Consider the following 57,484-nt stretch of genomic DNA (forward strand, 5'->3'; position numbering starts at 1 on the left):
ATGCGCTGGAAGTAGCCGTACAGGTAGAGCTTGAGCAGGTCCGCCGGCTCGTAGGGCGGACGCCCGGTTCGTCCCGGCTGCGCCTTGCTGAAACCCAGCGCCTGCAGATCCAGCCGCGCCACGTAGACCTCGATCACCCGCACCAGGTGGTCTTCGGGAACCAGCTCGTCCAACGACGGCGGAAACAGGCTGTCCTGACCGCGCGCCTCTCCCTGGATGTAGCCCATAAACGACAATGCCCGTATCGATCGATACGGGCATTGTCTTCAGCTTCGACTCAGACGGCTAGGTTTTCACACAGTCTGACTAGGCGGGGCTTTTTCGGACCGGATGGCCGGGTGGCTTACATCATGCCGCCCATGCCGCCCATGCCGCCCATGTCCGGCATGGCCGGGGCGCCCTTGTCGTCAGCCACTTCGGCAACCATAGCCTCGGTGGTGACCATCAGGCCGCCGATGGAGGCAGCAGCTTGCAGAGCGGAACGGGTGACCTTGGCCGGGTCCAGGATGCCCATCTCGATCATGTCGCCGTACACGCCGGTAGCGGCGTTGAAGCCGTAGTTGCCGGAACCTTGCTTGACCTTGTCAACCACCACGCTCGGCTCGTCACCGGAGTTGGCGACGATCTGGCGCAGCGGAGCTTCAACAGCGCGACGCAGCAGGGCGATACCGACGTTCTGGTCTTCGTTGTCGCCTTTCAGACCTTCGATGGCCTGCAGGGCGCGCACGAGGGCAACGCCGCCGCCAGGAACCACGCCTTCTTCGACGGCAGCACGGGTAGCGTGCAGAGCGTCTTCAACGCGAGCCTTCTTCTCTTTCATCTCGACTTCGGTAGCCGCACCGACCTTGATCACGGCAACACCGCCGGCCAGCTTGGCCAGACGCTCTTGCAGTTTCTCCTTGTCGTAGTCGGAGGTGGTTTCCTCGACTTGCTTGCGGATCTGGGCAACGCGGGCTTCGATGTCAGCCTGGGCGCCAGCGCCGTCGATGATGGTGGTGTTTTCCTTGCTCAGCACAACGCGCTTGGCGTTACCCAGGTGCTCCAGGGAAGCGCTTTCCAGGGACAGGCCAACTTCTTCGGAAATCACGGTGCCGCCGGTCAGGATGGCGATGTCCTGCAGCATGGCCTTGCGGCGGTCGCCGAAGCCCGGAGCCTTGACGGCTGCGACTTTGACGATGCCACGCATGTTGTTCACAACCAGGGTAGCCAGGGCTTCGCCTTCAACGTCTTCAGCGACGATCAGCAGCGGGCGGCCAGCTTTGGCGACTGCTTCCAGGACCGGCAGCATTTCGCGGATGTTGGAGATCTTCTTGTCCACCAGCAGGATCAGCGGGCCTTCCAGCTCGGCGACCATGGTGTCCGGCTTGTTGATGAAGTAGGGGGACAGGTAGCCGCGGTCGAACTGCATGCCTTCAACAACGGACAGTTCGTTTTCCAGGCCCGAGCCTTCTTCAACGGTGATCACGCCTTCCTTGCCCACTTTCTCCATGGCTTCGGCAATGATGTTGCCGATGGAGTCGTCGGAGTTGGCGGAGATGGTGCCTACCTGGGCGATGGCCTTGGTGTCGGCGCAGGGCTTGGCCAGCTCTTTCAGCTGGGCAACGATGGCGATGGTGGCCTTGTCGATGCCGCGCTTCAGGTCCATCGGGTTCATGCCGGCAGCGACGGCCTTCAGGCCTTCGTTGACGATGGCCTGAGCCAGAACGGTAGCGGTGGTGGTGCCGTCACCGGCAGCGTCGTTGGCCTTGGAGGCCACGTCTTTCACCAGTTGGGCGCCCATGTTTTCGAACTTGTCTTTCAGTTCGATTTCCTTGGCAACGGAAACGCCATCCTTGGTGATGGTCGGAGCGCCGAAGGATTTGTCCAGAACAACGTTACGACCTTTCGGGCCGAGGGTCGCTTTAACGGCATCGGCCAGAACGTTTACGCCGACCAGCATTTTCTTGCGGGCGGAATCGCCGAATTTGACTTCTTTAGCAGCCATGTTGATTGATCCTCAATTCTTTGGTGTGTAGGCGGAGATTCGCGAGACTCAGGCTTCGACGACGGCGAGGATTTCGCTCTCGCCCATCACCAGCAGTTCTTCGCCATCAACCTTGATGGTGTTGCTGCCCGAATAAGGGCCAAACACAACCTGATCACCGACCTTGACGGCCAGCGGACGCACTTCGCCGTTGTCCAGCAGGCGACCGGTGCCGACAGCGACGACTTCGCCACGGTTCGGCTTTTCGGCAGCCGAGCCCGGCAGCACGATGCCGCCAGCGGTTTTGGTCTCTTCTTCGCTGCGACGGATGACGACGCGGTCATGCAGAGGACGAAGCTTCATTGTCGATCTCTCCCAATAGTGTTGTTACTTCGACCGGTGCGAACACCGGCGGGTTGGTAATGTCCGGCGGGGCCGGGTGCAGCGCGACAGGCGCGCCGCTGAATTCAGACCTGCTGATCAGCAGGAACCTTGCGGTGACGGATACATAGGGGCGCCGGGAGGCATTTCAAGGGCGACGCGCAAAAAAAATGCACTTTATTGGTCGCGACGCTCGTACTCGCCTTCGATCACGTGGGGGCGCACCTGGCCGCTGCGCGCGGCCAGGTCATCGGCGAAGGCACGCTGGCGCATGGCCTGGGCGGCCGCCCGCTGGCGCAGGTTGCGGATGAACAGGCGACGCGTGAAGGGAATCAGGCAGAGCAGGCCGAAGATGTCGCTGATGAAGCCTGGCAACAGCAGCAGGCCACCGCCGACGGCAATCAACAGGCCCTCAAGCATTTCCTGCTCGGGCACTTCGCCACGGGCCAGACGTTCACGGGCGCGCCAGGCAGTGGCAACGCCGGCCACCCGCAGCAACACGCTACCGAGCACGGCGGTACCGACCACCAGCAGCAGGGTGGGCAGGACGCCGATCACGCTACCGACCTGGATCAATACAGCCAGCTCGATCAGCGGAAAGAGCAGGAACAGAAAGAGAAAAGCGCGCATCACGAGTTTCCTTGGCGGAAGAACAGCTTCCGATAATCCGCTAGATGAAGCCGCCGCCCACCCAATTCAAGCCACCGCCTCTCCGCTGGTCGGCCAGATTTCAGCGCGAGCCAGCTGTACCAAGGCCTGCCGGACCGCACCTGGGTTGTTACAGGATGTTGGGAAGGGCAGCCAGTGAAGCGTCTGACCAATGCGTAGGTGAAATCCTTCCGTATCGATCCCAACCATCTCCGCTGCTGGGTCCTTCGGCAGCCCGGCCAGTTCCACGTAGTGGGTGATGGCGTTGGCGTGGTCGCTGTTCATGTGCTCCAGCATGCCGATTTCAGCCGCCCCGGCGAAGGCGTTGGCCAGCACCAGATGGTCCACCCAGTGGATGGCACCGAAGCCACCAATGAAGCGGGCGCGCACCGGCTCCAGGCGCCAGAAGTCGAAATCGTGGGTGCGGTGGTAGTCCACTGCCTGGGGGAAGTAACGGTAGTAGCGGGTAGCAGCAGCCTCGGTCTCGGCCGCATCGGTAATCTGCCGCGCTTCGGCCAGCAGGGTCAGACGCCCCGCGGCCTGAACATCGTCGGCGCCGCGCTCGCCCACCAGCAGCGAACACTTGGTGTCCTTCTGCAGGTTATGGGTGTGCTGGGCGATACGGCTGATCAGGATCAGCGGCCGGCCTTCGGCGTCCAGGCAGTACGGCACCACTGATCCGAAAGGGAAGCCCGGCATGGCCTTGGAATGGGTGGACAGTACCCCACGGTATTCCTTGAGCAGCAATTCTCGTGCATGCTTTGCGGCTTTCACGCTCACCTTATGACTCCTCGCAGAGAATCCGTCGAAAACGGACGAGCGCCCAGAATAGCGGTTTAACGGCGCCAGCGGGGGCAAAGCGACAGTTATTCGAGGGGATTCTCATGCAACTCAAAGACAAGGTCATCATCATTACCGGTGGTTGCCAGGGCCTCGGCCGCGCCATGGGTGAGTACCTGGCGGCCAAGGGCGCAAAGCTCGCCCTGGTGGACCTGAACCAGGAAAAACTGGATGACGCCGTGGCGGCCTGCAAGGCCGCCGGTGGTGATGCCCGTGCCTATATCTGCAACGTGGCCAACGAAGAGCAGGTGACCCACATGGTCGCCCAGGTGGCCGAGGACTTCGGCGCTATCAACGGCCTGGTGAATAACGCCGGCATCCTGCGCGACGGCCTGACCATCAAGGTCAAGGACGGCGAAATGACCAAGATGAGCCTGGCCCAGTGGCAGTCGGTCATCGACGTCAACCTGACCGGTGTCTTCCTCTGCACCCGCGAAGTCGCCGCCAAGATGATCGAGCTGAATAACGAAGGCGCGATCATCAATATCTCGTCCATTTCCCGCGCCGGCAACATGGGCCAGGCCAACTACTCCGCGGCCAAGGCCGGCGTCGCCGCCGACACCGTGGTCTGGGCGAAGGAACTGGCCCGCTACGGCATCCGCGTGGCTGGCGTGGCACCGGGCTTCATCGAGACCGACATGGTGGCCAGCATGAAGCCGGAAGCCCTGGAGAAGATGACCTCCGGCATTCCGCTCCGCCGCCTGGGCAAGCCGATGGAAATCGCCCATTCGGTGGCCTATATCCTGGAAAACGACTACTACACCGGTCGTGTCCTGGAACTGGACGGCGGTCTGCGCCTGTAAGCCCCCGCTCCAACAGAAAGCCCCGCGATGCGGGGCTTTTTTGTTTGCTTCGGCGGTTTGTCAGCCCGCGCGCCGTAGAAGCCAGAAGCCTGCCAGCGCGCAGATACCTGCCGGCACCAGCACAGCGAACAGCGGCGAGAAACCAAACACCAGGCTCGACGGCCCGAGCAGGTCCTGGCTGATTCGAACCACGAAGCCAATCACCACGCCGGTAAACACTCGCTGGCCGAGAGTGACGGAGCGCAACGGGCCGAAAATGAAGGAAATCGCCATCAGTACCAGTGCAGCGGTGACCAGGGGTTGCAGCACCTTGGTCCAGAACGCCAACCAGTAACGACCGTTGTTAAGCCCCTGCTCCGCCAGATAGTGGGTGTAGCGCCACAGGCCGGAAATCGACAGTGCCTCAGGCTCCATCACCACGGTGCCGAGCAGCTCCGGCTTGAGCTCCACATCCCAGCGTTCAGTGACGTTATTGACCACCTCAGTGTGATCGCCACGAAAATGGGTAGTGGACACATCTTCCAGCTGCCAGTGGTCGCCCTGGAACAGTGCGCGCTTGGCAAAGCTGGCGGACTGCATGTGGCGCTCACCATCAAAGCGGTAGCGAGTCACGCCATAGAGCACTCCATTGGGCTGCACGGCGTTGATGTGGACGAATTCTTCTCCCTGACGGTGCCAGAGGCCGCGTTTGGAGCTCTGCGCGTCACCACCGCCCTGCGCCAGGGACCGATTGGCCTGGGCCAGGTTCTCGCTCCAGGGGGCTGCGTACTCGCCAATCAATACGCCCACCACCATCAGTACCACCATGGGCTTCATCACCGCCCAGACGATTCGGCCGATTGAGACACCCGCGGCGCGCATCACCGTCAGCTCGCTGCTACTGGCCAGGGAACCCAGGCCAATCAGGCTGCCGATCAGCGCCGCCATCGGCAGCATGTCGTAGATCCGGCGCGGCAGGGTGAGGAAGACGTACCAGGCGGCAGCGAACACATCGTAGTCACCGCCAATGTCACCCAGCTCATCGATGAAGGCGAACAGGGCCGCGAGGCTGACGATGATCCCCAGCACCGCGAGGATGCCGAAGAACACACTGGTGCCGATGTAACGATCCAACCTAACCATGGGCCACCTCTCGGGCATCACGACGAGCCGCCCACTTCAGTCGCAGTGGCTCCCAGTACAACAACAGCAGGCCGACCGCGATGAACAGTCCATGCACCCACCAAAGACCGATGGCCATGGGAATGCGCCCCTTGTCCAGCTGGCCGCGCGCAGCAATCAGCAGGGCCAGGTACGCCATGTACAGCAGGATCGCCGGAAGCAACTTGAGGAAGCGCCCCTGGCGCGGATTGACCTTGGACAAGGGAACCGCCAACAGCGTGACCACGAATACCAGCAGCGGAATCGATAGGCGCCACTGCAGCTCCGCCTGGAAGCGAGGATCAGTGCTACCGATCAGCTCGGACGTAGGCACCGCTTCACGCTCGCCAATCTCGGAGCTGATTTCCGGTTTGGGCAGCAACACACCGTAGGTTTCGTACTGGATGATCCGGTAATCCGCCTTGCCCGGGTTGCCGTCATAGCGGTAGCCGTTATTGAGGATCAGGTAACGACTGCCATCAGGCTGGATCTCCTGGTGGCCCTTCTCCGCCACCAGCACGCCGATACCGCGGTCCTTGCCGTCCTGGCGCGAAATCCGCTTCTCGGAAATGAACACACCACCCAACTCGCCGCGATCGGAGGACAGGGTCTCGGTATAGGTCACCCGTCCCCCCCCCTTGAGCGCCTGGAAGCGCCCGGGAACCAGGGTATCGAGTTCGGTCAGGGCATCCTGCTCGTTGAGAATTCGCGCCACCTGGCCGACGCCCTGAGGCGCCAGGCCCAGGCTCAGCCAGGCCACGATCAGGGCCACCAGCAGTGCCGGCGCCAGGCTGTAGACCATCAACCGTTGTTGGCTCATGCCGGTGGCGCTGAGCACCGTCATTTCGCTTTCAAGATAGAGCCGGCCATAGGCCAGCAGGAAGCCAAGGAACAATCCCAGGGGCAGGATCAGTTGAAGAAAGCCGGGAATCCGGAAACCCATGATCAGGAACAGTACGCCGGGGTCCAGGGCCCCTTGCGCGGCCTGCGCCAGGTACTTGATGAAGCGGCCGCTCATGATGATCACCAGCAGCACGGCACTGACCGCACTCAGGGTGACCAGCACCTCGCGGGAGAGATAACGGAAGACAATCAAACCAGACACTCCAGGGTTGTCAGGCTCAGGCGGCTACGCTCAAACTAGCCGCTTTATGGCCAGCCCGCCGCAAAGACGGGCCACTGAAAAAATAGCCGGCATTATCCGTTAATACCGGCTCTTTGTCTTGGGGACACATGTCATGGAATTCCTCGTCAAAAGCGCCCGTCTGGAAACTCTGAAAACCGCCACCCTGGTCGTCGCAGTCGGTGAAGGGCGCAAGCTGGGCGACGCAGCCAAAGCCATCGACGCAGCTGCCGACGGCGCCATCACCACCCTCCTCAAGCGCGGCGACCTGGCCGGCAAGGTCGGCCAGACCCTGCTCCTGCACAGCCTCCCCAACCTCAAGGCCGAGCGCGTGCTGCTGGTCGGCTGCGGCAAGGAGCGCGAGCTCTCTGACCGCCAGTTCCGCAAAATGATCGCAGCAGCGAACGGCGTGCTGAAGGGCCTGGGCGGCAGCGACGCCAGCCTGGCCCTGGGTGAGCTGGCCGTGAAAGGTCGCGACGCCTATGGCAAGGCCCGCCTGATGGTGGAAACCCTCGCCGATGGCGGCTACGTCTTCGACCGTTTCAAGAGCCAGAAAGCAGACCCCAAGGCCCTGAAAAAAATCATCCTGCTGGTGGAAAAGGCCGAACAGGCCGAGGTCGAGCGCGGCAGCCTGCACGCCCAGGCAATCGCCAACGGCATGGCCTTCACCCGTGATCTCGGCAACCTGCCACCGAACCTGTGCCACCCCAGCTACATCGCCGAAGAAGCCAAAGCCCTGGCCAAGGCCCACAAGAACCTCAAGGTCGATGTGCTGGACGAGAAAAAGCTCAAGGAGCTGGGCGCCGGTGCCTTCCTCGCCGTGGCCCAGGGCAGCGAGCAACCGCCGCGGATGATCGTGCTCAACTACCAGGGCGGCAAGAAGGAAGACAAACCCTTCGCCCTGGTGGGCAAGGGCATCACTTTCGACACCGGCGGCATCAGCATCAAGCCGGCCGCCGGCATGGACGAGATGAAGTACGACATGTGCGGCGCAGCCAGTGTGCTCGGCACCTTCCGCGCCGTGCTGGAACTGCAACTGCCGATCAACCTGGTGGGCCTACTGGCCTGCGCCGAGAACATGCCCAGCGGCGGCGCCACCCGTCCCGGCGACATCGTCACCACCATGAGCGGCCAGACCGTCGAGATCCTCAACACGGATGCCGAAGGCCGTCTGGTGCTGTGTGACACGCTGACCTACGCCGAGCGCTTCAATCCGCAAGCGGTGATCGACATCGCCACCCTCACCGGCGCCTGCATCGTCGCCCTGGGCAGCAACACCTCGGGCTTGATGGGGAACAACGACGGGCTGATCAAGCAGATCCTCAAGGCCGGCGAGTACGCCGACGACCGCGCCTGGCAACTGCCGCTGTTCGACGAGTACCAGGAGCAGCTGGACAGCCCCTTCGCCGACATCGCCAACATCGGCGGCCCGAAGGCCGGCACCATCACCGCCGGCTGCTTCCTGTCGCGCTTTGCCAAGAAGTACCACTGGGCGCACCTGGATATCGCGGGTACCGCTTGGGTCAGCGGCGGCAAGGATAAAGGCGCCACTGGCCGCCCCGTGCCCCTGCTCACCCAGTACCTGCTGGACCGCATCAAGTGAGAGTAGAGTTCTACGTGCTCTCTTCAGCCAATCCGGCAGACCGCCTGCGTGCGGCCTGCCAGTTGGCCGCCAAGGGCTGGCGCCACGGGTTGCCGGTCCTGCTGCGCTGCACCGACGCCGCCCAGCGTGATGAACTGGACGCGCTGCTCTGGCGCTTTCGCACCGAAAGCTTCATTCCCCATAGCCTCATCGACGACGATGCCAACGCTCCGGTAGTCCTGGCCCTGGACGAGGAACCATCCGTCCAGCAAGGCCTGCTGATCAACCTCGCCGCGACCATTTCCCCCCACGTCGAACGTTTCAGTCGGGTCATCGAGATCGTCAATCAGGAACCCGACCTGCTTGCCGCCTGCCGGGAGAATTTCCGCACCTACCGGCAGCGGGGCTATGATCCGAAACGAGTCGAACTCTAGCCGTATTCCCATGGACACCCCCAAGCTTCCCCCCAAGCCGGCACACCTGCTGGACGACCTCGAATCCATCCGTGCCCTGCTCGGCGACGAGCCGAACGGAGCTGAGCCGCCTTTGCTCACGGACGCGCTGGATGCTGACCGCATTCCGCTGCTGTCAGAAATAGTCGAGCCCGCCCCGGCCCCCGTGGTGCCATCGACTCCAGCGCAGCCCCTGGCCCAGGAGCCTACCGTCGCACCGCTTCCCGCAGCCACGGCGGCCCCAGCAGCGGAGCTCGCACCTACGCTGCCCATGGCCGAAGCCATCCGCCAGCGCATGACGCCGGCGGGCAACCCGGAACTGGCGCGCCTGGACAGCGAACTGCGCGCCGCCGCGCAACTGATCCTGCAGGACGTGATCGACGATTTCGTGCCGCAGATCGAGGCCGAGCTCAAACGCCGCCTCGAAGCCCGCCTGACTCGCCTGCTGCCCCCGCGCCGGCAGTGATCCACCGCGCCCGGTAACGACCGGGCGCCGCCCACGACGCGCGCCAATTCTTTCGACGGCCCGTTGCCGCTATACTCTCCGGTTTTCCCGTTCAGTTGCCTCTAGGGTCCCCGCCGAACCATGGACAAGACCTACCAGCCCCACGCTATCGAAACTTCCTGGTACCAGACCTGGGAGAAGAACAACTACTTCGCCCCGCAAGGTTCCGGCGACCCGTACACCATCATGATCCCGCCGCCGAACGTCACCGGCAGCCTGCACATGGGTCATGGCTTCAACAACGCCATCATGGACGCCCTGATCCGCTTCCGCCGCATGCAGGGTCGCAACACCCTGTGGCAGCCCGGCACCGACCATGCCGGCATCGCCACCCAGATGGTGGTTGAGCGTCAGCTCGCCGCCCAGGGCGTCAGCCGCCATGACCTCGGTCGCGAGAAGTTCCTCGACAAGGTCTGGGAATGGAAGGAACAGTCCGGCGGCACCATCACCCGCCAGATCCGCCGTCTCGGCTCCTCCGTGGACTGGACGCGCGAGCGCTTCACCATGGACGACGGCCTGTCCGAGGCGGTCAAGGAAGCCTTCGTGCGCCTGCATGAAGACGGCCTGATCTACCGCGGCAAGCGCCTGGTCAACTGGGACACCAAGTTCCACACCGCCATCTCCGACCTCGAAGTGGAAAACCATGACGAGAAGGGCAGCCTGTGGAACCTGCGCTACCCGCTGGCCGACGGCCACAAGACCGCTGACGGCAAGGACTACCTGATTGTCGCCACCACCCGCCCGGAAACCATGCTGGGCGACAGCGCCGTTGCCGTGCACCCGGAAGACGAGCGCTACAAGAACCTGATCGGCACCTTCGTCGAGCTGCCCCTGGTGGGACGCCGCATCCCGATCATCGCCGACGAGTACTGCGACCCCGAGTTCGGCACCGGCTGCGTGAAGATCACCCCGGCCCATGACTTCAACGACTATGAAGTCGGCAAGCGCCACAACCTGCCGCTGATCAACATCTTCGACAAGGACGCCGCGGTACTCGCCACCGCCCAGGTGTTCAACCTTGACGGCAGCGTCAACGACCAGCTCGACGGCAGCCTGCCCGAGCAATACGCCGGCCTGGACCGTTTCGACGCACGCAAGCGCATCGTCGAGGCCTTCGAGCAACTCGGCCTGCTGGAAAAGATCGAAGACCACGCGCTGAAGGTGCCCAAGGGCGACCGTTCCGGCACCGTCATCGAACCCTGGTTGACCGACCAGTGGTACGTCTCCACCAAGCCGCTGGCGGAACCTGCCATCGCCGCCGTGGAAGATGGCCGCATCCAGTTCGTGCCCAAGCAGTACGAAAACATGTACTTCTCCTGGATGCGTGACATCCAGGACTGGTGCATCAGCCGCCAGCTCTGGTGGGGCCACCGCATCCCGGCCTGGTACGACGAAGCCGGCAACGTCTACGTCGGCCGCGACGAGGCCGAGGTTCGCGCCAAGCACAACCTGGGCGACATCGCCCTGCGCCAGGACGAAGACGTACTGGACACCTGGTTCAGCTCCGGCCTGTGGACCTTCTCCACCCTGGGTTGGCCGGAACAGACCGAGTTCCTCAAGACCTTCCACCCCACCAATGTGCTGGTCACCGGCTTCGACATCATCTTCTTCTGGGTCGCCCGGATGATCATGCTGACCATGCACCTGGTGAAGAACGAGGACGGCACCCCGCAGGTTCCGTTCAAGACCGTGTACGTGCATGGCCTGGTACGCGACTCCCAGGGCCACAAGATGTCCAAGTCCAAGGGCAACGTCCTGGACCCGCTGGACATCGTCGACGGCATCGACCTCGACACCCTGTTGGAAAAACGCACCAGCGGCATGATGCAGCCCAAGCTGGCCGAGAAGATCGCCAAGCAGACCAAGGCCGAGTTCCCCGAAGGCATCAACAGCTACGGCACCGACGCCCTGCGCTTCACCTTCCTCTCGCTGGCCTCCACCGGCCGCGACGTGAAGTTCGACATGGGCCGCGTCGAGGGCTACCGCAACTTCTGCAACAAGCTGTGGAACGCCGCCAACTTCGTCATCGAGAACACCGATGGCCAGGACACCGGCGTGAATGACGAGCCGGTCGAGCTGTCCTCGGTCGACCGCTGGATCATCTCCGCCCTGCAACGTACCGAAGCCGAAGTGACCCGACACCTCGATGCCTTCCGCTTCGACCTGGCCGCCCAAACCCTCTACGAGTTCATCTGGGACCAGTACTGCGCCTGGTATCTGGAACTGGTCAAGCCGGTGCTGTGGGACGAGAACGCCCCCATCGAGCGTCAGCGCGGAACCCGCCGCACCCTGATCCGCGTGCTGGAAGTGGCCCTGCGCCTGGCGCATCCGTTCATGCCCTTCATCACCGAAGAAATCTGGCAGCGCATCAAGGGCCAGGCCGGCAAGGGCGGCGACACCCTGATGCTGCAACCCTGGCCGGTGGCCGCGGAAGAGCGCATAGACGCCGCCGCCGAAGGCGACATCGAGTGGGTCAAGGCGCTGATGCTCGGCGTTCGGCAGATCCGCGGCGAGATGAACATCTCCATGGCCAAGCGCATCGACCTGCTGCTGGCCAACGCCAACGAGGAAGATCGTCGTCGCCTGGCCGAAAACGAGCCCCTGCTGAAGAAACTGGCCAAGCTGGAAACCATCCGCGTGCTGGCCGCAGGCGAAGAAGCACCGATGTCCGCCACTGCCCTGGTGGGTGACATGCAGGTGCTGGTGCCCATGGCCGGCCTGATCGACAAGGACGCGGAACTCGCCCGCCTGGACAAGGAAATCCAGCGCCTGGACGGCGAGGTGAAGCGTGTCGGCGGCAAGCTGGGCAATGAAGGCTTCGTCGCCAAGGCCCCGGCCGAGGTGATTGAGAAGGAACGCGCCAAGCTGGCCGAGGCCGAACAGGCCCTGACCAATCTGACCGAACAGCGCAGCCGAATCGCCAGCCTGTAACCCCAACGAGGCCCGCTATTGCGGGCCTCGTTCATTGCACCGTCCGCCACGCAGGGCATGCCCATGGAAATCAGCAAAACCAAGTCCAGCTTCTACCGCCGCCTTTATGTTGCCTGGCTGATCGACAGCGGCACCGCCACCAGCATCCCGGCCCTCATGGACGCCACCGGCATGCCGCGCCGCACCGCCCAGGACACCCTGCTGGCCCTGGCGGAACTGGATATCGACTGCCATTTCGAACAGGCCGAAGGCGAGCGCAACAACGCCGGACACTACGTGATCCGCAGCTGGGGCCCCATCGACAAGCGCTGGATCGCCGCTAACCTGCAACAGATCAAGGCCGTCCTGGATTACCCCTGACAGACTGCCGCTCCCCGCCAAGGAACCTTCGGGAGTACCGATTGAACCTCGATCTGCTGATGGTGCTGGGCCTGCTCATGGCCGCCATCACCCTGTTCGTCCTCAACAAGCCACGCATGGACGTGGTCGCCTTGCTGGTCATAGTCGCGCTGCCACTGACCGGCATCCTCGATATCCAGCACACCCTGGCCGGTTTCAGCGACCCCAGCGTGGTGCTGATCGCCGCCCTCTTCGTCATCGGTGACGGCCTGGTCCGCACCGGCATCGCCTACCGCCTGGGCGACTGGCTGGTGGCCCGGGCCGGCAGCAGCGAGACGCGCCTGCTGGTGCTGCTGATGCTGGCCGCTGCGGGCCTGGGGTCTGTAATGAGTTCCACAGGCGTAGTGGCCATCTTTATTCCGGTCGCCCTGGGCGTCGCCGCGCGGCTGAAGATCGCCCCGGCACGGCTGATGATGCCGCTGGCCTTCGCCGGATTGATCAGCGGCATGCTCACCCTGGTGGCCACCGCACCCAACCTGGTGGTGCACAGCGAACTGCGCCGCGCCGGCCTGGACGGATTCGGCTTCTTCAGCCTCACACCGATCGGCCTGGCCGTACTGGCCCTGGGCATCGTCTACATGCTGTTGACGCGTCATTGGTTGACGCCCAGAGGCAACGACGAAGCCGCCGCTGCGCCCCGCCTCACCCTCGCAGACCTGGCCACGGCTTACGACCTCAACGAACGGGAACGTCGCCTGAAGGTTCGCGCCGACTCGCCACTGGCGCGCCAAGCCCTCAACGAACTGGAGCTGCGCAAGCAGTACGGCATCAATGTGATCGCCGTCGAGCGCCAGCGCCGCTTCCGTACCCTGCTGCTGATGGCCACCGGCAATACCCTGCTGGAGCCCGGCGACGTGCTGCTGGTGGACCTCGTCAGTCCGGCCATCGGCCTGCTCGGTGCCTATCAGGAGCTGGGCCTGGAACCCCTGCCGCTGCAAGCTTCCTACTACAGCCTGCATGCCCACCAGTTGGGGCTGGCCGAAGTGGCCCTGCCGCCGGAGTCGAAACTGCCGGGCAAGACCATCCAGGAACTCGGCTTTCGATCGCGCCACCAGCTCAACGTGGTGGGCCTGCGCCGCCACGGCCAAGCGCTGGAAGGCGTCCTGGTGGACGAGAAGCTCAAGGCCTCCGACACCCTGCTGGTGGCCGGCGAGTGGAAGTGCATTCATCAGTTGCAGGGCCAGAGCCGCGACTTCCTGGTGCTGAGCCTGCCCGCAGAGGTGAACGAAGTAGCCCCCACCGCGCGCAAGGCCCCCTACGCCCTGCTCAGCCTGGCGGTGATGATCTTCCTGATGGTCAGTGGCCTGGTGCCCAACGTGATGGCCGCGCTGATCGGCTGCCTGTTAATGGGCGCCTTCCGCTGCATCGACCTGGACAGCGCCTACCGCGCCATCCACTGGCCGACCCTGATCCTCATCGTCGGCATGTTGCCCTTCGCCCAGGCCCTGCAGCAGACCGGCGGTATCGACCTGGCCGTGAAAGGGCTGGTTGCGCTGCTGGGCAATGCCGGCCCCTACGCCATGCTCGCCAGCCTGTTCATCGTCACCGCACTGATCGGCCTGTTCATCTCCAACACCGCCACGGCCGTGCTCATGGCGCCGGTGGCCATCGCCACAGCCCAGCAACTGGGGATGTCACCCTACCCCTTCGCGATGATCGTCGCCCTGGCGGCATCGGCTGCCTTCATGACGCCCATCTCCTCGCCCGTGAATACCCTCGTACTGGGCCCCGGCCAATACCGATTCGGTGACTTCGTGAGGGTAGGTGTGCCCTTCACTGTGCTGGTAATGATCGTCAGCGTCTTTCTGGTGCCACTGGTGTTCCCGCTCTGAGCTTCAATGATGGGAACTCCCCCAAGGGCTGGGACAATGCACAAGTACCGTCGCCTGCTGCTGGTAGCCCTTTTCCTCGGGTTATTGCTGGCAGCCTTCCAGTTCAGCGGAATGCGCGAGCACCTCAGTCTGCAGTACCTGCACGACACGCTGCTGGCCCACAAGGGCTGGGGCCTGGTGCTCTTTGCGCTGCTATTCGCACTGGGTAACCTGATCCAGATTCCCGGCTGGATTTTCCTCGCCGCCGCAGTGCTGGCCCTGGGGCGCCTCTGGGGCGGGCTGGCCACTTACCTGGCGGCGACCTTCTCCTGCTGTTTCACCTTTCTGCTCATCCGTTGGCTGGGCGGCAGCGCCCTGCGCGAGATGGACAACCGGCTGGCGAAGCGCATCTTCGCTCACCTCGACGAACGCCCGGTGGCTGTCATCACGCTGTTGCGAATGCTGTTCCAGACGGTTCCGGCGCTCAACTACGCCCTCAGCCTCAGCGGCGTGCGCTTCCGCCACTACCTCATCGGAACCCTCCTCGGCCTGCCACTGCCGATTGCCCTCTATTGCCTGTTCTTCGATTACCTGGGCCGCGCCCTTCACCTTTCCTGACGTGAAGTGCCCGCTTGTGGGAAAATTCCGCGTTTTCCTCTGCCGATACCGCCACCATGCCGCAAATGCCAAAGCGTCCCCGCCCCGCCACTGCCAAATCGACTGCAGCGCCTGCCAAGGGCCAGTTGCATCCGCGCAATCGCCACCAGGGCCGCTATGACTTTCCCCAGCTGATCCAGGGCAGCCCGGAACTGGCGCGCTTCGTCATCACCAACCCCTACGGCAAGGAAAGCATCGACTTTGCCGACCCGGAGGCGGTCAAGGTGTTCAACCGTGCCCTGCTGCGGCAGTTCTACGGCATTCGTCACTGGGACATTCCTGCTGGCTACCTCTGCCCGCCCATACCCGGCCGCGCCGACTACCTGCACGGCCTCGCCGACCTGCTGGCCGCTGGCAATGGCGGGCAGATCCCGCGCGGCAAAGGCATCCAGGCGCTGGACATCGGTATCGGCGCCAACTGCATCTACCCGCTGATCGGCCACAGCGAGTATGGCTGGCACTTCACCGGCACCGACATCGACCGCACGGCCCTGGGCTCGGCCCAGGCCATCATCCAGTCCAACCAACTCGGCGACGCCATCGACCTGCGCCAGCAGGCCGAGCCGCGCAACATCTTCAAGGGCCTGATCGCCCCGGGCGAGCGCTTCGACCTGGCCCTGTGCAACCCGCCCTTCCACAGCTCCCTGGAAGAAGCCACCCGCGGTAGCCAGCGCAAGTGGAAGAACCTCGGCAAGCTCGACCCCAAGCGCAAGCTGCCGGTGCTGAACTTCGGCGGTCAGGGCGCGGAACTCTGGTGCGACGGTGGCGAAGTTGGCTTCCTGCAGCGGATGGTGGACGAGAGCCTGCAATTCAAGGATCAGGTGCTCTGGTTCAGCAGCCTGGTTTCCAAGGGTGGCAACCTGCCCGGCATGGAAGCCCGCCTGCGCCGCAGCGACGCCGTGGAGGTGCAGGTGGTGGAAATGGCCCAGGGCCAGAAGCAGAGCCGCTTCGTCGCCTGGACCTTCCTCGACGCCGCACAGCGCGAGGCCTGGCGCAAAGCGCGCTGGTAACCCGGATGCAGTCCGCGAACTGACTGCGCCCTTCCCGGATTCCCGGGCTACGGAGCCGTAGGAGCGAGCTTGCTCGCGAACGCAGGCCGCAGGCCTGCCACCACTAGCCAACCGCGAAACGCGCATCCAGCCGGCTGTACCCCATCCCGACGCCCTTGTGCACCTTGAGCTGCACCGGGATGCGCTCCTTCAGCGCTTCCACGTGGCTGATCACGCCGATCATCTTGCCGCTGGCATTCAGTGCATCCAGGGCGTCGAGGGCAACCTCCAGGGTCTCGCCGTCCAGGGTGCCGAAGCCTTCGTCGAGGAAAAGCGAATCGATGCTGGTCTTGTGGCTGACCAGGTCGGACAGCGCCAACGCCAGCGCCAGGCTGACCAGGAAGCTCTCGCCGCCAGACAGCGTCTTGCAGTCGCGGACGACGTCGGCCTGCCAGGTATCCACCACCTCAAGCTCCAGCTCGCCCCCCTGACGACGCGCCAACTGGTAGCGGCCATGGAGACGTTGCAGTTGCAAGTTGGCCAGGTGCACCAAGTGATCCAGGGTCAAGCCTTGGGCGAACTTGCGGTACTTGGCGCCGTCGGCTGACCCCACCAGGCTGTTGAAACGCTGCCAGAGGTCGTACTCGGCCTCCTGGCGGGCGATGTCGGCGAACAGCGCCTGCTGGTTCTGTCGGCGCTGCTCGTCACCGCTGAGTTGGGCACGGATTTCGCCCTGGCGCTGGCTCGACTCGCGCATACGGTCGCCCAGCGCCTGCCATTCCCCTTCCAGCCGCTCCCGATCCAGTTCGCTCTGGGGCGCTGCCTGGAGACGTTCGGCCTGGATGCGGGCATCTGCCAGCAAGACTTCGGCATCCCCCAACTCACGGCTCAGGCGCTGCTGCAGCTCCTGCAGGGCGCTGCGTTCTGCCTCATCCAGCACGGCGGCGAGGAAGGCTGCCTCGTCCGGGAAGGGGCTGACGCCCAGTCCTTGGTGCCAGGCATCCAGCTGCAGATGCAACTGGTGACGGGCCTCGTGGACCCGCTGGTCCTGACTTCGCTCCGTGCCCTTGAGCTGATTGAGCCGTTGCTGGGCCGCGTCCATCTCGGTCTGCACTGCCGCCAGTGCGTTCTGGGGATCGTCCACCGGCGCCAGAGGCGCTTGCCCGGTGTGCCCGGAGGCCTGCCAGCGCCCCAGCCACAGGCGAGCCTGTTCGCGGGCAATCTCCAGTGCGTGTTGCTGATCGCGCAGTTGGCCTTCCAGCCTCTGGCTGGCGGCCTGGTCCTGCTGCCACTGTTGCCACTCGGCTTCGCGCTCGACCAGCCAGGCCTCCCCCGCCGTCGGCAGGCTGTAGCCCAACGGCGCCAGACTGGCGGCCAACTGCTCGCGGGCTTCCTGCTGCTGGCTATCCAATTGTTCCAGCCGCAGGGCGATGGCCTGCTCCTGCTGGCGCAAGCCGATCTGGTCTTTTTCCAGCAAAGCGAGCTGGCTGGTGCATTCTTGCAGGGTCGTGTCGCGTTGCTGGCGCAGGTCGCGGGCGCGAGCGAGGGCTGCCTTGAATTGATCCAGCTGCGCCAGGCGTTCCTGCAGCGCCTGTAGCCCCTCGGCATGGCGCTGCAGTTCGGCCTGCAGGGCTGTCAGGTCGGGCAGTTGCAGCGCCAGGGACTGGCACAGCTCACGCCAGCGCTCGACGAACTCGCGCAGCTCCGCCTCGCCCCCCTGCAGGGATTCATTGAGCTGCGCGATCTGCGCCTCCAGGGCGGCCAGGCGATTGCTCAGGTGTTCCCCCTGCTGACGCACCTCGTCCTGGGCCACCTTGCAGTCCTGCAGCCCCTGTTGGGTGGCGGAAAGATTGAGTGCCTGGTACTCGGCTATGGCCGGATGGTCATGGGAACCGCACAAGGGGCAGGCTTCGCCCGGCTGCAGGGCTGCGCGATAGGCCTCCAGTTGCTGGATACGCTGCTCCTGTTCGAGGAGCTTTTCCTTGTCGGCGATCTGCTGCTTGAGTTCGGCGAAGCGGCGGCGCAGGCCGTCGCGCTGTTCGCTGAGGGCTTTCTGCTCCTCCTGCAGTGGCTGCATCTGCTCGCGGGCGCGGGACTGCCGCTCAGCCAGCTGCCTGCGCTGCTGGGACAACTGCTCCAGACGTTCCAACTGGCGCCCACGCTCCAGCAATTGCTGCCACTGCGCACGCAGCGCCGCGTCGTCCTGCCCGCCTAGAAGCCCATCGAGCTGCACCTGCGCCTCAGCCTCTTCCTGCTGGGCCTGACCTTGTTCGACTCGGGCATTCTCCAGGGCCGTGCGAGCCTGCTCGAAGCGAGCCTCCAGCGCGCCACCCTGATGCTTGAGTTCGGTCTGGACGCGACGCAACTCGGCCCATTCATCCTGGCGTCTGCTCAGCGCGCCGAGTTCAACCCGCCAAGCGCCCAGGTGCTCGCCCAAGCGCGCCCGCTGGGGCTGCTCGGACAGTCGTTTCTCCAGGGCCTCACGCTCAGCCTGGAGCCCCTCAAGCGCACCCTGGCGCGCCTGCACCCATTGCTCGCCGAACTGGGCGCCCTGCCAGAGCTGGTCGAGGATGCGTTCGGCCAGCGTCTGCAGTTCATGGCGAGTCACCCGCAACTCGCTTTCGCCCTGATTCAATTGCTGCTGGGCCCGCTGCCAGTCGCGGTGCAGCGGCAACAGCCGGTTGGCCGGCTCGCTGGCGGCCAGCCGTGCCAGTTGTGGCTGAGCCTGTTCCAATGCTGCCTGGGCGACACGGCCCTGTTGCTCGGCAAGCTGTTTGCGGGTCAATGCTTTGTCCAGTTCATCGTGCCACTGTCGCTGGTGTTGCAGGTCCACCTGGCGGGCCTGCAAATGCTGCGCTTCGTTCGCAAGGGTTTGTGCCTCCTGCTGCAGAGCAACGCGGCGCTCGTCGCTCAGCAGTTCCACGCCTTCAGCACGGGCGCGCAACTGGTCCAGCCCAGCCTTCACTTCACGGGTTCTTTCGAAAACCCGCTGGGAAATAAGCCCGTAGATTTCAGTACCGGTCAGCTCTTCCAGCAGCTCCGCACGCTGGTTGGCATTGGCTTCGAGAAAGGCGGCAAAACCGCCCTGGGCCAGCAGCATGGATTTGGTGAAACGCTCGAAATCGAGACCGGTCAGGCTCTCGGTCAGCTTGAGCTTGTCGTTGATCTTGTCGGTGAGGATGTCCCCGTCCTGCACCCGCGCCAACTCGACTTTGGGTGGCTGCAGGCCGCCATCGGCCTTGTCGCGAGCGCGGCGCTGGCTCCAGAAGGCGCGGTAGGCCACGCCCTTCACCTCGAATTCCACCTCGGCCAGACAGTCGGCGGTGTGTCGGGTCATCAGCTCGTTGATGCTGGCCGACACCGTGCCCATGCGCGGCGTGCGGTGGTAAAGGGCCAGACAGATGGCGTCGAGCAGCGTGGTCTTGCCGGCGCCGGTGGGGCCGGTAATGGCGAACAGACCGTTGCCGGCGAAGGGTTCACCGGTGAAGTCGATCTTCCATTCGCCCTTGAGCGAGTTGAGGTTCTTCAGGCGCAGGCTGAGGATTTTCATGCCTGTCCCTCCCGCAGATCGGCCAACACCTCCCGGTGCATTCCCAACAGATTGCCTCGCAAGGCGTCGTCCAGCTCTTCAGTCGCCAGGCGCTTGTGGAACACCTCTTCCGGATTGAGCTCATCGAGGGTTTCCCGCGCTTCTCGCTGCAGGCCAGACAGGGCTGTGCCGCGCTCGCGGCGGATGCGCAGCACCTCCACGGGCAAGCCTTCACAGAGCGCAAGCAAACGCGCCTGCAGGTCGTTGAGGTAGTCGTCCGTGCTCACCAGCACTTCCACCCAGACCGGCAGTTCCGGGGTGCCTTCGCGCGCCACCTCGGCCAGCTGCGCAGGCAGTTCCGCCAGGGAGCCACGCAGGGAATGCAGGGCCTGGAAACGTGGTACCGGCAGGGCCTCGACCTTGTGCAGCCCGATGCTGTCCATCTCCACCAACAGCACCTCCTTCTGCTGGGAGGCCTCGTCGAAGGCCAGCGCGATGGGCGAGCCGCAATAGCGGATGTGCTCCAGGCCGCCGACCTTCTGCGGCCTGTGGATATGTCCGAGGGCGATGTAGTCCACCGCCGGGAAGGCGCTGGTGGGGAAGGCTTCCAGGGCGCCGACGTAGATTTCCCGCACCGACTCGCTGGCGCTGGCGCCCACGGTGGTCAGGTGGCCGGTGGCAATGATAGGCAGGCCGCCGCCCAGCTCGGCACGACGCTGCTGGGCCAGGGAAAAGAGCTGCTGGTAGTGGTCCTGGATCGCCTGCTGCAATGACAGTTGCTTGTCCGCCGCGCTCTGCCCGGCCTGACTCTGCAGCACGTCGCGCGGACGGATGAAGGGAATGGCACAGAGAATTGCCCCCGGTACGCCGGAGCGGCGTTTCAGCACCAGCAGTTGCTGATCGAGATCAACGCCTACGGCCGGCACCACCCGGGTACCCAGCTGCGCCAGCAGGGTGCGGCTTTCGCCGAGCATGGCCACCGAGTCGTGGTTACCGCCGAGCACCACCAGGCTGGCGCCGGCGTCGCGCAGCTCGACGATGAACTGGTTGTACTGCTCGCGGGCATAGCTCGGCGGCGCGCCGGTGTCGAACACATCCCCGGCGATCAGCACGGCATCCACCTGGCGCTCGCGCACCTGTTCGATCAGCCACTGGCAAAAAGCCTGGTGCTCGGCTTGCCGGGTCTTGCCCATGAAGTGCTGGCCCAGGTGCCAGTCGGACGTGTGGAGGATGCGCATCGGGAATCACTGTGACGGAACGGAACTGCCGGCCACCCTGTCATTTCCTTCGCGGCCTGGCAACCGCAGAGCCGCTATCCTTCCCAGCATTCGCTGCAGACAAGGACTTCCATGCAACGCATCCTTCGCGACATCAAGATCATGCTCCTGGCCAACCTCTGGCTGATCCCGGTGATGGCGGCCCTGGTGGGCGCCCTCTTCTACTTCGTCGCGCCGCCGCCACCCATGCACGCGCGACTGGCCACCGGCAGCCCCGCGGGCGGTTACAACGCTTTCGGCGAGAAGCTCAAGGAAGAACTGGCCAAGCAGGGCTTCGAGCTGGAGCTGGTGCGCAGCACCGGCTCGCTGGACAACCTGGCCAAACTGCGGAGCGGCGAGGTGGAAATCGCCCTGGTGCAGAGTGGCCAGGAACTCACCCTGAGCGCGAAGGAACGCGAACACCTGCATGGCCTTGGCGTGATGTACCAGGAGCCGCTCTGGCTGTTCAAACGCAAGGAACTGGAGATCGACAGCATGGCCGACCTGCTGCAGCTGCGGGTGGCCATCGGCGCACCGAACAGCGGCACCCGCTCGGTCAGCGATGCGCTCCTCGCCGCCAACCAGATCAGCCCGGAAGGCTACCCGCCACAATGGCAGTCCATCAGCGGCAGCCCGGCGGCCAGCGCCCTGCTGGGCGGCGAACTGGACGCCGGTTTCTTCCTCGGCCCGGCGGAAAGCGCCGTGGTGCAACGCCTGGCCGCCAGTCCCGAGCTGGATCTGGTGAGCCTGCGCCGCAGTGCAGCCTATCGCGCGCGCCTGCCTTACCTGACCAAGCTGGAAGTAGGCGAAGGCCTGCTCAACCTGGCCAGCAACAGCCCCTCGCGGGACATGCGCACCCTGGCGCCGGTGGCCACCCTGGTGGCGAATGATGAATTCCATCCCTCGCTCACCCCGTTGATCCTCGAAGCCGCTCGTGAGGTGATGCAGAGCGGTACCCTGCTCGACCCGCCCGGCACCTACCCCAGCGCCAAGCCGCAAACCCTCTCCAGCCTGAGCGAGGCCGATTACTACTACGAGAAAGGCCTGCCGATCCTGCAGCGCTACCTGCCGTTCCGCATCGCCTCCCTGGCCGACCGCTACATCATCCTGCTGATCCCACTGCTGGTGATCATGATCCCGCTGACCAAGGCCGTAGGCCCCATCTACCGCTGGCGCATCCGCGCACGCATCTACCGTTGGTACAAGTACCTGCGCGAGATCGACCGCAAACTGGACAGCGGCACCCCGCCGGAACAACTCGCCGCCGAGATCGAGCACCTGGAAACGCTGGAACAGCGCCTGGCCAAGGTGGAAGTGCCGCTGTCCTACTCCAATGAGCTCTACGACCTGCATGTGCACCTGCGCTACGTGATCGCACGGCTGCAGGCCGTGCAGAGTCGGCAGGCAGACGTGGATCAGGTCGGGTAAACTGGCGCACTTTTACTGCCGGCGCTTCCTCGCGCCGGATGTGCCCCTGAGAGCGAAGATCCATGCCCATCCGCCACTGCATCGTTCACTTCATCGACAAGAAGCCCGACGGCAGCGCCGCCGTGCTGCATGCCCGGGATAGCGAGCTGGGCGAATCCCAGGCCATGGAAAACCTCCTGGCCGATCTCAACGAGAGCTACAACGCCAAGCAAGGCAAGGCGTGGGGCTTCTTCCATGAGGAATCCGGTGCCTATCCCTTCAGCGGCTGGCTGAAGGAGTACCAGGAAGGCACGCGCGACTTCACTGCCTTCAGCCGCCAGGCGGTCGAGCACCTGCAGAAACTGATGGAAGAGTCCAATCTCTCCACCGGTGGCCATGTGCTGTTCGCCCACTACCAGCAAGGCATGACCGATTACCTGGCCATCGCCCTGTTGCACCACAGCGAAGGCGTGGCGGTGACCGACTCGCTGGAAGTGGCACCGGCCAAGCACCTGGACCTGAGCCAGTTGCACCTGGCTGCGCGCATCAACATCTCCGAATGGAAGAACAACCAGCAGTCGAAGCAGTACATCTCCTTCATCAAGGGCAAGAACGGCAAGAAGGTCTCGGACTACTTCCGCGACTTCATCGGCTGCCAGGAAGGCGTCGACCCGCCGAGCGAAACCCGCACCCTGCTCAAGGCCTTCAGCGATTTCGTGGAAAGCGAGGACCTTGCAGAAGAGCAGGCCCGCGAGAAGACCAAGACCCTGGTCGACTACGCCACGACGCAGGCAAAGATGGGCGAGCCAATCACCCTGGACGAGCTTTCCGGCCTGATCGACGAAGACCGCCCGCGCGCCTTCTACGAACACATCCGCAACAAGGATTACGGCCTGTCCCCGGAGATCCCGCCGGACAAGCGTACCCTCAGCCAGTTCCAGCGTTTCACTGGCCGCGCCGAGGGCCTGTCGATCAGCTTCGAAGCCCACCTGCTGGGCTCGAAGATCGAGTACGACGAAAGCCGCGACATGCTGATCATCCGGCAGTTGCCGACGCAGCTGAAAGATCAGCTGAAACGGCGTAAGGATTGACCTGATGCCACGCGGTGTGCGCAGCGCACCCTACGAAAAGGCCCGGCGCGATTGCCGGGCTTTTTTTGTTCCAGAGGTGAACCTGTAGGGGTAAATGAATTCGCCTCTACAAGAAAGATCAGCGCGCTTCGATACGGAACCCGAGCCGCGGGAAGTGCACATGCACCACCCCGGCGCGTTCGTCCTGGCGACGCAGGATGATTTCCTCGCGACCCACGAACACCAGCTCGCCCTCCACCGGGTCGACGCCATAGTCGGTGGCCGCCACCGCCACCTTCTGCCCGGGCGCGAAACCGTTGGGGTCGACGAAATCCTCCACCGGCAGCGCCGCGGGCGTGGCGTTGCGGGCGATATCCACAGCCTCGGCGGCGGACAACGGGCTGCTGGCACCCTCGCCGAAGCCCAGTACCCGGCCAAACCAGGCCGCCACCTCCGGGTAGTCGTCCACCAGTGGCGCGGTGACCGGGGTGCCCTTGAGGAACCAACAGCAGTGTGCCAGGGAGAAGTCGGCCACCGAGGGTTCGCCGAAGAGGAAGTCGCCTTCGCTGCGTTCCAGTTGCTGTTGCAGTCGCCCCATCAGCACCGGCCAGTTGCTGCGGGCTTGCTCCAGCGGCAAGCGGGTGCTGCTGCCGCCGGAGAACAGCTTGGCCCGGTCGGCGAGGAAGGCCTGCTGCACGGCTGGCGGCAGCTGGCCCATGCGCACGGCGATGGATTCGGGCTGGAACACCAGGGTCACGGTGTGCTGGAAGATCACCGAGTCCACCCACAGGGCAAAACTGGCGACATTGAATTCCTGGCCTTCCGGGAACAGCGCCGGACCGGACTTTTCCGCTTCCAGGCGGCGTGCGATCAGTGCAGTGTCGCAGTAGATGTCGGCGCCCACCTGCAGCACCGGGGTCTTGCGATAGCCGCCGGTCAACGGCATCAGGTCAGGCTTGGGCATGATCCGGGGGATTTCCACCGAGCGCCACGACAGCTGTTTGAAGCCGAGCATCAGCCGCGCCTTCTTGGCGAAGGGGGATTGCTCGTACTGGTGCAGGATGAGTTCGGACATGGCAGGGCTCCGCTGCTGTTGGGATAGTGCGGCAGCTTAGCCGCTCACTTCGGCGAGGCGTACCTTTTCGGCGCACTCCCAGCCCTGTATCAACGCCTCTTTGACCGCCTTCTTCATGCGCTTGATGGCGATCTCCCGGCGAAGGGCTTCGCCCTTGTCGGCGCAGGCCTCGACGAACACCAGGGCCTGCGCCGGGCTGGAATGGAAGAAGCGCGCGCCCTTGCCGCTCTGATGCTGGGCGAAACGCCGCTGCGGGTCGTCGCTGATACCGCAGTAGAGGGCTCCGTTTTCGGCACGCACCAGGTAGACGAACCAGGGCTTGGCAGCAGGGACGGCGTCGACGTGTTCGGGCATTGCGGGGTCCTGTTGGAAGGCCGCCGCATTAGGCAATGCCATACCACCTCAAGACAAGTCCTTCAGCGCCCCCGTGCGGTAGGCAGCCAGCCCCCGCGCGGCCTGCTTGCGGATGGCGTTCTGTACCGGCGGCAACCAGCCCAGCAGCGTCCCCTTGGCCCCCAGGGCCTGCCGGGCCCAGCGCCAGAGGTCGAAGCTGTCGTGGTGCTCGATGATCTTGCCGTCGGAGAAAAGGAAGCGGGCCTGGATACGGTTCTCCACCATGCGCCCGGTCTGGCTGAACAGGTAAGTGGCCACCCAGTTGGCACGACCGCTGAGGTCGTCGGCCTCGACGCTGTCGAAGGTGAGGCTGAACTGCTGGGCGCGGCTGGCGAGCATGCGCCACATATCGACGGCCTCCTGGCCGTTCAGGTCAGTGAACACGGGATCGCTGAAGTGCACATCAGGGCTGTAGCAGGCCGCCATGGTCTCGGCGTCAAGCTGCTGAAAGGCCTGATAGAAGCGGGTGATGAGTTCGGCATTGGGGTGAGCCATGGGCAACTCCGGTAGGCGGATATGCATTGAAGTATTGACCCGGATGGGCCAGACGGCGATTGGCTGCATCGCCAACTTTGTGTCAATAATCGCCAACCCCATCGTGAGCCCTGCCCATGATCCGCGTCGCCCTCTTCGTCTGCCCGCAGACTGTCTGCTCCAGCCTGGCCACTGCCGATGATGCCTTTCGCCTGGCGAACCAATTGGCTGGGGAACCCCTGTTCCAGGTGCAGCGTTTCAGTCGCGACGGCCGACCTGTGGATATCGGCATGGCCGAGGTGCGGGTTGACGGTGACCTGGCCCTGGCGGAGTCGGCTGACCTGGTGCTGCTGACCGCCACCGGCCCCGCGGTGGAGAAGACGCTGGCCGCCAACCATGAGCTGCTGCCCTGGCTGGCCGCGCGGCCAGATACGCAGCAACTCGCCAGCCTCTGCAGCAGCGCCTTCCTGCTGGCCGCTTCGGGACGGCTCGACGGCCGCCGCGCTACGACTCACTGGGCCCTGGCGCCGGCCTTTCGCAAACGTTATCCACAGGTGCGCCTGGAATCGGACGCTCTGCTGACCGAAGACGGCAACCTGTTCTGTTCGGGCGGCGCCCAGGCCGGACTGGACCTCTGCCTGCACCTGATCGGTTGGCATGGAGGCGACTGGCTCGCGCAACGGGTAGCCGGCGCCATGGTGTTCGATAGGGAACGCGGACGCCAATCACGTTTCGCCCCGTTGCTGCCGACCGCCGGCAGCGACGACCCGCAGATCGGCCCCTTGCTGCTCTGGTTGCAACGCAACCTGTCCGAGCCTCTTGATCTGGACGCCCTGGCGCAGCGCGCCCACTGCTCGAGCCGCACCCTGCTGCGGCGCTTCAGGGCTGCCACGGGCCTCACCCCGAATGCCTACCTGCAGCGCCTGCGCATCAGCGCTGCACAGACGGCCATGCGCAACCCGGCGCGCTCCCTGGAACAGGTAGCGTCCCAGGTGGGCTACGCCGACAGGGCGACCTTCGCCAAGTTGTTCAAGCAGCTATGCGGGGAAACGCCGGGGGCCTTCAGGCGGCGGTTGCGAGGGTGACACATGGACTGGCGGACCTTCGGCCCGCTTGGCGAATGAATTCGCCCCGACAGGGAGCGTTGGGCTAGGCCGACTCTTCCTTCAATTCCTTGAGGTGCTTGTAGACCGTGGCACGCCCCATGTTGAGGACATTGGCCACGTAATTGGCGGCACTCTTGCCCTTGAAGGCACCTTCGGCATGCAGGGCCAGGACCAGCTCGCGCTTGTGTTCGCGGGTCAGCAGGTTGAGGCCGAGTTGGCGCTGGCGCAGCCAGTTGTGCAGGAAGGTGTTGATGCGCTCCTGCCAGTCGTCGCGGAACAGCGCATCGGGCTGGGGGATCAGCTTGCTGGAGGAAAGGAACAGGTCGAGGGCCGCCTTGGCCGCCTCGAACAGGGAGATGTTCAGGTTGATGCAGAGCACGGCGACCGGCGCGCCTTGGGCGTCGCGCAACACGGTGCTCATGGAACGGATCTTCTGGCCGTCCCAGTTGAGCTTCTCGTAAGGGCCGATGGTCCGCTCGTCCACGTCCTCGCTGAGCATGTCCTCCAGTGCGGCATCGTCACCCACACATCGCTTGGAGATGTTGTTGGCGATGTAGTCGATCTTCTGCGTACGCAGGTCGTGCAGCACGACCTCGGCATGGGGGAAGAACAACGTGGCAATGGCGTCGGCGATAGCTCGGTAGTTATCCAGGGCGAGGTCTGGGCGGGGGGTCATGGAGCGGCTCCTGGAGCGGAAAGATCGGCGCCGGGCGCGGGGCCCGGCGCAGCGAGTGTGGCGCAAAGCGCCCGCGTCGTCACCCCAGTCGCGCGGGCGACAGCATGGCTTCGGTCAGGCCGAATTGCGTCAGGTGCTCCGGCAGTGGCTGGCGCAGGATCAGGCAGGCGCTGGCCTCGCCCATGGCGGCGGAGGTCTGGATGCCGTAGCCACCCTGCCCCGCTACCCAGTAGAAGCCCGGCGTGCGTGGGTCGTAGCCGGACACCAGGTCGCCATCGGGGAAGAAGGAACGCAAGCCCGCCCAGACCCGCGCGGGGCGGCGGATGGTCATGCTGGTGTGTTCCTCGATCTGGTAGATGCCGAGGGCAATGTCCAGCTCCTCCGGCTGCACGTCGTGGGGGTCCACCGGGTCGGCGTTGGCCGGCGAGCCCAGCAGCATCCCGGCGTCGGGCTTGAAGTAGAAGGATTCGTCCAGGCTCACCAGGGCTGGCCACTTGTGGGTATCCATGCCTTCCGGTGGAGAGAAGATGAACGCGGCGCGGCGCTTGGGCTGCAAGCCCAGCGGTGGAACCCCGGCAAGTTGCGCGAGCTGGTCGCACCAGGCACCGGCGGCGTTGACCAGGACGGGCGCCTGGACGCTGCCCAGGGAAGTCTCTACCCGCCACTGCTCACCTTCGCGACGAACACCGGTCACTTCACAGTTATGCCGCACCTCACCACCGTTGCGACGAATGCCGCGCAGGTAGCCCTGATGCAGGGCGTCAGTGTCGATATCGGCAGCGCTGGGGTCGAGCATGGCGCCTTGCACCTTGTCGCGGCGCAGCACGGGCACCAAGGCACAGGCCTGGTCCGCTGTCAGCATCTGCATGTCGGGGACATTTTCCAATGCGCTGTCGAACTGGCGCTGCAGCTCCTCGGCATCCCCAGTGAAATCCACCACCATCTCGCCGCGCGGCGTCAGCAGTGGATGTTCGCTGAAGCCCTCGGGCGGTGCATCGAAGAAGGCACGACTGGCGGCGGTCAGGGCTCGCACCTGGGGCGTGCCGTAAGCGACGGTATAGAGCGCGGCGGAACGGCCGGTGGAGTGGTAGCCCGCATGTTCCTCGCGCTCCAGCACCAGCACGCGACCATGGCGCGACAGCCAGAAACCGGTGGAGGCGCCGGCGATACCGGCGCCGATGATGATGTAGTCAACCTGGGTCATCGGGTTCACCTCACTGGCCTTGGCGTTGCAGACGATAGAGGGCGTTGGCCAGAGCCATGTCTTCCAGGCCCAGACCGATGGAGCGGAAGAATACCGGGCGGCGGTAGTCCGGACGCGGCGCCTTGCCACTGACCAGCTCCGGCAGGTCGCCACGGATGGCCTCGCGGCTCCAGCCGTGACGCTCGGCCGCCAGCAGCATCTCTCCGGCAGAACCCGGAGTGGTGGCGCGGTAGTCGCAATAGACCTCCATCTCGCCCAGGGCTTCCGGTGGCACTTCATGGGCACGCGGGGCGTTGGTGCTGATGGAGGTGACCAGAGCCGGCTTGGCCAGGCTGCGCGGATCCAGCACCGGACCGGCGGACGAGGTGCAGAGCATCACCACGTCGGCGTCGGCCACCGCGTCTTCCAGGTTGGCACTGATTTCCACGCGCGAGTCCTGGGCGCGCCATTGCGCCTGGGTATCCGCTTCTCCCGCCAGGGACGGCGAGTAAACCGCGATGCGCTGCCAGTCGCGAAGCCCCTTCACATAGTGGAGGTGGGCGCGGGCCACAGGGCCGCTACCGATCACCGCCAGCCGGCGTGCCTGCTCAGGTGCCAGAGATTCGACCGCCACTGCTGTGGTAGCAGCGGTGCGCGCGGTGGTCAGCTCGCCGGCATCGCAGAGCAGCAAGGGCTGGCCGCTGTCCATGGACATCAACAGGGTCCAGGCGGTGACCAGGGCACCATCGGGATTTTTGATGTAGGGCGAGGTCTTGACCCCGTATACGCCGTCCTTGGCCAGCACGCCCAGGTAATTGATGAAGTCGCCGGTCGCGTTGGGGAACTCCACCAATTGCTGCGCAGGCTGCACGGCTTCGCCAGCGGCGAGGTCGAGGAACATGTGGCGCATTGCCTGATGCACATCCACCTGCTGGAGCAGGTGGCGCGCTTCAGCTTGCTGGAGAACGAGGGGCGGGGTGCTGGACATGGGGACGCTCCCGAAGAGTGGATATAAACAATTTGTCCATATTGGACTTTTAAGTTTACACCAGCAAGGGGACGACGACCCGGATGTAAGAGAATGGCGCGTGTGTGTAAGCAATGCAGCGCCTGTAGGGAGGACACCGCGCGGGAGCGAGATTGCACGCGAGTCAATTCGCCCCCGCAGGTGCTGGTGGAGCCGCCTTTACCAGCCGACGCCGAATCCGACGGTGTAGCGGGTTTCGTCGATTTCACCGTCGGCGCCGCTGACCTGGTCCTTCTCCGCCTTCATGTTGAGTGAGGCCCAGTCGGTCAGCTTGTAGCGCAGGCCCACTTCGGCATCCAGGGAGTAGTCGGCGGTATTGTCCAGGGGGCGACCGATTTCACCGGTGGTGAAGAGTTCCACCGTCTTGCCCACCAGGTAGCGGTTGTAGTCCCACTTGGTACTCAGGGAGTAGAAGTTCTCCTTCTCGCCATTGGAGAACTGATAGTCGCTACGGTTGACCAGGCCGGCCAGGGAGAACGCGCCCAGTTCGTCGTCCCAGAACTGGTAACCGGGGCCGGTACCCAGGGTGCGCTGGCGTTCGAGTTCTTCGATCTTGTCGCGCTTGTACTCGCCACGGCCCTGCCAGAAGAATTTCTCGGTGATGAAGCGATCGAGGGCGTACTCGGTTTCCCAGTTGTCCGTGGTCTTCACGTCGTCGGTGAACTCGCGGTTGTACTCGCCGGAGGCGTTGTGCCGCCATCGGCCGTGGCGGGCCTTGGTGTTGAAGTCGACGTCGTAGTCGTCGGTGTCCTTCTCCGCCCGCTTGTAATCCAGGGACAGATCGACGTTGCCCGTCCAGGTCAGGTCCTCGACCAGGGGCTTGGGCTTCATGATCTGCTCGATGCTGGCCAGCTCTACTTCCTTGGGCGCTTCGCCGTTGGCCAGGATGACCTTGCCTTCGTCGGCGCGCTGCAGGGACTTGGCCCGTTCGCCGTCGATGTCGCCTTGCTTGATCAGCAGCTCACGGTCGCTTTCCAGCGTGGCGACTTTCTTCCAGTCCAACGGGATAGTGCCGCCGTAGTCGGTTTCAAGGACCAACTTGCCGCCGTCGAAGACGCGAATGGTGCCGGTAAGACGGTCGCCGTTCTTCAACCAGACGGTGTCAGCGAAAACGGCGGAGGATGCGGCGGCAAGCGCCACGCAAAGCAGGGTTCTGGACAACATAAAGCGGCTTCTTTGCTCGGGGTCTCAAAAAAAGCCGGGCATTATCCTTATGACCGACGGCAGAGCAAGGACTGACCGACCTGCGCCCGCCGAGTTCCAGAAAATCGATGGACGTGACCGGTTTGAGCCCTACCAGCCGATGCCGACACCAATCAGGTAGTGCCGGTCAGACGACGTGTCGCCCAGGCCCCTCACCTGGTCCAGTTCGTAGAGCAAGGACAATCTCGCCCAGTCATTGAGCCGGTAGCGCAGGCCGAATTCGCTGTCGAGCACATAATCGATCTCCTCGATATGCGGCACCTGGAGCTGGGCCTTGGAATAGAGCTCGAAGCGAGTCCCCCAGATCAGCCGCTTGAAGTCCCACTCGAAGGAATAGGCATTGAAGTCCAGGTCGTCGGCGTCGCTTTCCAGCTGGAAACGCGTGAGCTGGGCAATCAGGTCGAAACGGCCCAGTTCGTTGTCCCAGAAGCGGTAGCCGGGACCAACGCCGTACGCGCGCTGGCGATTGAAGAACTGGAAGTCGTCGTTGTCCTGGTCATAGCTGCCACGTACGAACCAGTGCTGGGTCAGGAAACGGTCGAGGTCGTACTCTATCTCCCAGTTGTCCTCGGTACGCTCTCCGTTCTTGGTTTCCTTCTCGAACTGGCCACTCAGTACATGGCGCCAGCGGCCGTGCTCGACGCGGGTGTCGCCCTTGAGCTTCCACTCGTCCTTGCTGTCCTCGTTGCGTTCCATGTCCAGCTTGGCGTCGAGATTGCCTTCCCAGATGCGGTCCTTGAGAACGGGCCGCGGCGGCACCATCTGGCGGATGCTGGCCAAAGGCACCGTCTCGCTCGTGCCGTTCTCCAACCGCACCATGCCCTTGCCCGCTGCATCCAGGCTGCGGCTATGCTGGCTGTCGAGTCCCTCACGCTTGATCAGCAGCGGTTTCTCCGAACGGAGGGTGTCGATATCCTTCCAGTCGATCAGCACCTGGCCGGCGTATTTGGTCTTCAATGCCAGTTTGCCGCCATCCAGCACGATAATTTCGCCTGTCAGGCGATCACCGTTGTTCAACCAGACGGTGTCCGCCCAAAGGGGCGAGCAGGCCAGACACAGAATCAGAGCACTCAGGCTACGGAGCAGCATGGTCGGTAAGCAGAAGAAGGAAGAGGCGCCAGAGCATGCATGGGCGGACTTGCCAACGGCAAGCGTGGACATCCGCCGCGAGGCGCTTTACCTCACCCTGGCGCAAGTGCCGGAGGGCAAGGTGGTGACTTACGGCCAGTTGGCCGAGCTGGCGGGGCTTGGCCGCGCCGCGCGCTGGGTCGGGCGAACCCTGAGCCAGCTGCCCAGCGGCACCCAGCTGCCCTGGCACCGCGTCCTGGGGGCCGGCGGACGCTTCAGCCTGGCCCTTGGAACGCCATCCGGCAACGAGCAGCGGGCACGTTTGCGGGCTGAAGGGGTCAGTATCCAGAACGATCGGGTGGACATGCGTCGGCACGGCTGGCATCCCATGCCACCCAAGGGTTAGAGTGCGCCCTGCCCTATTGCCCGCCTCTTTCCTGCACGCCATGAGCAACCCAATGCCCAGCACCACGCTTTTCGGATTGCACCGCTAATGCCCCATCGTTCCTGGCGCGACGCCATCGCCGCCTATGCCTCGCCGGCCACCCTTTCGCTGTTGCTGCTGGGCTTCGCCGCCGGCCTGCCTTACATGCTGGTGTTCTCCACCCTCTCTGTCTGGCTTCGCGAGGCTGGCGTATCCCGAGAAACCATCGGCTTCGCCAGCCTCATCGGCCTGGCCTACGCCTTCAAGTGGATCTGGTCGCCGCTGCTCGACCAATGGCGCCTGCCACTGTTGGGCCGCCTCGGTCGCCGTCGTTCCTGGCTGGTGCTGTCCCAGGCGCTGGTGGGCCTGGGGCTGGTGGGCATGGCGCTGTGCGATCCGCAGACCAACCTCACCTGGCTGATCGCTTTGGCGGTGCTGGTGGCTTTCGCCTCGGCGACCCAGGACATCGCCATCGACGCCTACCGCCTGGAAATCGCCGAAGACAGCCGCCAGGCCGCCCTCGCCGCCAGCTACATGACCGGCTATCGCGTCTCCGCGCTGCTGGCGACCGCTGGCGCGCTCTACTTCGCCGAGTGGTTCGGTTCCACCGCCAAGGTCTACGAATACGGTGCCTGGGCCGGTACCTACCTGCTGTTCGCCCTGCTGATGCTGCCCGGACTGATCACCAGCCTGTGGATGCGCGAACCGCCGGTGGACCTGCCGCCGCAGAGCACGACCTCGCGCTTCAAGCTCAAGCACCAGCTGTCATCGGTGCTGATCCTGCTGGTGATGCTGATCTCCCTGCCGGCGATGATCACCGGCCTGCTCGATCGCGCCTGGCCGCGCGCAGCGCTCTACGCAATCTTCCTGATCACCTGCCTGTCACCCTGGGGCATGCGCCAGATCCTGCCGGTGCGCGAACTGCTCAGCCAGCAGCGCCGCCAATTGCTGGTGGCAGCGCGAGGCAAGGTGATGCCCAACTTCGACTTCGTGCACCAGGCGGTGTCGATCATCGTGCTGATCGTGATCCTGGTGACCATCGCTGCCGCGGTGAAGGCCTTCTCGTCAGGCGCCTGGCCGCGCGGCACGCTGTTCCTGCTGATCACCCTGGCCTGCTTCTCCGCCGCTGGCCGTCTGCTGATGGCGCCGGTGCTTACGCCGATCAGCGAGTTCGTCCAGCGCTACCGCTGGCAAGCATTGCTCCTGCTCGGCCTGATCGCCACTTACCGGATGTCGGATACCGTCATGGGCGTGATGGCCAACGTCTTCTACATCGACCAAGGCTTCACCAAAGAACAGATTGCCAGCGTCAGCAAGCTGTTCGGCCTGGTCATGACCCTGCTCGGCGCAGGCGCCGGCGGCTTACTCATCGTGCGTTTCGGCATCCTGCCGATCCTCTTCATCGGCGGCATCAGCTCGGCGGCCACCAATCTGATGTTCGTAGCCCTGAGCGATATGGGCGCGCACCTGAACATGCTGATCCTGACCATCTCCTGCGACAACTTCAGCGCAGGGCTGGCCACCTCGGCGTTCGTCGCCTACCTCTCAAGCCTGACCAACCTGAAGTTCTCGGCCACCCAGTACGCGCTGCTCAGCTCCATCATGCTGCTGTTGCCGCGCCTGATCGGCGGTTACTCGGGTGTGATGGTGGAGAGCGTCGGCTACCACAACTTCTTCCTGCTCACGGCCCTGCTGGGTATACCCACCCTGGTGCTGATCGCGATCCAATGGGGCCGCAACCGCCAGCAGCCGAAGGAAAACGGCTCGTCCAATGCCTCCGCGACGCCCGGTTCCCCCGAGCAGCCCTGATTTGCGCGAGCCATGAAAAAGGCCGGCAAGATTGCCGGCCTTTTTCATTGACGTGTCCTGCTCATGCGCTTTGCACGAGCTTCACGACCCGCTGGGGGAACGGAATGCTGATACCCGCTTCGTCCATCTTCTCCTTGGCACGCTCGATGAAATCGAAATTCACGGCCCAGTAGTCCTCCGTCGCGACCCAGACCCGCAGAGAGACGTTGATGGCGCTTTCGCCCAGCCCGGTAACGAATACCACCGGCTCGGGGTGCCTGAGGACGCGAGAATCACGAGCGATATCCAGCAGCACCTGGCGCGCACGCTTGATGTCGCAGTCGTAGTCAATGCCGATGTTGATATCCACCCGGCGGGTCTTTTCTCGCGAGAAGTTGGTGATGTTGCCATTGGACAGGCTGCCGTTGGGCACGATCACCACCTTGTTATCGCCGGTTTTCAGCGTGGTGTGGAAGATCTGGATGCTGTCCACGGTCCCGGCCACGCCTTGCCCTTCGATCCAGTCACCGACCTTGAACGGGCGGAACAGCAGGATCAGCACGCCACCCGCGAAGTTCGCCAGGCTGCCCTGCAGGGCCAAGCCAATCGCAAGGCCCGCGGCACCGATGGCGGCGACGAAGGATGTGGTCGAAATGCCGATCATCGAGGCCACGCTGACCAGCAACAGCACCTTCAGGATGATGTTGGCCAGGCTGCCGATGAAGCCTTGCAAGGTGCGATCGACCCGGCGGTTCTGCATCATGTTGCCAACCTTGCCGGTCAGCAGGTTGACCAGCCACCAGCCCAGCAACAGGGTGATGAGGGCCAGGGTCAGCTTGCCGCTGTACTCCAGCACGATGGGTAACCAGGCTTCGGATACTTTGACCAACTGGTCGACGTTCATCTCCACGGACATTCTCCTGCGCTATTTCAGTAATGCAAAACCAGGCCGCCATGGACAAGCCATGGCAGCGAAGGTTCAAACGACTCTTGGTTTGCGACGCAGATCGGTCGCGAAGGTTCCGCTCAGTCGCGGAAGTTGTTGAATTGCAGGGGCATGCCGAACTCCTTGGCGCGCAGGGCAGCGATGGCTTCCTGGAGGTCATCGCGCTTCTTGCCGGTGACGCGCACCTGTTCGCCCTGGATGGCGGCCTGGACCTTGAGTTTGCTTTCCTTGATGTGAGCAACGATCTTTTTCGCCAATTCCTTGTCGATACCTTCGCGCAGCACGGCTTCCTGCTTCACGACCTTGCCGGAGGCGTAGGAGTCCTTCACCTCCAGGCACTGGACGTCGATCTTGCGTTTGACCAGGGCCAGCTTGAGGATTTCCAGCATCTGCTCCAGTTGGAAATCGGCATCGGCCGTCAGGGTGACGGTCAGTTCCTTGAACTCGAAACTACCCTTGCCGCGCAGGTCGTAGCGGCGATCGAGTTCCTTGATGGCGTTGTCGACGGCGTTGGTGACTTCGTGTTTGTCCAGTTCGGACACCACGTCGAACGAGGGCATGGGATTCCTCCAGATAGACGGCGCGATCTGCATCACGGATATGAAAGCGCCTGGCTTGACGGTAAAAAATGCGGATCCATTATAACCGAGCGACACGCCGCCTTCTGGAAGCCATCCCTCAGCAGTCCGAAACCGGCAGAACGGTGGGGCGACAAGGCAACCTGAACGAGGCTTGATATCATATCGCCACATCCCGCTGTCCCACTCTCCTTGCGAGCCTGCCAAATGCCCAACCCTCATCTCAGTATCCTGGTGGTGGACGATGCCAAGTTCTCCAGCGCCATGATCGGCCGCACCCTGAGCCAGGCCGGTTACCAGGATCTGCGATTCGCCAGCAGCGCCAGCGAAGCGCTGAAACTGCTGGAAGACAAGCCCGCCAACGTTATCCTCGCCGACTGGCTGATGCCCGAGATCGACGGTCTGGAACTGACCGCACGCGTGCGCCAGCTGGATGAGATGACCGACCACTATAGCTACGTCATCCTGCTTACCGGCAAGGAAGGTGAGAACGTCCTGGGCGAAGCCTTCGACCGCGGAGTGGACGACTTCATCAGCAAGGCGGCCATGAGCGAGCAACTGGTTCCGCGCATCTACGCGGCCGACCGCCTGTGCAACACCCTGCAGCGCCTGCTGCAGGAAAACCACCTGCTCACCCAGAACATCGCCAGCCTGGAACAGCGCAACCTGGTGGACTCCCTCACCGGACTGGGCAACCCTCGCTACCTGCGGCAGAAGCTGACCGACAGCCTGCGCCAGGTGGAGTCACGCGGTGGCGCCCTGTGCTACCTGCTGATCGGCCTGCTGGACGCGCCGAAGCTGCGTCTGCAGTACGGTGACACCTTCTACAACGAACTGCTGCATGGCGTCGCCCGCCGCCTGCAGCAACTGGTACGCCCGCTGGATGTGCTCACCCGCCTGGACGACAACCACTTCGGTCTGATCACCCTGCTCGACGACCTCCATGAGTGCTCGCCGAGCAGCTTCCGCCGTCTGCATGAAGGTCTGAACCTGAAAGCCTTCAAGACCAGCGAAGGCTTCATCACCCTCAAGGCCGGTATCGCCCTGGTCGGTCTGGACACCAAGGCATTACCGCTGGATGTCGAGGAGTTGCTGGACAAGGCCAACGCCATGCTGCCCGAGGCCCACGCCAGCGGTCGCGTCACCGCCCTGCGCCTGCCACAGCCATGACTTGGCACATCCTCGGCGCCGGCAGCCTGGGCAGCCTCTGGGCCACCCGCCTGGCGCGAGCCGGATTGCCGGTGCGCCTGATCCTGCGCGATCGCGCCCGCCTCAGGGCATACGAAGCAGCCGACGGCCTGACCCTGGTGGAACAGGACCAGGCGCGGCAATACGCCATTCCCGCAGAACTGCCCAGCACCGCCAGCCCCATCAGCCGCCTCCTCGTGGCCTGCAAGGCCTACGACGCCGAAGCTGCGGTCCAGCCCCTGCTGCCACACCTGTCTCCGGGCGCCGAACTGATCCTGCTGCAGAACGGCCTGGGCAGCCAGGACGCCGTGGCCCTGCGCCTGCCCCATACGCGCTGCGTGCTTGCCTCCAGCACAGAAGGCGCCTTTCGCGACGGGGACTGGCGCGTAGTCTTCGCCGGCCATGGATTCACCTGGCTCGGCGACCCGCTACAACCCGCCGCGCCCATCTGGCTGAATGAACTGGAACACGCCGGTATCCCCTATGGCTGGACGCCGGACATCCTCTCGCGCCTGTGGCGCAAGCTGGCGCTGAACTGCGCCATCAACCCCCTGACCGTGTTGTACGACTGCCGCAATGGCGGCCTGCTCGAGCACCCTGCAGAGGTCAGCGTGCTCTGCGTCGAGTTGGCCGAACTGCTGCAGCGCTGCGGCCAGCCGGATGCCGCCGATGGGCTGCACGAAGAAGTGCTGCGGGTGATCCAGGCCACCGCGGCCAACTACTCCTCCATGTACCAGGATGTCGCCAACGGCCGCCGCACCGAAATCAGCTACCTGCTCGGCCACGCCTGCGCAACCGCCACTCGCCACCGGCTGAGCCTGCCGCACCTGGACAGGCTGCACACACGCCTCAAGACCTATCTGCAGCAGCGCGGATTGCCCGTCACCTGAGCCCGCGCTAACCTGCCCCTCAGCCCAGCCGCGGATACTTGCCCCCTTGTCCAGCCTGCGTCAGCGCCTCGATAACTTGTCGGTCGGCCGCAAACTGCTCGCCGCTCTGTTGGTTTTGCTCGCCACTGTCCTGCTCATTGCCAATCTGGCCTTCATCAGCGCCGCCTATTGGATCTCCCAGGAAAGCGTCGCGCCCCAGGGCCTGGAAACCCTTGGCCGCCTCTTCGCCACGTCAGCCGTCGGCCCCGAGGCGCTGTCCTCGGAAGAGAACGCCAAGCAGATGCTGCAGCGCCTGGAGGGTTACACACCACTGCGTGCTGCCGCCCTGTACGACAGTGACGGCCGTCTGCTGGCCCAGCTCCAGCGCGGTGCACAACTCGACCTGCCGCTGAAGGCCAGTGACATTCCCACATGGCGCCTGCGCGAGTTCCGCACCAGCCACCTTGCAGAGCTGCCGGTACCCGGCAAGCCAGCTGGCCACCTGTTGCTGGTGGCCTCCAGCGAATTGCCCGGCGTGTTTTACACCGGCACCCTGACCGCAAGCCTGGCGATCCTCGCCTGCAGCGTACTGCTCTGGCTGCTGGTCGCACGGCAGATCCGGCGGATGGTCACCCGGCCCATTCGCCGCCTGGAAGAACTGTCGCGTCAAGTGACCCGCGAGGAGAACTATGCCCTGCGCGCGCCCCGTGGCAATCGTGACGAGATCGGCAGCCTGGCTGACGCCTTCAACACCATGCTTAGCCGTATCGAAGCCCGCGAACAGCAACTCAAACGTGCCCGCGACGACGCCCAGGCCGCCTTCGACCAGGCCCATGAACTGGCCGAAGAAACCCGCCACTCCAACCGCAAGCTGGAGCTGGAAGTGCAGGTGCGCAGCAAGATCGAGAAGAAACTGACCGGTTTCCAGAACTACCTCAACAGCATCATCGACTCCATGCCTTCGGCGCTAATCGCCCTGGACGAACAGCTCTACGTCACCCAGTGGAACCAGGAGGCCAGCGTCCTCTCCGGCACGCCCATGGACGATGCGCTGAACCAGCCCGTATTCCTCGCCTTCCCTTCACTCAAACCGTTCCTACCGCAGATCCGCCTGACCGCCGAGAAGCACAAGGTGGAAAAAGTGGAACGCGTAAGCTGGCTGGTAGACGAGAACGTCCACCACTACGCCCTGACGTTCTACCCGCTGATGGGCGGCACTGGGCGCGGCGTGGTGATCCGCATCGACGACATTACTCAGCGCCTGTCGATGGAAGAGCTGATGGTGCAGTCGGAAAAAATGCTTTCGGTGGGTGGCCTGGCCGCTGGCATGGCCCACGAGATAAACAACCCCCTGGGCGCCATCCTGCACAACGTGCAGAACATCCGCCGGCGCATTTCCCCGGAACTCGACCGCAACCAGGAACAGGCCGCCATCAACGGCATCAGCCTGGAATCCGTCAGCCAGTATCTGGAAGCCCGCGAGGTTCCCAGGCTGCTGGACGACATCCATCAGGCCGGCGCCCGAGCGGCGAAGATCGTGACCCACATGCTTGCCTTCAGCCGGCGCAGCAATCGCCAGCTGGCGCCCTGCCAACTGCCAGTGCTGATCGACCAGGCGCTGGAAATCGCCAGCAACGACTTCGACCTGACCGAAGGCTTTGACTTCAAAGGCCTCAGGATAATCCGTGAATTCGACCCGAAGCTGGGGCCGGTACCCGGCACCGCCAACGAGTTGGAGCAGGTCTTGCTCAACCTGTTGAAGAACGCCGCCCAGGCGATTCACCTGCGCGAGGACGACGAGGAAGGCCGCATCACTTTGCGCACCCGCCTGAGTCCGCCCTGGGCAGAAATCCAGGTGGAGGACACTGGCATGGGTATTCCCGAGAATGTGCGCAAGCGCATCTTCGAGCCCTTCTTCACCACCAAGGAAGTCGGCCAGGGCACGGGACTGGGGCTGTCGGTTTCCTACTTCATCATTACCAACAATCACAAGGGCCAGATGGAAGTGCAGTCCAAACCCGGTCAAGGCACCTGTTTCACCCTGCGCCTGCCGCTCACTTCCAGCGCCACAGACGCAGGAGCCTGAGATGGGCAACCGCCTTTCGAAGATTTACACCCGCACCGGCGACAAGGGAGAAACCGGCCTGTCCGGCGGTCGTCGCGTCCCCAAGGACCACCCACGGATCGAGGCCATTGGCGAAGTGGACACCCTGAACAGCCAGCTCGGCCTGTTGCTGGCTGAGCTGGCCGAGTGTCTGGAGCGCTGGCCTGGGTTGGGCGAGGTAATTGACGCGCTGGCGCCCTGTCAGCACCGCCTGTTCGACCTTGGCGGCGAACTGGCGATGCCAGAGTACCAAGTGGTGCAGAAGCAAGAGATCGAACGGCTGGAAGCCACCATCGACCATTGGAACGATGAGTTGGGGCCGCTGAAGAATTTCATTCTCCCCGGCGGCTCGCGCTTGGTGGCCCAGGCCCATGTCTGCCGTAGCTTCGCCCGCAGCGCCGAACGCCGCACGCAAACCCTGAACGGCGAAGAACCGCTGCGCGAGGAACTGCTGGCCTACCTCAACCGACTTTCCGACCTGCTCTTCGTCGCTGCCCGCCAGATCGCCCGGCGGCAAGGGGTGGACGAAGTGCTGTGGCAGGCGGCCAGCAAGCAGTGACGTCAATCGCCAAGCCGGTCGAAGACCGGCCTCAGGTTGGCGTTGAGCCAAGCGAAACCCGACGCGTCAGCCATCCCCTGGTCGGGTTTCACGGAGCCCGGCCAAACCTACGATTCCGGCCAGAATGCCCGAATTCCCGCCACGCCCTGTGCACCGATCTGCCAGGCGCGCTCCAGGTCCCGAGCGCCAACGCCCCCCAGCAGGAAGGCCGGCTGGTTGAAGCTGCGCAGCAGTTCTTCCGCGCGCTCCCAGCCTAGCGGCAGGGCGTCGGGGTGGGTCTGGGTCGCCTGAACTGGCGAAAGGGTGACGAAATCCACGTCCATGGCCGCGGCCAACTGCAACTCTTCGACGCTGTGACAGGACGCTGCCAACCAACGCTCGCGGGGAAACGGCCGGCCATTGGGCGCGTACTTGCGCAGCTGCTCGGCAGTCAGGTGCCAACCGGCTGCGGGAAAGTCGCCCAGCCACTCCAGCGGGCCCTTGAGCATCAGCTGCGCCTTGCCGGCGCAAAGGCCCTGCACATCGATGGCCAGGTCGCGGTACTGGGCATCGAACATCTTCGGGGCTCGCAGCTGGACCAGGCGCACACCGTCGGCCAGGGCAGTCCGGAGTCCAGCCAGCAGCACCTGGGGCTCGATGTCGTCCGGGGTAATGAGATAGCGCTCCGGTAGACGCGCAGCAGCCACGATGGGCTTGTTGGCGGCCGGGAATTCGAAATCCCCCAGCTCACGGGGAGAGGCCCATGCCAAGGGCTGGCCTTCCGCGCCGTGGGGTTCGCCGGAGAAGGCGCTGACTTCCCAGACATCCAGCAGCACGTGTTTGTCCGGGTAGTCGTGGTGTACCTGGATCAGGGGCCGGAAGGCACTGACGCGAATGCCCAGTTCCTCCTCCAGCTCGCGGGAGAGCGCTGCCTGCACAGCCTCGCCCTCCTCAACCTTGCCTCCGGGGAACTCCCAGAGACCGCCCTGGTGCTTGTCGTCCGGGCGCCTGGCGATCAGCACCCGGCCGTCGGCGCCGCGAATCACAGCGGCCGCCACATGCACTCGTTTCATTCGATGATCTCCGTTTCCTGCAAGGCGGCCTGATACCAGCGCTGGAAAGCAGGCCACCGGTAGATGGTGTCGACATAGGCCGCGGCCACCATCGGCAGCTCCACGGCATAGCTGCGCAGGCGGCTGGCCACCGGCGCGTAAAAGGCGTCGGCGATGCTGGCATGGCCGAACAGGTAGGGGCCGTCCTGACCGAAGCGCGAGCGGCATTCAGCCCAGATGGCGCAGATACGACGGATGTCTTCCGCCACGTCGTCCGGTACCTCGGCAAGCGACTGGTTGCGCTTCATGTCCATGGGCATGTGGCTGCGCAGGGGGACGAAACCACTGTGCATCTCGGCACAGACCGCGCGGGCCATGGCACGGGCCGCCAGGCCGAAGGGCCAGAGATGCGCCTCGGGGAAGCGCTCGGCAAGGTATTCGGCGATGGCCAGGGAATCCCAGATGGTGCCATCTTCGGACTGCAGCACCGGCACCTTGGCGGTGGGCGAGTAGGACAGCAGGCGCTTGCGGCTATCTGCCTGGTAGAGCGGGACGCGCACTTCATCGTAGGGCGAGCCGGTGAGCTCCATGGCCAACCACGCGCGCAACGACCAGGACGAGTAGTTCTTGTTGCCTATTACCAGTGTCAGGGACATGCCTAGCTCCTTTTTTCCAGTTCCTCGGGGTCTCGCTGGATCATGGAAGCTGCCTGTACCCGTGGCAAATTCCCGATTTTCATCGAGGGATGAAAATCAGGAATGCCAGGCCAAGCCCGAGGGGGCCGGTTCATGAGCTGCTGCGCTGAAACGCAGCCGATCATGAACCGGTGCTCAGGTACGGTACTCGGCGTTGATCTTCACGTACTCGTGGGACAGGTCGGTGGTCCAGATGGTCTCGCTGCAATCACCACGACCGAGTTCGATACGGATGGTGATTTCCTCGCGGGCCATTACCGCCGCGCCTTGTGCTTCGGTATAGGTGGCGGCACGACCGCCCTGGCTGGCGATGCACACCTCGCCAAGGAACACGTCGATCTTGCTCACGTCCAGGTTCGGCACGCCGGCATACCCCACGGCAGCCAGGATGCGCCCCCAGTTGGGATCGGAGGCAAACAGCGCAGTCTTGATCAGCGGCGAATGGGCCACTGCATAAGCCACGTCCAGGCACTCCTGGTGATTGCCACCGCCGTTGACCTGCACGGTGACGAACTTGGTGGCGCCTTCGCCGTCACGCACGATGGCCTGGGCAATCTCCATGAACACGTCGAACACGGCCTGCTTGAGCTTGGCGAACAGTTCTCCGCTGGCCGCCGTGATTTCCGGCAGGGCGGCCTGACCGGTGGCGATCAGCATGCAGCAGTCGTTGGTAGAGGTATCCCCGTCGATGGTGATGCGATTGAAAGACTTGTTCGCCGCGTCGCGCACCAAGGCGTGCAACACGTCACGAGCGACCTTGGCGTCGGTCGCAATGTAGCCGAGCATGGTGGCCATGTTCGGACGAATCATGCCGGCACCCTTGCTGATACCCGTGATGGTGATGGTCACCCCATCGTGCTGGAACTGACGGCTGGCACCCTTGGGCTGGGTGTCGGTGGTCATGATGCCTTCGGCAGCCTGGGCCCAGTTGTCCACCTTCAGGTCAGCCAGGGCAGCCGACAGTGCAGCTTCGATCTTCTCGACCGGCAGCGGCTCGCCGATCACGCCCGTGGAGAATGGCAGCACAGCGTCCTCAGCCACACCGGCCAGGTCAGCCAGCTTGGCGCAGGCGCGGCGGGCGCGAGCCAGGCCGTCAGGGCCAGTGCCGGCGTTGGCGTTGCCGGTGTTGGTCAGCAAGTAGCGCACGTCTCCTTCCAGGCGCTCGCGCGTGATCAGCACGGGGGCGGCGCAGAAGGCATTGGTGGTGGTGACGCCGGCGATGGTAGAGCCTTCGGCGCAGCGCATCACGACTACGTCCTTGCGCCCAGGGCGCTTGATGCCAGCAGAGGCAATGCCGAGTTCGAAACCGGGTACCGGGTGCAGGGTAGGCAGAGGGCCAAGACCAACAGCCATGGGAAGCGCTCCTTTTTCAGCAGGCGACCAGCTGCGGTTGGCGCAGGCGGCCAGGGATATCAGGAAAAACGCCGCGAGCGGCAGAGCCGGTCGCGGCGTGGGAACTACTACGGCAAGGCCTTAGCTGATCTGACCGTGGCAGTGCTTGTACTTCTTGCCGGAGCCGCAAGGGCAAGGCTCATTACGGCCTACCTTTTGTTCAGCCCGTACCGGAGCGACCGCGGCAGCGACGGCGACGTCACCTTGCTCCTCGGCCATCTCGGGCTCCTCCAGACTGGGCGCAGCGGCATGCTGGAACTGCATGCGGCGGGCCATTTCCTCGGCCTCGCGGCGCAGGCGCGCCTCTTCTTCGGCCGGGTCCTCGCGACGCACCTGGACATGGGAGAGGACACGGATGGTGTCGCGCTTGATGGAGTCCAGCAAGTCCCGGAACAGCGTGAAGGACTCGCGCTTGTATTCCTGCTTCGGGTTCTTCTGGGCATAGCCACGCAGGTGGATACCGTGGCGCAGGTGATCCATGGTGGACAGGTGGTCCTTCCACAGGTCGTCCAGCACACGCAACAGCATCTGTTTCTCGAAAGCACGCAGCGCTTCGGCACCCGCGAGGTCTTCCTTCTCCTTGTAGGCAGCCAGGAGCTCCGCCATGAGCTTCTCGCGAAGGGTCTCTTCGTACAGTTTGTCGTCTTCATCCAGCCACTGCTGGATCGGCAACTTCAGGCCAAAATCACTGTACAGCGCAGCTTCCAGGCCAGCGATGTCCCACTGCTCCGGCATGGACTGCGGCGGGATATGGGCATCGACGGTGCTGCTCAGTACTTCTTCGCGGAACTCGGCAATGGTGTCGCCGATGTCATCGGAGGCCAGCAGCGTGTTGCGCATGTGGTAAATCACCTTGCGCTGCTCGTTGGCCACGTCGTCGTATTCGAGAAGCTGTTTACGAATATCGAAGTTGCGGCCTTCTACCTTGCGCTGGGCCTTCTCGATGGCGTTGGTCACCATGCGATGCTCGATGGCCTCGCCCGATTGCATGCCCAGCGCCTTCATGAAGTTCTTCACCCGGTCAGAGGCGAAGATGCGCATCAGGTTGTCTTCCAGCGACAGATAGAAGCGGCTGGAACCCGGGTCACCCTGGCGACCGGCACGACCACGCAACTGGTTATCGATCCGGCGGGATTCGTGACGCTCGGAAGCGACAACGTGCAGGCCACCGGACTCGATCACTTGCTGGTGGCGCTTCTGCCATTCGGCCTTGATCTGTGCAACCTGCTCGTCCGTCGGAGCGTCCAGAACGGCCACTTCGGCTTCCCAGTTGCCGCCGAGGAGGATGTCGGTACCACGGCCGGCCATGTTGGTGGCAATGGTCACGGCGCCTGGACGTCCAGCCTGAGCAATGATCTCGGCTTCTTTCTCGTGGTACTTGGCGTTGAGCACCTTGTGGTCGATACCAGCCTGGGTCAACAGCTGGGAGACATACTCCGAGCTCTCGATCGATGCGGTACCCACCAACACCGGGCGGCCATTGGCCTGGCATTCCTTGATGTCGGTGATGATGGCGGAGAACTTCTCTTCCTGGGTCAGATAGACCAGGTCGTTGAAGTCCTTACGAGCAACGGGACGGTGGGTGGGAATTACCACCACATCCAGGCCGTAGATCTGGCGGAACTCGAAGGCTTCGGTGTCGGCGGTACCGGTCATGCCGGACAGCTTCTTGTAGAGGCGGAAATAGTTCTGGAAGGTGGTGGAAGCCAGGGTCTGGCTCTCCGCCTGGATCGGCAGGTTTTCCTTCGCCTCGATGGCCTGGTGCAGGCCTTCGGAGAGGCGACGGCCCGGCATGGTACGGCCGGTGTGCTCATCGATCAGCAGCACCTGTTCGTTCTGCACGATGTATTCGACGTTGCGGTGGAACAGCGTGTGGGCACGCAACGCAGCATAAACATGGGTCAGCAAGCTGAGGTTGTGCGCCGAGTAGAGGCTCTCGCCCTCAGCCAGCAGGCCGGCCTCGGTGAGCATTTCCTCGATGAACTGGTGGCCCATCTCATTGAGCTCGACCTGGCGGGTTTTCTCATCGACCGAGTAGTGGCCTTCCTGAGTGACCTGGCCTTCCACCTCTTCGATGTGCTGCTTGAGTCGCGGGATCAGCTTGTTGATCTGGATGTAGAGCTTGGAGCTGTCTTCGGCCTGGCCGGAGATGATCAGCGGGGTCCGCGCTTCGTCGATGAGAATGGAGTCCACTTCGTCGATCACGGAAAAGTTCAGTTCGCGCTGGAACTTGTCGTCCAGGCTGAACGCCATGTTGTCGCGCAGGTAGTCGAAACCGAACTCGTTGTTGGTGCCATAGGTGATGTCGGCAGCGTAGGCGGCACGCTTTTCCTCCGGCGGCTGGAAGGGCGTGACGATGCCGACGGACAGGCCGAGGAATTCATACAGGGGACGCATCCAGTTGGCGTCGCGACGGGCCAGGTAGTCGTTCACGGTAACCACATGCACGCCCTTGCCGGACAGCGCGTTGAGGTAGACCGCCAAGGTACCCACCAGGGTCTTGCCCTCACCGGTACGCATCTCGGCGATCTTGCCCTCGTGGAGGGTCATGCCGCCGATCAGCTGGACGTCGAAGTGGCGCATGCCCATGACGCGCTTGCCGGCCTCACGCGCCACGGCGAAGGCCTCGGGCAGCAACTGGTCGAGGTTTTCGCCTTTACCCAGGCGCGCCTTGAACTCTTCGGTCTTGGCACGCAGCTGCTCATCGGACAGTGCCACCATCTGCTCTTCGAACGCGTTGATAGCCTGCACTGCCCTGGCCATGCGCTTCACTTCGCGTTCGTTCTTGCTTCCAAAGAGTTTCTTCAACAAGGGCGCAAACATATAGAGAGGTTCTTCCACACATTAGGATGGAGGGCGGCCTGGAGTCGCCCGCGCAGCCGCCATGGCTGCTTGCGAAGGGGGCATTCTACCCGGATTCCTTGTCGAGGAAAGCGGGAGCACTTCCCGGTCTCCGTAGGACGGCGTCCACAGCCCCCGGCCATGGCGCCTCGCAACGAACACGCCAGCAAATCGACCGTCCGAGCAATCGAATGACGCGCGCGCACCGTGGCGACGGGTACCCTCTGTTAATATGGGCTGCCCTGCCCTCATTCAAGCACTCACCATGGCGTTTCGTCCTTTGCCCGCCCGCTCCCCCGCCGCGCTTCTGCGCGAGGAGAAGCCATTGAAGGCGCTGTTCAATGAGGCGCAGCGTATCGACCAGCTGCAACAGCTTCTCGCCAGCCAGCTGCAACCCGCCGCCCGCGAACACTGCCATGTTGCCTCGTGGCGCGAGGGTCGGCTGCTGCTGGTCGTCACCGATGGCCATTGGGCCACAAGGTTGCGCTATCAGCAGGCCCGTCTGCTGCGGCAGCTCAAGGGATTCGACGCGTTCGCCGGACTGGAGCGGATCGTCTTCAAGGTCCAGCCGAGCTACACCCCGCACAGCCCGCCAGTGACCGAGGGCCGTCTATCTTCCAAGGCGGCGGAAAGCCTGCAAGCCACGGCGGACACTGTCAGTGATCCCCGGCTGCGGGAAGCACTGGAGCGCCTGGCGCGCCACGGCAAACCACAAACGCAAGACTGAGCAATGAGCGAAGCGCGAACATAAAAAAAGGCCACCCGAGGGTGGCCTTTGAAGTCAGGAAAGAGGGTATTGCTTAAACGGCTGCTACCGGTCGCATGTAGGAGATAGGTGCAGTCCTGGCATCCTCGAAGGTCACCACTTCCCAGGCATCCTTCTGCTCGATGAGCTGGCGCAGCAAACGGTTGTTCAGCGCGTGGCCCGACTTGAAGCCACGGAATTCGCCGATCAGGCTGTTGCCGAGCAGATAGAGGTCACCGATCGCATCGAGAATCTTGTGCTTGACGAACTCGTCCTCGTAACGCAGGCCGTCTTCGTTGAGCACCTGGTTCTCATCAACCACGATGGCGTTCTCCACGCTGCCGCCGAGTGCCAGGTTCTGAGAACGCAGGAACTCGATGTCGCGCATGAAGCCGAAGGTCCGCGCGCGGCTGACCTCCTTGACGAACGAGGTGCTGGAAAAATCCACGCTCGCACTCTGGGTACGGTTGCGGAATACCGGGTGATCGAAATCGATCTCGAAGCTCACTTTGAAACCGTCGAAGGGCACGAAGGTGGCGCGCTTGTCGCCCTCCTCCACAGTCACTTCGCGCAGGATGCGGATGAACTTCTTCGGCGCGTCCTGCTCCTGCAGGCCGGCGGATTGAATCAGGAATACGAAGGGACCAGCGCTGCCGTCCATGATCGGCACTTCCGACGCGGAGAGTTCGACGTAGGCGTTGTCGATGCCCAGGCCTGCCATGGCCGAAAGCAGGTGCTCCACGGTGTCCACCTTGACCTCACCGTTGATCAGTGTGGTCGACATGGTGGTCTCACCGACATTCTCGGCGCGTGCAGGGATATCCACTACGGGGTCGAGGTCGGTACGGCGAAACACTATACCGGTGTCGACTGGCGCAGGCTTGAGGGTCAGGTAGACCTTTTCCCCGGAATGCAGCCCCACGCCAGTGGCACGGATAATGTTCTTGAGAGTGCGTTGTCTGATCATGGCATTGGCCGCTTGTGCGCAAGTTGCGAACTGTTTTCAACAATGGGCGGCGATAATAGCAGAACCGCCCTTTGCTGAACACCAATCACCCTAATGCTCCTGATACAAATCATCAATCAGCCTGGCGACGCAGGAACGCCGGGATGTCCAGGTAATCCAGGTCATCCTGAGTGTTGAGCTTGGCCGCGGTGGCCGCGCCGGCGTGAGCCTGATTGCGCATCACGGTCGGGCGATCCAGGTCGCGATAATTGACAGACGGCTGCTCCGGACGAGTGGCTACAGTGGCGGTGGCCACAGTGGCTGCCTGCACGGTGTTGTCGACTACCTTGACCGGTTTCTCGATGCGCGCACCCAGGCCAGTGGCCACTACCGTTACGTGCAGTTCGTCGCGCATGTCCGGATCGATCACGGTGCCCACCTTGACGGTGGCGTGCTCGGAAGCGAACTGCTCGATGATGTTACCCACGTCGGAGTACTCGCCCAGGGACAGGTCCGGACCGGCGGTGATGTTCACCAGGATGCCGCGGGCGCCCTGCAGGTTCACGTCGTCGAGCAGCGGGTTGCGGATGGCCGCTTCAGTGGCTTCGCGAGCGCGATTCGGACCGCTGGCGCAGCCGGTGCCCATCATCGCCATACCCATTTCGCCCATCACGGTCTTAACGTCGGCGAAGTCGACGTTGATCATGCCGGGACGCTTGATGATGTCGGAGATGCCGCGTACCGCGCCGGCGAGCACGTCGTCAGCCTTGGCAAAGGCGGACAGCAGGCTGGCGTCCTTGCCGAGAATGGTCAGCAACTTCTCGTTGGGGATGGTGATCAGGGAGTCGACGCTTTCAGCCAACGAACGGATGCCCTCGTCGGCGATCTGCATGCGCTTGCGGCCTTCGAACGGGAACGGACGGGTCACCACCGCAACGGTGAGGATGCCCATTTCCTTGGCCACTTCAGCGATGATCGGCGCCGCACCGGTACCGGTGCCACCGCCCATGCCGGTGGTGATGAAGACCATGTCGGCGCCCTGCAGCACTTCGGCGATGCGCTCACGATCTTCGATGGCAGCCTGACGACCGACTTCCGGATTGGCACCGGCGCCCAGGCCCTTGGTGACACCTGGGCCGAGCTGCAGAACGGTGCGTGCTCCGATGTTCTTCAGCGCCTGGGCATCGGTGTTGGCGCAGATGAACTCGACGCCTTCAATGTTGCTCTTGGCCATGTGGTTCACGGCGTTGCCACCGCCACCACCGACACCTATTACCTTGATGACCGCTGTTTGCGGAACATTATCTACGAGTTCGAACATATCCCCTCTCCTTCCTTTTTTAGTTTTTCGCCTACTGCGTACCGCGGTTAAAAATTGCCCTGAACCCAGCGTTTGAGCCGTTCCAGTACAGGAGCCTTGGCGTCTTCGGAGTAGCCGAAGCTGCCTGTGGAAGCAGGCATGCCGTCGGACTGCTTCTGCAACCCGTACATCAGCAGGCCCACGCCCGTGGAATAGATGGGGTTGCGCACGACATCGGCGAGCCCCTTGACGCTATGCGGCACGCCGAGGCGCACCGGCATGTGGAAAATCTCTTCGGCCAGCTCGACCGCGCCTTCCATCTTGGCGGTGCCACCGGTCAGGACGATGCCGGCTGGGATCAAGTCTTCGTAGCCACTGCGGCGCAGCTCGGCCTGGATCAGGGTGAAGAGCTCGTCGTAACGGGGCTCGACCACCTCAGCCAGGGCCTGGCGCGACAGTTCGCGCGGCGGACGGTCGCCGACGCTGGGTACCTTAATGGTTTCACCGGCACCCGCCAGCTTGGCCAGGGCGCAGGCGTAGCGGATCTTGATCTCTTCGGCGTACTGGGTCGGCGTACGCAGGGCCATGGCGATGTCGTTGGTCACCTGGTCGCCAGCAATCGGGATCACCGCGGTATGGCGGATGGCGCCCTCGGTGAAGATGGCGATGTCGGTGGTGCCGCCACCGATATCCACCAGGCAGACACCCAGCTCCTTCTCGTCATCGGTAATCACCGAGTAGGCCGAAGCCAGTTGCTCGAGGATGATGTCGTCCACTTCCAGGCCACAGCGGCGCACGCACTTCTCGATGTTCTGGGCGGCGTTCACCGCGCAGGTCACCACATGCACCTTGGCTTCCAGGCGCACACCGGACATGCCCAGCGGCTCGCGCACGCCTTCCTGGTTGTCGATTACATAGTCCTGGGCCAGGGTGTGCAGTACGCGCTGGTCGGCAGGAATGGCCACCGCCTGGGCGGCGTCCAGCACACGCTCGATATCGGCGCCGCTCACTTCCCGGTCGCGAATCGCCACGATGCCGTGGGAGTTCAGGCTGCGGATATGGTTGCCGGCGATGCCGACGAACGCCGAGTGGATGCGGCAACCCGCCATCAGCTGCGCCTCTTCCACAGCGCGCTGGATGGACTGCACGGTGGACTCGATGTTCACCACCACGCCCTTCTTCAGGCCGCGCGACGGATGGGTGCCAATGCCAACGATTTCCAGTTGGCCGTCGGCTGCGACCTCGCCCACCAGCGCCACCACTTTGGAGGTGCCGATGTCCAGGCCGACGATCATCTTGCCGCTCTGTACGCTTGCCATGGTTCTAACCTTCTCTCTCAATTCACTGCACGGCGACCGCAGCCGCCGCTGGGGCCTCGACCGGCGTCCGCCAGGCCACTGCAAGGCCGTTGGGGTAGCGCAGGTCGACGCGCTCGATGTTCGCTATCTGATCCTTCAGCGTTTTCTCGTAGATCGAGATGAAACGCCGCATTTTCTCCACCAGATGATCCCGCCCCAGCAGCAGCTCGACGCCCTGGCCGGTGGACAGGAACCAGCTGCCGCGCTCACGCAGTTCCAGCCGGACTATGGAAAAGCCGAGCGGACGCAGCATCTGGCTGAGCATCTGGTATTGCTGCATCACTTGCTCCTGGGCCCGCTGCGGTCCCCAGAGTTGCGGCAGCTGTTCATAGTGGGCCAGCTCGCGCGGAGCAAAGGCCTGGCCCTGATTGTTCAAAAGCGCTTCATCGCCCCAACGGGCGATGGGTAGTTGTTCTTCCAGGCGGACCATCACCTGGTCCGGCCACACCCGACGTACCTCGGCATGGGCAATCCACGGCATCTGTTCCAGCTCGCGGCGCATGCCCGCCAGGTCGATGCTGAAGAAACTCGCGGCGATATACGGAGCGATTCGCTGCTGCACCGCCTGCTGGCTGATGTAGCTCAGGTCGCCCTGCACATTGACCTTGGCGATGGGCCGGTCGGCGTAAGGCAGCAGTCGCTGCGCCGCCTCATAGGCGCCGAAGCCGAGCACCGCCAGCATCACCGGCCAGGCCAGCTTCCGCAGGAAGCCGAAGCTGGGCTTGGGTAGGCGCTGCGTCAGCGGTTCCTTCGCCACCATCCGACTGGCGCCACGCGGCATCGGCTTGCGCGGCGGAACGGCGCGACCGATTACGGGTTCCTGACGACGGATAGTGGCGCTTCGCATGGAATCAGCCCCTTGCCTCGACGCTGTCGGTCAGAATCGCCAGCACCAACTGCTGGAAATCCAGACCCGCAGCGCGCGCTGCCATGGGCACCAGGCTGTGATCAGTCATGCCGGGTGCGGTGTTGACTTCAAGGAGCCAGAAACGCCCTTCAGCGTCCTGCATCACATCGGCCCGGGCCCAGCCCTGGATGCCGAGGGTTTCGCAGGCACGCGCGGTGAGCTGCTTCAGTTCCTCTTCCTTGTCCGCATCCAGGCCGCAGGGGATCTGGTAGCGGGTATCACTGGCCAGGTACTTGGCGTCGTAGTCGTAGAAGGTGTGCGGAGTACCGAGACGAATGGGCGGCAGCACCTCCCCGCGTAGCCAGGCGATGGTGAACTCCGGACCATGGATCCATTGCTCCACCAGCACCTGCGGGTCGTAGGCACCGGCATCACGCCAGGCCTCGATGAGTGCGTCGACGTTCTCCACCTTGGCCATGCCGATGCTGGAGCCTTCGTGGGCGGGCTTGACGATCAGCGGAAAGCCCAACTCGGCGGCGGCCTGGCGGCAATCCTGCTCGCTGGCGAGTACGGCGTGGCGCGGCGTCGGCAGACCGAGGCTGACCCACAGCTGCTTGGTGCGCAGCTTGTCCATCGCCAGGGCTGACGCCAGGATGCCGCTGCCGGTATAGGGAATGCCCAGGCACTCCAGCAGACCTTGCATGCTGCCGTCTTCGCCGCCACGGCCGTGGAGAATGATGAAGGCGCGGTCGATCTTCTCTGCCTGCAGGCGCTGCAGAAGGTCATCCCCCACATCGATGCCGAAAGCATCCACACCCGCGGCCTGCAGAGCCTGCAGCACCATGGCGCCGGACTTCAGCGACACTTCGCGTTCAGCGCTCTTGCCGCCGTAGAGCACGGCAACCCGGCCGAACGCAGCCGGTTCGAGGGTGGATTTCAATTGCGCGCTCATTTCGTCTTCCTCTTGGCGGCGTCAGCAGGCTGACCGCCAAACAACGGGTTCTGAATCAGTTGTGGCGCCAGCGCGCCGATGTCACCGGCACCTTGGCAGAGCAGAATGTCGCCGGGACGCAGCAGCGGCTTGACCAGCGGCGCCAGGTCAACGCCACGCTCGATATAGATCGGATCCAGTTGGCCGCGCTGACGGATGCTGTGGCAGAGCTGACGGCTGTCGGCGCCGGGGATCGGCTCTTCGCCGGCCGGGTAGACCTCCATCAACAGCAGCACGTTGGCTTCACCCAGCACCTGTACGAAATCGTCGTACAGGTCGCGGGTACGGCTGAAGCGGTGCGGCTGGTAGACCATGACCAGGCGACGCTCCGGCCAGCCACCGCGAACGGCCTTGACCACCGCAGCCACTTCGCGCGGATGGTGGCCGTAGTCATCCACCAGCATCACGCTGCCGCCTTCCACTTCCAGCTCGCCGTAGACCTGGAAGCGCCGGCCCACCCCTTGGAAGCCGGACAGGCCCTGGACGATAGCTTCATCGCTGATGCCCTCGTCGGTAGCGATGGCAATGGTGGCCAGGGAATTGAGTACGTTGTGGTTGCCCGGCATGTTCACCGAGACATCCAGCGGCTCGCGGTCCTTGCGCAGGACGGTGAACCAGGTGCGCATGCCTTCCTGGCGCACGTTGATGGCGCGTACGTCTGCGTCTTCGGAGAAGCCGTAGGTCACAGTGGGGCGTGCCACCTGGGGCAGGATCTCGCGGACCACAGGATCGTCTACGCAAAGCACGGCCAGGCCGTAGAACGGCAGGTTGTGGAGGAACTCGACGAAGGTTTTCTTCAGCTTGTTGAAGTCCCCCTCATAGGTACTCATGTGATCGGCGTCGATATTGGTGACCACTGCCACCATCGGTTGCAGATGCAGGAAGCTGGCGTCGCTTTCGTCGGCCTCAGCCACGAGGTAGCGGCTGGTGCCAAGCTGGGCATTGGTACCCGCGGCGTTCAGTCGGCCACCGATGACGAATGTCGGATCGAGGCCGCCGGCGGCGAAGACCGACGCGATCAGGCTGGTAGTGGTGGTTTTCCCGTGGGTGCCTGCGACGGCGATGCCATGGCGGTAGCGCATCAGCTCGGCGAGCATTTCGGCACGTGGCACGACCGGGATGCGGCGCTCCAGGGCAACCGCAACCTCGGGATTGGATTTGTTGACGGCGCTCGAAACCACCAGCACGTCAGCGTGCTCGGCATTCTCGGCACGGTGACCGATGAATATCTGCGCCCCGAACTTCTCCAGACGCTCGGTTACGGCCGAGGTCTTGAGGTCGGAACCGGATACCCGGTAACCGAGGTTCAGTAACACCTCAGCGATCCCGCACATACCCACACCGCCAATACCGACGAAATGAATACGGCGGATGCGGCGCATCTCCGGCTGCGGCATGGCTTTCTGACTCTCAACCATTGGCCACCTCCAGACAGATCTCGACCACAGTGCGTGTGGCGGCAGGTTTGGCCAGACGGCGGGCGGTAGCGCCCATGGCCTTGAGTTTCTCGGGCTGCATCAGGACCTCGGTCAGCTGAGCGGCCAGCTTGGCCGCGTCAGTGGAATGTTGCGGAAGAAGGACAGCCGCGCCCTCCTTCGCCAGATAATCGGCATTGCGCGACTGGTGATCGTCGATCGCATGGGGCAGCGGCACCAGGAACGATGGCAGTCCAGCGGCTGCCAGTTCGCTCACGGTCAAGGCACCCGCACGGCAGATGACCAGATCGGCCCAGGCATAGGCACGAGCCATATCCTTGATGAAGGGCGCGACCTCGGCTTCGACCGCAGCTTCGCGATAACGCTCCGCGGTGATCTCGTCATGTTTGCGCCCGGCCTGGTGGAACACCTCGGGACGCAAGTCCGCCGGTACTTTGGCCAAAGCTTCAGGCAGCAACTTGTTCAGCGGTTCTGCGCCCAGGCTCCCGCCCAGCACCAGCAGGCGCGGCTTGCGACCTGACAGCGCATCACGCGGGGTCTCCAGGAACAGCTCCTCACGCACCGGGTTACCGGTGGTCCGCCGTTTGTCGCTTTTCCCGAAGGTTTCGGGGAAGGCTTCGCACACGCGGCTGGCGAATGGCGCCAGGCTGCGGTTGGCGGTGCCCGCCACGGCGTTCTGCTCGTGGATGATCAGCGGCACACCGGACAGGCGAGCAGCCAGACCACCAGGCCCCGTGACATAGCCCCCCATACCGAGTACGCAGATGGGTTTCAGTTCACGCACGATGCGACGTGCCTGGAACAGCGACTTCAGCAACTCGAACGGTGCCTTGAGCAGCGACTTCAACCCCTTGCCCCGCAAACCGCTCACCTGAATGAGATGCAGGGGCAGACCGGCCTGGGGTACCAATTCGTTCTCGATACCTTTCGGTGTGCCCAGCCAATGCACCTTGAAGCCGCGCGCCTGAAACTCGCGGGCGCAGGCCAGGGCCGGGAATACGTGGCCGCCGGTGCCGCCGGCCATGATCAGCACGTTGCCGCTCATGGGCGCACCTCCTCGTCGAAGAAATCGCTCTCGACGAACTCCACTTCCTCATTGCCCAGTTGGGTACGCCGCTCCCACTCGATACGCAGCAGCAAGGCGAGACTGACGCAACAGATCACAAGGGAGCTGCCGCCGTAGCTGAGGAACGGCAATGTCAGTCCCTTGGTCGGCAGCAAGCCGACGTTCACGCCGATGTTGATCAGCACTTGGCCGATCCAGAGGAAAGCCAGGCCATAGGCGACATAGGCGGAGAAGTACTGGCGCGCCTTCTCGGCCCAGAGACCGATATAGAGAGCGCGGACGCTTACGAAGACGAACAGGCCGACGGTGGCCAGGGCACCGATCATGCCCAGCTCTTCGGCCAATACTGCGAAGACAAAGTCGGTGTGGGCTTCCGGCAGGTAGAACTGCTTCTGGATGCTGTTACCCAACCCCACGCCGAACCATTCCCCACGACCAAAGGCGATCAGCGCCTGGCTGAGCTGATAGCCGGCACCGTACTGGTCAGCCCAGGGGTCGATGAAGTTGGTCAGACGCTGCATCCGGTAACTCTGGCTGGTCATTACCAGCACACCAGCGGCGAGTACCGCACCGACCAGAGGGATGAAGCGCACCAGGTTAATGCCACCAAGGAACAACATGGCGATGCAGGCGCCCACCAGCACCACGGTGGCACCGAAGTCCGGCTCGGCCAGCAGCAGCACCGCAATCGGGCCCAGCACCAGCATCGGCTTGATGAAGCCGGTGAGTTTTTCACGCACCTCATCCTGGCGACGCACCAGGTAACCGGCGATGAACATCACGGTGAACAACTTGGCCAACTCAGACGGCTGCAGGTTGAACAGACCGAAGCCGATCCAGCGCTTAGCGCCGTTGACCTCGCGACCGATGCCAGGCAGCAGCACCAGGATCAGCAGAACGATGGCGGCCAGCATCAGCCGGGCGCCATGACGCTGCCAGAAGGCCATGGGTATCTGCAGGGTGACCAAGCCCGCACCGAGGCCAATCGTCAGGTAAACCAGATGACGGATCATGTGGTACAGCGGGTTGCCAGACGAGGCCGCCGCGACCTCCGACGAAGCCGAGGTGATCATCACCAGGCCCAGGCCGAGTAGCGACAGGCAACCAGCGAGCAACGGGAAGTCTATGTCGATGCCGCGGCGGCTGCGCAGCGGCGAGGGGGCGGCGAGCAGACGGGCCAGCATCAGGAGAGCCCCTCCACGGCTTGCGCGAACAGACGACCGCGTTCTTCGAAGTTCTTGAACATGTCCAGGCTGGCGCACGCCGGCGAGAGCAGCACGGCATCGCCGGCTTCGGCCAGCTCGGCGCAACGCTGCACGGCATCGTCCAGGGTTCTGACCCGCACCAGAGGAACTGCGTCCCCCAGAGCCTCGGCAATCAACTCGGCATCGCGTCCCAGCAGCACGACGGCGCGGCAGAAACGTGTCACCGGCGTCTTCAGTCCGGAGAAATCGGCGCCCTTGCCATCTCCACCGGCAATCAGCACCAGTTTGCCGTCGATGTCGGCTCCCAGGCCTTCGATCGCCGCCAGGGCCGCCCCGACGTTGGTGGCTTTGGAGTCGTCGTAGTAGGAAACGCCGTGCAGCTCACGTACCCACTGGCAACGATGGGCCAGACCGGCGAAGGTCCGCAGGGTGTCCAGCATGGGTTCGAACGGGAGGCCCACGGCATGTCCCAAGGCCAGGGAAGCCAGGGCATTGGACTGATTGTGGGCGCCGCGGACTTTCAGCTCGCGCACCGACATCAGCTTGTCGAATTGGTAGGCCAGGTACTTCTCGCCCTGTTCTTCGACAAGGCCGAAGGATTTGAAGTCAGGCTTGTTGAGGCCGAAGGTCCAGCAAGGCACCTGGTCCGCCACCAGTGGGCGAGACAGCGCATCGCCACGGTTGACCACAACCTGACGTGCGCCACGAAAGACGCGGTGTTTGGCCAGGTGATAGGCCTGCATGTCCGCGTAGCGGTCCATGTGGTCTTCACTGACGTTGAGCACCGTTGCCACCTCAGCGTTCAGCCGATCGGTGGTTTCCAGCTGGAAGCTCGACAGTTCCAGTACATAGAGTTCGATGTCGTCGGCCAGCAAATCCAGTGCCGGCGTGCCGAGGTTGCCGCCTACGGCGACGCGCTTGCCGGCAGCCTTGGCCATGTCGCCCACCAGCGTGGTGACGGTGCTCTTGGCGTTGGAGCCGGTGATGGCGACGATCGGCGCCTTGGCATGTCGGGTGAACAGCTCAATATCGCCGGACAGCTTGGTGCCGCGTCGGGCGGCTTCCTGCAATGCCGGCGTGGCCAGCGCCAGGCCCGGGCTCACATAGAGCTCGCTGGCGCGACCGAGGAAGTCCGGATCAAGCTCGCCACAACGCACTTCCACCTGCGGGAACTGACTCTGGAGCGTCGCAAGTTCCGGCGGGTTCGCACGCGTATCGGCCACGGCAAACGGAACGCCCTGGCGCGCCAGGAAGCGCACCAGGGACATGCCGCTCTTGCCGAGGCCGACAACGATGCGGAACTGGTCGGAAGCGATCAGCGTCACTCTCGGTTACCTCAATTTCAGGGTGGCTAGACCGATCAGCACCAGGATCACAGTGATGATCCAGAACCGTACGATGACCCGGGGTTCGGGCCAGCCTTTCAGTTCGAAGTGGTGATGAATAGGAGCCATGCGGAAAACGCGACGACCGGTCAGCTTGAA

At 63.8% G+C, this 57,484-nt stretch carries 50 protein-coding genes and 2 pseudogenes (1 of these 52 cut by a window edge); 19 read left to right on the plus strand and 33 right to left on the minus strand.

Annotated features, from left to right (window positions below):
• The 5 genes and pseudogenes from G559_RS28930 to G559_RS0111815 all read right to left on the minus strand — a co-directional run.
• Positions 1-227 (minus strand): annotated as a pseudogene (locus tag G559_RS28930) (IS5/IS1182 family transposase); the annotation flags it as partial.
• A gap of 116 nt (positions 228-343) precedes the next feature.
• A complete protein-coding gene (gene groL / locus G559_RS0111800) occupies positions 344-1,984 on the minus strand; it encodes a chaperonin GroEL (RefSeq protein ID WP_028628401.1) in 1,641 nt (546 codons plus the stop codon).
• Between the two features lie 48 nt (positions 1,985-2,032).
• Entirely contained in the window at positions 2,033-2,326 is a 294-nt protein-coding gene (locus G559_RS0111805) for a co-chaperone GroES (protein ID WP_028628402.1), read from the minus strand.
• A 195-nt stretch (positions 2,327-2,521) separates the two neighbouring features.
• Entirely contained in the window at positions 2,522-2,974 is a 453-nt protein-coding gene (locus G559_RS0111810; protein WP_028628403.1) for an FxsA family protein, read from the minus strand.
• 66 nt (positions 2,975-3,040) lie between these two features.
• Positions 3,041-3,772, minus strand: a complete 732-nt coding sequence (locus G559_RS0111815) for a HugZ family pyridoxamine 5'-phosphate oxidase (protein WP_028628404.1) — start codon at positions 3,770-3,772, stop codon at positions 3,041-3,043.
• A gap of 104 nt (positions 3,773-3,876) precedes the next feature.
• Between G559_RS0111815 and G559_RS0111820 the strand changes: the two genes are divergently transcribed.
• Positions 3,877-4,635: an SDR family oxidoreductase gene (locus G559_RS0111820; protein ID WP_028628405.1), complete on the plus strand. Its 759-nt coding sequence runs from the start codon at positions 3,877-3,879 to the stop codon at positions 4,633-4,635.
• A 60-nt stretch (positions 4,636-4,695) separates the two neighbouring features.
• On the opposite strand, the gene lptG is transcribed toward G559_RS0111820, so the two are convergent.
• On the minus strand, positions 4,696-5,757 hold the full coding sequence (gene lptG / locus G559_RS0111825; RefSeq protein ID WP_028628406.1) for an LPS export ABC transporter permease LptG: 1,062 nt from the start codon (positions 5,755-5,757) through the stop codon (positions 4,696-4,698).
• Positions 5,750-6,871 carry an LPS export ABC transporter permease LptF gene (gene lptF / locus G559_RS0111830; protein WP_028628407.1) on the minus strand — a complete coding sequence of 374 codons (1,122 nt, stop codon included), beginning with the start codon at positions 6,869-6,871 and terminating at the stop codon, positions 5,750-5,752. The genes lptG and lptF overlap by 8 nt, the downstream gene beginning before the upstream one ends.
• Positions 6,872-7,013: 142 nt before the next feature.
• Between lptF and G559_RS0111835 the strand changes: the two genes are divergently transcribed.
• The 8 genes from G559_RS0111835 to rlmF all read left to right on the plus strand — a co-directional run bounded on the left by G559_RS0111835 (position 7,014) and on the right by rlmF (position 16,245).
• The gene (locus tag G559_RS0111835; protein ID WP_028628408.1) at positions 7,014-8,501 is read left to right on the plus strand and encodes a leucyl aminopeptidase; all 1,488 of its coding nucleotides are present in this window, start codon (positions 7,014-7,016) and stop codon (positions 8,499-8,501) included.
• On the plus strand, positions 8,498-8,914 hold the full coding sequence (locus G559_RS0111840; RefSeq protein WP_028628409.1) for a DNA polymerase III subunit chi: 417 nt from the start codon (positions 8,498-8,500) through the stop codon (positions 8,912-8,914). The genes G559_RS0111835 and G559_RS0111840 overlap by 4 nt, the downstream gene beginning before the upstream one ends.
• A 10-nt stretch (positions 8,915-8,924) precedes the next feature.
• The gene (locus tag G559_RS0111845) at positions 8,925-9,398 is read left to right on the plus strand and encodes a hypothetical protein (RefSeq protein WP_028628410.1); all 474 of its coding nucleotides are present in this window, start codon (positions 8,925-8,927) and stop codon (positions 9,396-9,398) included.
• 120 nt (positions 9,399-9,518) lie between these two features.
• Positions 9,519-12,368: a valine--tRNA ligase gene (locus G559_RS0111850; protein ID WP_028628411.1), complete on the plus strand. Its 2,850-nt coding sequence runs from the start codon at positions 9,519-9,521 to the stop codon at positions 12,366-12,368.
• A 63-nt stretch (positions 12,369-12,431) separates the two neighbouring features.
• On the plus strand, positions 12,432-12,728 hold the full coding sequence (locus G559_RS0111855) for a winged helix-turn-helix domain-containing protein (RefSeq protein ID WP_028628412.1): 297 nt from the start codon (positions 12,432-12,434) through the stop codon (positions 12,726-12,728).
• Positions 12,729-12,769: 41 nt separating this feature from the next.
• The gene (locus tag G559_RS0111860; RefSeq protein WP_028628413.1) at positions 12,770-14,599 is read left to right on the plus strand and encodes an SLC13 family permease; all 1,830 of its coding nucleotides are present in this window, start codon (positions 12,770-12,772) and stop codon (positions 14,597-14,599) included.
• A 36-nt stretch (positions 14,600-14,635) separates the two neighbouring features.
• Positions 14,636-15,196 carry a VTT domain-containing protein gene (locus G559_RS0111865; protein WP_028628414.1) on the plus strand — a complete coding sequence of 187 codons (561 nt, stop codon included), beginning with the start codon at positions 14,636-14,638 and terminating at the stop codon, positions 15,194-15,196.
• Positions 15,197-15,252: 56 nt separating this feature from the next.
• Complete coding sequence (rlmF, locus tag G559_RS0111870; protein ID WP_028628415.1) at positions 15,253-16,245, plus strand: 23S rRNA (adenine(1618)-N(6))-methyltransferase RlmF; 993 nt, start codon at positions 15,253-15,255, stop codon at positions 16,243-16,245.
• A 103-nt stretch (positions 16,246-16,348) separates the two neighbouring features.
• Here the strand turns inward: rlmF and G559_RS0111875 are convergent, their stop codons facing one another.
• Positions 16,349-19,774 (minus strand): AAA family ATPase, encoded by a 3,426-nt coding sequence (locus G559_RS0111875; RefSeq protein WP_028628416.1) that lies wholly within the window; start codon positions 19,772-19,774, stop codon positions 16,349-16,351.
• Positions 19,771-20,991 carry an exonuclease subunit SbcD gene (sbcD, locus tag G559_RS0111880; protein ID WP_028628417.1) on the minus strand — a complete coding sequence of 407 codons (1,221 nt, stop codon included), beginning with the start codon at positions 20,989-20,991 and terminating at the stop codon, positions 19,771-19,773. The genes G559_RS0111875 and sbcD overlap by 4 nt, the downstream gene beginning before the upstream one ends.
• 111 nt (positions 20,992-21,102) lie before the next feature.
• Between sbcD and G559_RS0111885 the strand changes: the two genes are divergently transcribed.
• Positions 21,103-22,437: a TAXI family TRAP transporter solute-binding subunit gene (locus tag G559_RS0111885; protein ID WP_028628418.1), complete on the plus strand. Its 1,335-nt coding sequence runs from the start codon at positions 21,103-21,105 to the stop codon at positions 22,435-22,437.
• A 62-nt stretch (positions 22,438-22,499) separates the two neighbouring features.
• Positions 22,500-23,507 (plus strand): nucleoid-associated protein YejK, encoded by a 1,008-nt coding sequence (yejK, locus tag G559_RS0111890; protein WP_028628419.1) that lies wholly within the window; start codon positions 22,500-22,502, stop codon positions 23,505-23,507.
• A gap of 118 nt (positions 23,508-23,625) precedes the next feature.
• On the opposite strand, the gene G559_RS0111895 is transcribed toward yejK, so the two are convergent.
• The 3 genes from G559_RS0111895 to G559_RS0111905 are packed head-to-tail and all read right to left on the minus strand — an operon-like array spanning position 23,626 to position 25,449.
• Positions 23,626-24,561: a glutathione S-transferase family protein gene (locus tag G559_RS0111895; RefSeq protein WP_028628420.1), complete on the minus strand. Its 936-nt coding sequence runs from the start codon at positions 24,559-24,561 to the stop codon at positions 23,626-23,628.
• 36 nt (positions 24,562-24,597) lie between these two features.
• Positions 24,598-24,915: a GIY-YIG nuclease family protein gene (locus G559_RS0111900; protein WP_028628421.1), complete on the minus strand. Its 318-nt coding sequence runs from the start codon at positions 24,913-24,915 to the stop codon at positions 24,598-24,600.
• A 48-nt stretch (positions 24,916-24,963) separates the two neighbouring features.
• Positions 24,964-25,449 carry a nuclear transport factor 2 family protein gene (locus tag G559_RS0111905; protein ID WP_028628422.1) on the minus strand — a complete coding sequence of 162 codons (486 nt, stop codon included), beginning with the start codon at positions 25,447-25,449 and terminating at the stop codon, positions 24,964-24,966.
• A 116-nt stretch (positions 25,450-25,565) separates the two neighbouring features.
• Here G559_RS0111905 and G559_RS0111910 point away from each other — a divergent pair, with 116 nt between their 5' ends.
• On the plus strand, positions 25,566-26,513 hold the full coding sequence (locus G559_RS0111910; protein ID WP_028628423.1) for a GlxA family transcriptional regulator: 948 nt from the start codon (positions 25,566-25,568) through the stop codon (positions 26,511-26,513).
• Positions 26,514-26,577: 64 nt separating this feature from the next.
• On the opposite strand, the gene G559_RS0111915 is transcribed toward G559_RS0111910, so the two are convergent.
• From G559_RS0111915 to G559_RS0111935, 5 genes are all read right to left on the minus strand, one after another.
• Positions 26,578-27,210, minus strand: a complete 633-nt coding sequence (locus tag G559_RS0111915; RefSeq protein ID WP_028628424.1) for a helix-turn-helix transcriptional regulator — start codon at positions 27,208-27,210, stop codon at positions 26,578-26,580.
• Between the two features lie 79 nt (positions 27,211-27,289).
• Complete coding sequence (locus tag G559_RS0111920; protein WP_028628425.1) at positions 27,290-28,414, minus strand: NAD(P)/FAD-dependent oxidoreductase; 1,125 nt, start codon at positions 28,412-28,414, stop codon at positions 27,290-27,292.
• Between the two features lie 10 nt (positions 28,415-28,424).
• Entirely contained in the window at positions 28,425-29,381 is a 957-nt protein-coding gene (locus G559_RS0111925) for an ornithine cyclodeaminase family protein (RefSeq protein WP_028628426.1), read from the minus strand.
• 198 nt (positions 29,382-29,579) lie between these two features.
• Positions 29,580-30,584 carry a DUF481 domain-containing protein gene (locus tag G559_RS0111930; protein ID WP_028628427.1) on the minus strand — a complete coding sequence of 335 codons (1,005 nt, stop codon included), beginning with the start codon at positions 30,582-30,584 and terminating at the stop codon, positions 29,580-29,582.
• Positions 30,585-30,713: 129 nt separating this feature from the next.
• Positions 30,714-31,712: a DUF481 domain-containing protein gene (locus G559_RS0111935; protein ID WP_028628428.1), complete on the minus strand. Its 999-nt coding sequence runs from the start codon at positions 31,710-31,712 to the stop codon at positions 30,714-30,716.
• Here G559_RS0111935 and G559_RS0111940 point away from each other — a divergent pair.
• Together G559_RS0111940 and G559_RS0111945 are read left to right on the plus strand one after the other, a co-directional pair.
• The gene (locus tag G559_RS0111940) at positions 31,711-32,097 is read left to right on the plus strand and encodes an MGMT family protein (RefSeq protein WP_051246630.1); all 387 of its coding nucleotides are present in this window, start codon (positions 31,711-31,713) and stop codon (positions 32,095-32,097) included. The genes G559_RS0111935 and G559_RS0111940 overlap by 2 nt on opposite strands.
• 87 nt (positions 32,098-32,184) lie before the next feature.
• On the plus strand, positions 32,185-33,924 hold the full coding sequence (locus tag G559_RS0111945) for an AmpG family muropeptide MFS transporter (RefSeq protein ID WP_028628430.1): 1,740 nt from the start codon (positions 32,185-32,187) through the stop codon (positions 33,922-33,924).
• Between the two features lie 61 nt (positions 33,925-33,985).
• Here G559_RS0111945 and G559_RS0111950 read toward each other — a convergent pair whose 3' ends face one another.
• Complete coding sequence (locus G559_RS0111950; protein ID WP_028628431.1) at positions 33,986-34,813, minus strand: mechanosensitive ion channel family protein; 828 nt, start codon at positions 34,811-34,813, stop codon at positions 33,986-33,988.
• Positions 34,814-34,929: 116 nt separating this feature from the next.
• Positions 34,930-35,409, minus strand: a complete 480-nt coding sequence (locus tag G559_RS0111955; RefSeq protein ID WP_028628432.1) for a YajQ family cyclic di-GMP-binding protein — start codon at positions 35,407-35,409, stop codon at positions 34,930-34,932.
• A gap of 222 nt (positions 35,410-35,631) precedes the next feature.
• Between G559_RS0111955 and G559_RS0111960 the strand changes: the two are divergent.
• The 4 genes and pseudogenes from G559_RS0111960 to G559_RS0111975 form a co-directional block, all read left to right on the plus strand.
• Positions 35,632-36,597, plus strand: a pseudogene (locus G559_RS0111960) (response regulator); the annotation flags it as partial.
• A complete protein-coding gene (locus G559_RS0111965) occupies positions 36,594-37,505 on the plus strand; it encodes a putative 2-dehydropantoate 2-reductase (RefSeq protein ID WP_028628434.1) in 912 nt (303 codons plus the stop codon). The pseudogene G559_RS0111960 and the gene G559_RS0111965, both read left to right, overlap by 4 nt.
• A gap of 46 nt (positions 37,506-37,551) precedes the next feature.
• Positions 37,552-39,570, plus strand: coding sequence for a sensor histidine kinase (locus G559_RS0111970; protein ID WP_028628435.1), 2,019 nt, complete (start codon positions 37,552-37,554; stop codon positions 39,568-39,570).
• Between the two features lies 1 nt (position 39,571).
• Positions 39,572-40,147, plus strand: a complete 576-nt coding sequence (locus tag G559_RS0111975) for a cob(I)yrinic acid a,c-diamide adenosyltransferase (RefSeq protein ID WP_028628436.1) — start codon at positions 39,572-39,574, stop codon at positions 40,145-40,147.
• Positions 40,148-40,254: 107 nt separating this feature from the next.
• Here G559_RS0111975 and G559_RS0111980 read toward each other — a convergent pair whose 3' ends face one another.
• From G559_RS0111980 to secA, 4 genes are all read right to left on the minus strand, one after another.
• Positions 40,255-41,199, minus strand: coding sequence for a Nudix family hydrolase (locus G559_RS0111980; RefSeq protein ID WP_028628437.1), 945 nt, complete (start codon positions 41,197-41,199; stop codon positions 40,255-40,257).
• Positions 41,196-41,834, minus strand: coding sequence for a glutathione S-transferase family protein (locus tag G559_RS0111985; RefSeq protein WP_028628438.1), 639 nt, complete (start codon positions 41,832-41,834; stop codon positions 41,196-41,198). The genes G559_RS0111980 and G559_RS0111985 overlap by 4 nt, the downstream gene beginning before the upstream one ends.
• Before the next feature lie 174 nt (positions 41,835-42,008).
• Positions 42,009-43,226, minus strand: a complete 1,218-nt coding sequence (gene argJ / locus G559_RS0111990) for a bifunctional glutamate N-acetyltransferase/amino-acid acetyltransferase ArgJ (protein ID WP_028628439.1) — start codon at positions 43,224-43,226, stop codon at positions 42,009-42,011.
• Positions 43,227-43,346: 120 nt separating this feature from the next.
• The gene (secA, locus tag G559_RS0111995; RefSeq protein ID WP_028628440.1) at positions 43,347-46,088 is read right to left on the minus strand and encodes a preprotein translocase subunit SecA; all 2,742 of its coding nucleotides are present in this window, start codon (positions 46,086-46,088) and stop codon (positions 43,347-43,349) included.
• Between the two features lie 283 nt (positions 46,089-46,371).
• Here secA and G559_RS0112000 point away from each other — a divergent pair, with 283 nt between their 5' ends.
• Entirely contained in the window at positions 46,372-46,833 is a 462-nt protein-coding gene (locus G559_RS0112000; RefSeq protein ID WP_028628441.1) for a DUF721 domain-containing protein, read from the plus strand.
• Positions 46,834-46,906: 73 nt separating this feature from the next.
• Here the strand turns inward: G559_RS0112000 and lpxC are convergent, their stop codons facing one another.
• The 10 genes from lpxC to mraY form a co-directional block, all read right to left on the minus strand.
• Positions 46,907-47,818, minus strand: a complete 912-nt coding sequence (gene lpxC, locus G559_RS0112005; protein ID WP_028628442.1) for a UDP-3-O-acyl-N-acetylglucosamine deacetylase — start codon at positions 47,816-47,818, stop codon at positions 46,907-46,909.
• 112 nt (positions 47,819-47,930) lie between these two features.
• On the minus strand, positions 47,931-49,118 hold the full coding sequence (gene ftsZ, locus G559_RS0112010) for a cell division protein FtsZ (protein ID WP_028628443.1): 1,188 nt from the start codon (positions 49,116-49,118) through the stop codon (positions 47,931-47,933).
• Between the two features lie 47 nt (positions 49,119-49,165).
• On the minus strand, positions 49,166-50,416 hold the full coding sequence (gene ftsA / locus G559_RS0112015) for a cell division protein FtsA (protein ID WP_028628444.1): 1,251 nt from the start codon (positions 50,414-50,416) through the stop codon (positions 49,166-49,168).
• A 22-nt stretch (positions 50,417-50,438) separates the two neighbouring features.
• On the minus strand, positions 50,439-51,302 hold the full coding sequence (locus G559_RS0112020; RefSeq protein ID WP_028628445.1) for a cell division protein FtsQ/DivIB: 864 nt from the start codon (positions 51,300-51,302) through the stop codon (positions 50,439-50,441).
• A gap of 4 nt (positions 51,303-51,306) precedes the next feature.
• Positions 51,307-52,254 (minus strand): D-alanine--D-alanine ligase, encoded by a 948-nt coding sequence (locus tag G559_RS0112025; protein ID WP_028628446.1) that lies wholly within the window; start codon positions 52,252-52,254, stop codon positions 51,307-51,309.
• On the minus strand, positions 52,251-53,711 hold the full coding sequence (gene murC, locus G559_RS0112030) for a UDP-N-acetylmuramate--L-alanine ligase (protein WP_028628447.1): 1,461 nt from the start codon (positions 53,709-53,711) through the stop codon (positions 52,251-52,253). Before murC ends, G559_RS0112025 begins: the two co-directional genes overlap by 4 nt.
• Positions 53,704-54,774 (minus strand): undecaprenyldiphospho-muramoylpentapeptide beta-N-acetylglucosaminyltransferase, encoded by a 1,071-nt coding sequence (gene murG / locus G559_RS0112035; RefSeq protein ID WP_028628448.1) that lies wholly within the window; start codon positions 54,772-54,774, stop codon positions 53,704-53,706. The genes murC and murG overlap by 8 nt, the downstream gene beginning before the upstream one ends.
• The gene (ftsW, locus tag G559_RS0112040; protein WP_028628449.1) at positions 54,771-55,979 is read right to left on the minus strand and encodes a putative lipid II flippase FtsW; all 1,209 of its coding nucleotides are present in this window, start codon (positions 55,977-55,979) and stop codon (positions 54,771-54,773) included. Before ftsW ends, murG begins: the two co-directional genes overlap by 4 nt.
• Positions 55,979-57,325, minus strand: coding sequence for a UDP-N-acetylmuramoyl-L-alanine--D-glutamate ligase (gene murD / locus G559_RS0112045; RefSeq protein ID WP_028628450.1), 1,347 nt, complete (start codon positions 57,323-57,325; stop codon positions 55,979-55,981). Before murD ends, ftsW begins: the two co-directional genes overlap by 1 nt.
• Positions 57,326-57,331: 6 nt before the next feature.
• On the minus strand, positions 57,332-57,484 hold the final stretch of the coding sequence (mraY, locus tag G559_RS0112050; protein ID WP_028628451.1) for a phospho-N-acetylmuramoyl-pentapeptide-transferase. It continues 930 nt past the right edge of the window; 153 of the gene's 1,083 nt are visible here — the last part of the coding sequence; the start codon falls outside the window, past its right edge — the gene reads right to left on this strand; its stop codon occupies positions 57,332-57,334.

Source organism: Metapseudomonas resinovorans DSM 21078, from assembly GCF_000423545.1.
GTDB classification, from domain to species: domain Bacteria; phylum Pseudomonadota; class Gammaproteobacteria; order Pseudomonadales; family Pseudomonadaceae; genus Metapseudomonas; species Metapseudomonas resinovorans.

Bases quoted from the DNA above. Each gene is read 5' to 3' on its own strand.
- groL (WP_028628401.1), bottom strand. From the start codon at position 1,984: ATGGCTGCTAAAGAAGTCAAATTCGGCGATTCCGCCCGCAAGAAAATG.
- G559_RS0111805 (WP_028628402.1), bottom strand. From the start codon at position 2,326: ATGAAGCTTCGTCCTCTGCATGACCGCGTCGTCATCCGTCGCAGCGAA.
- G559_RS0111810 (WP_028628403.1), bottom strand. From the start codon at position 2,974: ATGCGCGCTTTTCTCTTTCTGTTCCTGCTCTTTCCGCTGATCGAGCTG.
- G559_RS0111820 (WP_028628405.1), top strand. From the start codon at position 3,877: ATGCAACTCAAAGACAAGGTCATCATCATTACCGGTGGTTGCCAGGGC.
- lptG (WP_028628406.1), bottom strand. From the start codon at position 5,757: ATGGTTAGGTTGGATCGTTACATCGGCACCAGTGTGTTCTTCGGCATC.
- G559_RS0111835 (WP_028628408.1), top strand. From the start codon at position 7,014: ATGGAATTCCTCGTCAAAAGCGCCCGTCTGGAAACTCTGAAAACCGCC.
- G559_RS0111845 (WP_028628410.1), top strand. From the start codon at position 8,925: ATGGACACCCCCAAGCTTCCCCCCAAGCCGGCACACCTGCTGGACGAC.
- G559_RS0111850 (WP_028628411.1), top strand. From the start codon at position 9,519: ATGGACAAGACCTACCAGCCCCACGCTATCGAAACTTCCTGGTACCAG.
- G559_RS0111855 (WP_028628412.1), top strand. From the start codon at position 12,432: ATGGAAATCAGCAAAACCAAGTCCAGCTTCTACCGCCGCCTTTATGTT.
- G559_RS0111865 (WP_028628414.1), top strand. From the start codon at position 14,636: ATGCACAAGTACCGTCGCCTGCTGCTGGTAGCCCTTTTCCTCGGGTTA.
- rlmF (WP_028628415.1), top strand. From the start codon at position 15,253: ATGCCGCAAATGCCAAAGCGTCCCCGCCCCGCCACTGCCAAATCGACT.
- G559_RS0111875 (WP_028628416.1), bottom strand. From the start codon at position 19,774: ATGAAAATCCTCAGCCTGCGCCTGAAGAACCTCAACTCGCTCAAGGGC.
- sbcD (WP_028628417.1), bottom strand. From the start codon at position 20,991: ATGCGCATCCTCCACACGTCCGACTGGCACCTGGGCCAGCACTTCATG.
- G559_RS0111885 (WP_028628418.1), top strand. From the start codon at position 21,103: ATGCAACGCATCCTTCGCGACATCAAGATCATGCTCCTGGCCAACCTC.
- yejK (WP_028628419.1), top strand. From the start codon at position 22,500: ATGCCCATCCGCCACTGCATCGTTCACTTCATCGACAAGAAGCCCGAC.
- G559_RS0111895 (WP_028628420.1), bottom strand. From the start codon at position 24,561: ATGTCCGAACTCATCCTGCACCAGTACGAGCAATCCCCCTTCGCCAAG.
- G559_RS0111900 (WP_028628421.1), bottom strand. From the start codon at position 24,915: ATGCCCGAACACGTCGACGCCGTCCCTGCTGCCAAGCCCTGGTTCGTC.
- G559_RS0111905 (WP_028628422.1), bottom strand. From the start codon at position 25,449: ATGGCTCACCCCAATGCCGAACTCATCACCCGCTTCTATCAGGCCTTT.
- G559_RS0111910 (WP_028628423.1), top strand. From the start codon at position 25,566: ATGATCCGCGTCGCCCTCTTCGTCTGCCCGCAGACTGTCTGCTCCAGC.
- G559_RS0111915 (WP_028628424.1), bottom strand. From the start codon at position 27,210: ATGACCCCCCGCCCAGACCTCGCCCTGGATAACTACCGAGCTATCGCC.
- G559_RS0111920 (WP_028628425.1), bottom strand. From the start codon at position 28,414: ATGACCCAGGTTGACTACATCATCATCGGCGCCGGTATCGCCGGCGCC.
- G559_RS0111925 (WP_028628426.1), bottom strand. From the start codon at position 29,381: ATGTCCAGCACCCCGCCCCTCGTTCTCCAGCAAGCTGAAGCGCGCCAC.
- G559_RS0111930 (WP_028628427.1), bottom strand. From the start codon at position 30,584: ATGTTGTCCAGAACCCTGCTTTGCGTGGCGCTTGCCGCCGCATCCTCC.
- G559_RS0111940 (WP_051246630.1), top strand. From the start codon at position 31,711: ATGGTCGGTAAGCAGAAGAAGGAAGAGGCGCCAGAGCATGCATGGGCG.
- G559_RS0111935 (WP_028628428.1), bottom strand. From the start codon at position 31,712: ATGCTGCTCCGTAGCCTGAGTGCTCTGATTCTGTGTCTGGCCTGCTCG.
- G559_RS0111945 (WP_028628430.1), top strand. From the start codon at position 32,185: ATGCCCCATCGTTCCTGGCGCGACGCCATCGCCGCCTATGCCTCGCCG.
- G559_RS0111955 (WP_028628432.1), bottom strand. From the start codon at position 35,409: ATGCCCTCGTTCGACGTGGTGTCCGAACTGGACAAACACGAAGTCACC.
- G559_RS0111965 (WP_028628434.1), top strand. From the start codon at position 36,594: ATGACTTGGCACATCCTCGGCGCCGGCAGCCTGGGCAGCCTCTGGGCC.
- G559_RS0111975 (WP_028628436.1), top strand. From the start codon at position 39,572: ATGGGCAACCGCCTTTCGAAGATTTACACCCGCACCGGCGACAAGGGA.
- G559_RS0111980 (WP_028628437.1), bottom strand. From the start codon at position 41,199: ATGAAACGAGTGCATGTGGCGGCCGCTGTGATTCGCGGCGCCGACGGC.
- G559_RS0111985 (WP_028628438.1), bottom strand. From the start codon at position 41,834: ATGTCCCTGACACTGGTAATAGGCAACAAGAACTACTCGTCCTGGTCG.
- argJ (WP_028628439.1), bottom strand. From the start codon at position 43,226: ATGGCTGTTGGTCTTGGCCCTCTGCCTACCCTGCACCCGGTACCCGGT.
- secA (WP_028628440.1), bottom strand. From the start codon at position 46,088: ATGTTTGCGCCCTTGTTGAAGAAACTCTTTGGAAGCAAGAACGAACGC.
- G559_RS0112000 (WP_028628441.1), top strand. From the start codon at position 46,372: ATGGCGTTTCGTCCTTTGCCCGCCCGCTCCCCCGCCGCGCTTCTGCGC.
- lpxC (WP_028628442.1), bottom strand. From the start codon at position 47,818: ATGATCAGACAACGCACTCTCAAGAACATTATCCGTGCCACTGGCGTG.
- ftsZ (WP_028628443.1), bottom strand. From the start codon at position 49,118: ATGTTCGAACTCGTAGATAATGTTCCGCAAACAGCGGTCATCAAGGTA.
- ftsA (WP_028628444.1), bottom strand. From the start codon at position 50,416: ATGGCAAGCGTACAGAGCGGCAAGATGATCGTCGGCCTGGACATCGGC.
- G559_RS0112020 (WP_028628445.1), bottom strand. From the start codon at position 51,302: ATGCGAAGCGCCACTATCCGTCGTCAGGAACCCGTAATCGGTCGCGCC.
- G559_RS0112025 (WP_028628446.1), bottom strand. From the start codon at position 52,254: ATGAGCGCGCAATTGAAATCCACCCTCGAACCGGCTGCGTTCGGCCGG.
- murC (WP_028628447.1), bottom strand. From the start codon at position 53,711: ATGGTTGAGAGTCAGAAAGCCATGCCGCAGCCGGAGATGCGCCGCATC.
- murG (WP_028628448.1), bottom strand. From the start codon at position 54,774: ATGAGCGGCAACGTGCTGATCATGGCCGGCGGCACCGGCGGCCACGTA.
- ftsW (WP_028628449.1), bottom strand. From the start codon at position 55,979: ATGCTGGCCCGTCTGCTCGCCGCCCCCTCGCCGCTGCGCAGCCGCCGC.